Source organism: Nocardia sp. NPDC059228 (assembly GCF_042754245.1).
Lineage (GTDB): Bacteria > Actinomycetota > Actinomycetes > Mycobacteriales > Mycobacteriaceae > Nocardia.
Window position 1 is genome coordinate 57,672 of the sequence record NZ_JBHZAL010000006.1, and the last position, 56,372, is coordinate 114,043.

Annotated in this window: 55 protein-coding genes and 1 tRNA gene (2 of these 56 cut by a window edge); 31 read left to right on the plus strand and 25 right to left on the minus strand. The window is 68.5% G+C overall.

The genetic code is table 11. The features are described 5' to 3' along the window. The 6 genes from fdxA to ACFXKA_RS12465 form a co-directional block, all read left to right on the plus strand. On the plus strand, positions 1 to 258 hold the 3' portion of the coding sequence (fdxA, locus tag ACFXKA_RS12440) for a ferredoxin (RefSeq protein ID WP_040812194.1). It extends 66 nt beyond the left edge of the window; only the last 258 of its 324 coding nucleotides appear in the window; the start codon falls outside the window, past its left edge; its stop codon occupies positions 256 to 258. 9 nt (positions 259 to 267) lie between these two features. Then, entirely contained in the window at positions 268 to 1,374 is a 1,107-nt protein-coding gene (gene dapC, locus ACFXKA_RS12445) for a succinyldiaminopimelate transaminase (RefSeq protein WP_379427262.1), read from the plus strand. A 69-nt stretch (positions 1,375 to 1,443) separates the two neighbouring features. Beyond that, a tRNA-Asp gene (locus tag ACFXKA_RS12450) sits at positions 1,444 to 1,517 on the plus strand. Positions 1,518 to 1,920: 403 nt separating this feature from the next. Continuing rightward, the gene (locus ACFXKA_RS12455) at positions 1,921 to 3,408 is read left to right on the plus strand and encodes a GMC oxidoreductase (RefSeq protein WP_379427263.1); all 1,488 of its coding nucleotides are present in this window, start codon (positions 1,921 to 1,923) and stop codon (positions 3,406 to 3,408) included. Positions 3,409 to 3,502: 94 nt separating this feature from the next. Next, entirely contained in the window at positions 3,503 to 5,140 is a 1,638-nt protein-coding gene (gene pruA / locus ACFXKA_RS12460; RefSeq protein WP_354833593.1) for an L-glutamate gamma-semialdehyde dehydrogenase, read from the plus strand. Next, a complete protein-coding gene (locus ACFXKA_RS12465) occupies positions 5,137 to 6,096 on the plus strand; it encodes a proline dehydrogenase family protein (protein ID WP_379427265.1) in 960 nt (319 codons plus the stop codon). Before pruA ends, ACFXKA_RS12465 begins: the two co-directional genes overlap by 4 nt. 114 nt (positions 6,097 to 6,210) lie before the next feature. Here ACFXKA_RS12465 and ACFXKA_RS12470 read toward each other — a convergent pair whose 3' ends face one another. Further along, positions 6,211 to 7,074, minus strand: coding sequence for an oxygenase MpaB family protein (locus tag ACFXKA_RS12470; protein ID WP_379427266.1), 864 nt, complete (start codon positions 7,072 to 7,074; stop codon positions 6,211 to 6,213). 146 nt (positions 7,075 to 7,220) lie between these two features. Between ACFXKA_RS12470 and ACFXKA_RS12475 the strand changes: the two genes are divergently transcribed. Further along, a complete protein-coding gene (locus tag ACFXKA_RS12475) occupies positions 7,221 to 7,853 on the plus strand; it encodes a TetR/AcrR family transcriptional regulator (RefSeq protein ID WP_354833597.1) in 633 nt (210 codons plus the stop codon). A 13-nt stretch (positions 7,854 to 7,866) separates the two neighbouring features. On the opposite strand, the gene ACFXKA_RS12480 is transcribed toward ACFXKA_RS12475, so the two are convergent. Next, the gene (locus tag ACFXKA_RS12480) at positions 7,867 to 8,721 is read right to left on the minus strand and encodes an oxygenase MpaB family protein (RefSeq protein WP_379427267.1); all 855 of its coding nucleotides are present in this window, start codon (positions 8,719 to 8,721) and stop codon (positions 7,867 to 7,869) included. Between the two features lie 133 nt (positions 8,722 to 8,854). Between ACFXKA_RS12480 and ACFXKA_RS12485 the strand changes: the two genes are divergently transcribed. Next, the gene (locus ACFXKA_RS12485; protein ID WP_379427451.1) at positions 8,855 to 10,264 is read left to right on the plus strand and encodes an acyl-CoA synthetase; all 1,410 of its coding nucleotides are present in this window, start codon (positions 8,855 to 8,857) and stop codon (positions 10,262 to 10,264) included. A 34-nt stretch (positions 10,265 to 10,298) separates the two neighbouring features. Further along, positions 10,299 to 10,667: a PPOX class F420-dependent oxidoreductase gene (locus ACFXKA_RS12490; protein WP_379427268.1), complete on the plus strand. Its 369-nt coding sequence runs from the start codon at positions 10,299 to 10,301 to the stop codon at positions 10,665 to 10,667. A 169-nt stretch (positions 10,668 to 10,836) separates the two neighbouring features. Here the strand turns inward: ACFXKA_RS12490 and dapD are convergent, their stop codons facing one another. Continuing rightward, positions 10,837 to 11,799, minus strand: coding sequence for a 2,3,4,5-tetrahydropyridine-2,6-dicarboxylate N-succinyltransferase (gene dapD, locus ACFXKA_RS12495; RefSeq protein WP_379427269.1), 963 nt, complete (start codon positions 11,797 to 11,799; stop codon positions 10,837 to 10,839). 109 nt (positions 11,800 to 11,908) lie between these two features. On the opposite strand from dapD, the gene dapE reads away from it, so the two are divergent. From dapE to ACFXKA_RS12525, 6 genes are all read left to right on the plus strand, one after another. Then, positions 11,909 to 13,012, plus strand: a complete 1,104-nt coding sequence (gene dapE, locus ACFXKA_RS12500; protein WP_354833605.1) for a succinyl-diaminopimelate desuccinylase — start codon at positions 11,909 to 11,911, stop codon at positions 13,010 to 13,012. A 68-nt stretch (positions 13,013 to 13,080) separates the two neighbouring features. Then, the gene (locus ACFXKA_RS12505; protein ID WP_354833607.1) at positions 13,081 to 13,884 is read left to right on the plus strand and encodes a TIGR00730 family Rossman fold protein; all 804 of its coding nucleotides are present in this window, start codon (positions 13,081 to 13,083) and stop codon (positions 13,882 to 13,884) included. After that, positions 13,878 to 14,429, plus strand: a complete 552-nt coding sequence (locus tag ACFXKA_RS12510; protein ID WP_354833609.1) for a TIGR00730 family Rossman fold protein — start codon at positions 13,878 to 13,880, stop codon at positions 14,427 to 14,429. The genes ACFXKA_RS12505 and ACFXKA_RS12510 overlap by 7 nt, the downstream gene beginning before the upstream one ends. Positions 14,430 to 14,513: 84 nt before the next feature. Next, positions 14,514 to 16,283: a long-chain-acyl-CoA synthetase gene (locus tag ACFXKA_RS12515; RefSeq protein ID WP_379427270.1), complete on the plus strand. Its 1,770-nt coding sequence runs from the start codon at positions 14,514 to 14,516 to the stop codon at positions 16,281 to 16,283. Between the two features lie 74 nt (positions 16,284 to 16,357). After that, a complete protein-coding gene (gene folP, locus ACFXKA_RS12520) occupies positions 16,358 to 17,233 on the plus strand; it encodes a dihydropteroate synthase (protein ID WP_354833613.1) in 876 nt (291 codons plus the stop codon). Then, entirely contained in the window at positions 17,230 to 18,153 is a 924-nt protein-coding gene (locus ACFXKA_RS12525; RefSeq protein ID WP_354833615.1) for a glucosyl-3-phosphoglycerate synthase, read from the plus strand. Before folP ends, ACFXKA_RS12525 begins: the two co-directional genes overlap by 4 nt. A gap of 89 nt (positions 18,154 to 18,242) precedes the next feature. Here ACFXKA_RS12525 and ACFXKA_RS12530 read toward each other — a convergent pair whose 3' ends face one another. The 5 genes from ACFXKA_RS12530 to sigE all read right to left on the minus strand — a co-directional run bounded on the left by ACFXKA_RS12530 (position 18,243) and on the right by sigE (position 22,508). Then, a complete protein-coding gene (locus ACFXKA_RS12530) occupies positions 18,243 to 19,079 on the minus strand; it encodes a hypothetical protein (protein ID WP_354833617.1) in 837 nt (278 codons plus the stop codon). A gap of 59 nt (positions 19,080 to 19,138) precedes the next feature. After that, the gene (tatB, locus tag ACFXKA_RS12535; RefSeq protein WP_354833619.1) at positions 19,139 to 19,576 is read right to left on the minus strand and encodes a Sec-independent protein translocase protein TatB; all 438 of its coding nucleotides are present in this window, start codon (positions 19,574 to 19,576) and stop codon (positions 19,139 to 19,141) included. 184 nt (positions 19,577 to 19,760) lie between these two features. Further along, positions 19,761 to 21,308, minus strand: a complete 1,548-nt coding sequence (locus tag ACFXKA_RS12540; protein WP_379427272.1) for a S1C family serine protease — start codon at positions 21,306 to 21,308, stop codon at positions 19,761 to 19,763. A gap of 10 nt (positions 21,309 to 21,318) precedes the next feature. Continuing rightward, positions 21,319 to 21,723 (minus strand): hypothetical protein, encoded by a 405-nt coding sequence (locus ACFXKA_RS12545; protein ID WP_354833623.1) that lies wholly within the window; start codon positions 21,721 to 21,723, stop codon positions 21,319 to 21,321. 92 nt (positions 21,724 to 21,815) lie between these two features. Then, positions 21,816 to 22,508 carry an RNA polymerase sigma factor SigE gene (gene sigE, locus ACFXKA_RS12550; RefSeq protein ID WP_354833625.1) on the minus strand — a complete coding sequence of 231 codons (693 nt, stop codon included), beginning with the start codon at positions 22,506 to 22,508 and terminating at the stop codon, positions 21,816 to 21,818. A gap of 233 nt (positions 22,509 to 22,741) precedes the next feature. Between sigE and ACFXKA_RS12555 the strand changes: the two genes are divergently transcribed. The 6 genes from ACFXKA_RS12555 (at position 22,742) to ACFXKA_RS12580 (ending at position 27,915) form a co-directional block, all read left to right on the plus strand. After that, a complete protein-coding gene (locus tag ACFXKA_RS12555; RefSeq protein WP_354833627.1) occupies positions 22,742 to 23,389 on the plus strand; it encodes an O-methyltransferase in 648 nt (215 codons plus the stop codon). 251 nt (positions 23,390 to 23,640) lie between these two features. Next, positions 23,641 to 24,273, plus strand: coding sequence for a TetR family transcriptional regulator (locus tag ACFXKA_RS12560; protein WP_379427273.1), 633 nt, complete (start codon positions 23,641 to 23,643; stop codon positions 24,271 to 24,273). A 33-nt stretch (positions 24,274 to 24,306) separates the two neighbouring features. Then, entirely contained in the window at positions 24,307 to 25,242 is a 936-nt protein-coding gene (locus ACFXKA_RS12565) for an ABC transporter ATP-binding protein (protein ID WP_354833631.1), read from the plus strand. Next, a complete protein-coding gene (locus ACFXKA_RS12570) occupies positions 25,239 to 26,897 on the plus strand; it encodes an ABC transporter permease (protein ID WP_379427274.1) in 1,659 nt (552 codons plus the stop codon). Before ACFXKA_RS12565 ends, ACFXKA_RS12570 begins: the two co-directional genes overlap by 4 nt. A gap of 226 nt (positions 26,898 to 27,123) precedes the next feature. Further along, the gene (locus ACFXKA_RS12575; RefSeq protein ID WP_354833635.1) at positions 27,124 to 27,342 is read left to right on the plus strand and encodes a hypothetical protein; all 219 of its coding nucleotides are present in this window, start codon (positions 27,124 to 27,126) and stop codon (positions 27,340 to 27,342) included. 60 nt (positions 27,343 to 27,402) lie between these two features. After that, entirely contained in the window at positions 27,403 to 27,915 is a 513-nt protein-coding gene (locus tag ACFXKA_RS12580; protein WP_379427275.1) for a hypothetical protein, read from the plus strand. An 18-nt stretch (positions 27,916 to 27,933) separates the two neighbouring features. Here ACFXKA_RS12580 and ACFXKA_RS12585 read toward each other — a convergent pair whose 3' ends face one another. Both ACFXKA_RS12585 and glgC read right to left on the minus strand, forming a co-directional pair. Continuing rightward, a complete protein-coding gene (locus ACFXKA_RS12585; RefSeq protein ID WP_379427276.1) occupies positions 27,934 to 29,118 on the minus strand; it encodes a hypothetical protein in 1,185 nt (394 codons plus the stop codon). A 126-nt stretch (positions 29,119 to 29,244) separates the two neighbouring features. After that, a complete protein-coding gene (gene glgC / locus ACFXKA_RS12590) occupies positions 29,245 to 30,459 on the minus strand; it encodes a glucose-1-phosphate adenylyltransferase (RefSeq protein ID WP_379427277.1) in 1,215 nt (404 codons plus the stop codon). A 147-nt stretch (positions 30,460 to 30,606) separates the two neighbouring features. Between glgC and glgA the strand changes: the two genes are divergently transcribed. After that, the gene (gene glgA / locus ACFXKA_RS12595) at positions 30,607 to 31,776 is read left to right on the plus strand and encodes a glycogen synthase (protein WP_379427452.1); all 1,170 of its coding nucleotides are present in this window, start codon (positions 30,607 to 30,609) and stop codon (positions 31,774 to 31,776) included. A gap of 12 nt (positions 31,777 to 31,788) precedes the next feature. Here the strand turns inward: glgA and ACFXKA_RS12600 are convergent, their stop codons facing one another. After that, complete coding sequence (locus ACFXKA_RS12600) at positions 31,789 to 32,298, minus strand: GNAT family N-acetyltransferase (protein WP_354833641.1); 510 nt, start codon at positions 32,296 to 32,298, stop codon at positions 31,789 to 31,791. Positions 32,299 to 32,367: 69 nt separating this feature from the next. Between ACFXKA_RS12600 and ACFXKA_RS12605 the strand changes: the two genes are divergently transcribed. Further along, the gene (locus ACFXKA_RS12605) at positions 32,368 to 33,297 is read left to right on the plus strand and encodes a LysR family transcriptional regulator (protein WP_379427278.1); all 930 of its coding nucleotides are present in this window, start codon (positions 32,368 to 32,370) and stop codon (positions 33,295 to 33,297) included. Here the strand turns inward: ACFXKA_RS12605 and ACFXKA_RS12610 are convergent. The 9 genes from ACFXKA_RS12610 to ACFXKA_RS12650 all read right to left on the minus strand — a co-directional run bounded on the left by ACFXKA_RS12610 (position 33,269) and on the right by ACFXKA_RS12650 (position 41,995). Continuing rightward, a complete protein-coding gene (locus ACFXKA_RS12610) occupies positions 33,269 to 34,606 on the minus strand; it encodes a putative RNA methyltransferase (protein WP_379427279.1) in 1,338 nt (445 codons plus the stop codon). The two genes, ACFXKA_RS12605 and ACFXKA_RS12610, sit on opposite strands and share 29 nt — an antisense overlap. A gap of 107 nt (positions 34,607 to 34,713) precedes the next feature. Continuing rightward, positions 34,714 to 34,881, minus strand: a complete 168-nt coding sequence (locus ACFXKA_RS12615; RefSeq protein WP_083869218.1) for a DUF3117 domain-containing protein — start codon at positions 34,879 to 34,881, stop codon at positions 34,714 to 34,716. Between the two features lie 165 nt (positions 34,882 to 35,046). Further along, complete coding sequence (locus ACFXKA_RS12620; RefSeq protein WP_354833646.1) at positions 35,047 to 35,619, minus strand: DNA-3-methyladenine glycosylase I; 573 nt, start codon at positions 35,617 to 35,619, stop codon at positions 35,047 to 35,049. Continuing rightward, positions 35,616 to 36,035 carry a DivIVA domain-containing protein gene (locus ACFXKA_RS12625; RefSeq protein ID WP_379427280.1) on the minus strand — a complete coding sequence of 140 codons (420 nt, stop codon included), beginning with the start codon at positions 36,033 to 36,035 and terminating at the stop codon, positions 35,616 to 35,618. Before ACFXKA_RS12625 ends, ACFXKA_RS12620 begins: the two co-directional genes overlap by 4 nt. A 158-nt stretch (positions 36,036 to 36,193) precedes the next feature. Then, positions 36,194 to 37,330 (minus strand): P-loop NTPase, encoded by a 1,137-nt coding sequence (locus ACFXKA_RS12630; protein ID WP_354833649.1) that lies wholly within the window; start codon positions 37,328 to 37,330, stop codon positions 36,194 to 36,196. A gap of 101 nt (positions 37,331 to 37,431) precedes the next feature. Further along, complete coding sequence (locus ACFXKA_RS12635) at positions 37,432 to 38,301, minus strand: lytic transglycosylase domain-containing protein (RefSeq protein WP_379427281.1); 870 nt, start codon at positions 38,299 to 38,301, stop codon at positions 37,432 to 37,434. Between the two features lie 176 nt (positions 38,302 to 38,477). After that, a complete protein-coding gene (locus ACFXKA_RS12640; RefSeq protein ID WP_379427282.1) occupies positions 38,478 to 39,929 on the minus strand; it encodes a lytic murein transglycosylase in 1,452 nt (483 codons plus the stop codon). Positions 39,930 to 40,085: 156 nt separating this feature from the next. Continuing rightward, positions 40,086 to 40,673 (minus strand): DUF1003 domain-containing protein, encoded by a 588-nt coding sequence (locus ACFXKA_RS12645; protein ID WP_354833653.1) that lies wholly within the window; start codon positions 40,671 to 40,673, stop codon positions 40,086 to 40,088. Then, positions 40,670 to 41,995 carry a magnesium transporter MgtE N-terminal domain-containing protein gene (locus ACFXKA_RS12650; RefSeq protein WP_354833655.1) on the minus strand — a complete coding sequence of 442 codons (1,326 nt, stop codon included), beginning with the start codon at positions 41,993 to 41,995 and terminating at the stop codon, positions 40,670 to 40,672. Before ACFXKA_RS12650 ends, ACFXKA_RS12645 begins: the two co-directional genes overlap by 4 nt. A 61-nt stretch (positions 41,996 to 42,056) precedes the next feature. Here ACFXKA_RS12650 and ACFXKA_RS12655 point away from each other — a divergent pair, with 61 nt between their 5' ends. The 3 genes from ACFXKA_RS12655 to ACFXKA_RS12665 are packed head-to-tail and all read left to right on the plus strand — an operon-like array spanning position 42,057 to position 44,115. Then, positions 42,057 to 42,992 (plus strand): CoA ester lyase, encoded by a 936-nt coding sequence (locus ACFXKA_RS12655; RefSeq protein ID WP_354833657.1) that lies wholly within the window; start codon positions 42,057 to 42,059, stop codon positions 42,990 to 42,992. Between the two features lie 51 nt (positions 42,993 to 43,043). Continuing rightward, the gene (locus tag ACFXKA_RS12660; protein WP_354833658.1) at positions 43,044 to 43,535 is read left to right on the plus strand and encodes a general stress protein; all 492 of its coding nucleotides are present in this window, start codon (positions 43,044 to 43,046) and stop codon (positions 43,533 to 43,535) included. A 4-nt stretch (positions 43,536 to 43,539) separates the two neighbouring features. Next, positions 43,540 to 44,115, plus strand: coding sequence for a suppressor of fused domain protein (locus ACFXKA_RS12665; RefSeq protein ID WP_379427283.1), 576 nt, complete (start codon positions 43,540 to 43,542; stop codon positions 44,113 to 44,115). A 17-nt stretch (positions 44,116 to 44,132) separates the two neighbouring features. Here the strand turns inward: ACFXKA_RS12665 and ACFXKA_RS12670 are convergent, their stop codons facing one another. After that, positions 44,133 to 45,755 carry an alpha/beta hydrolase gene (locus ACFXKA_RS12670; RefSeq protein WP_379427285.1) on the minus strand — a complete coding sequence of 541 codons (1,623 nt, stop codon included), beginning with the start codon at positions 45,753 to 45,755 and terminating at the stop codon, positions 44,133 to 44,135. Between the two features lie 80 nt (positions 45,756 to 45,835). Next, positions 45,836 to 46,906: a magnesium/cobalt transporter CorA gene (gene corA / locus ACFXKA_RS12675; RefSeq protein ID WP_379427453.1), complete on the minus strand. Its 1,071-nt coding sequence runs from the start codon at positions 46,904 to 46,906 to the stop codon at positions 45,836 to 45,838. A gap of 71 nt (positions 46,907 to 46,977) precedes the next feature. Between corA and ACFXKA_RS12680 the strand changes: the two genes are divergently transcribed. From ACFXKA_RS12680 to ACFXKA_RS12690, 3 genes are all read left to right on the plus strand, one after another. Then, the gene (locus ACFXKA_RS12680) at positions 46,978 to 47,832 is read left to right on the plus strand and encodes a PHP domain-containing protein (protein ID WP_379427286.1); all 855 of its coding nucleotides are present in this window, start codon (positions 46,978 to 46,980) and stop codon (positions 47,830 to 47,832) included. A 314-nt stretch (positions 47,833 to 48,146) separates the two neighbouring features. Continuing rightward, positions 48,147 to 49,703: an FAD-binding protein gene (locus ACFXKA_RS12685; RefSeq protein ID WP_379427287.1), complete on the plus strand. Its 1,557-nt coding sequence runs from the start codon at positions 48,147 to 48,149 to the stop codon at positions 49,701 to 49,703. 517 nt (positions 49,704 to 50,220) lie between these two features. Further along, positions 50,221 to 51,438 (plus strand): NADP-dependent malic enzyme, encoded by a 1,218-nt coding sequence (locus ACFXKA_RS12690; RefSeq protein WP_379427289.1) that lies wholly within the window; start codon positions 50,221 to 50,223, stop codon positions 51,436 to 51,438. 63 nt (positions 51,439 to 51,501) lie between these two features. Here the strand turns inward: ACFXKA_RS12690 and ACFXKA_RS12695 are convergent, their stop codons facing one another. Continuing rightward, the gene (locus ACFXKA_RS12695; RefSeq protein WP_379427290.1) at positions 51,502 to 52,377 is read right to left on the minus strand and encodes a sterol desaturase family protein; all 876 of its coding nucleotides are present in this window, start codon (positions 52,375 to 52,377) and stop codon (positions 51,502 to 51,504) included. Positions 52,378 to 52,517: 140 nt separating this feature from the next. Here ACFXKA_RS12695 and ACFXKA_RS12700 point away from each other — a divergent pair, with 140 nt between their 5' ends. Both ACFXKA_RS12700 and ACFXKA_RS12705 read left to right on the plus strand, forming a co-directional pair. Further along, positions 52,518 to 53,678 carry a sensor histidine kinase gene (locus ACFXKA_RS12700; RefSeq protein WP_379427291.1) on the plus strand — a complete coding sequence of 387 codons (1,161 nt, stop codon included), beginning with the start codon at positions 52,518 to 52,520 and terminating at the stop codon, positions 53,676 to 53,678. A gap of 34 nt (positions 53,679 to 53,712) precedes the next feature. Next, complete coding sequence (locus ACFXKA_RS12705; protein ID WP_379427292.1) at positions 53,713 to 54,372, plus strand: response regulator; 660 nt, start codon at positions 53,713 to 53,715, stop codon at positions 54,370 to 54,372. A gap of 96 nt (positions 54,373 to 54,468) precedes the next feature. Here ACFXKA_RS12705 and ACFXKA_RS12710 read toward each other — a convergent pair whose 3' ends face one another. Together ACFXKA_RS12710 and ACFXKA_RS12715 are read right to left on the minus strand one after the other, a co-directional pair. Beyond that, the gene (locus tag ACFXKA_RS12710; RefSeq protein ID WP_379427293.1) at positions 54,469 to 55,200 is read right to left on the minus strand and encodes an alpha/beta hydrolase; all 732 of its coding nucleotides are present in this window, start codon (positions 55,198 to 55,200) and stop codon (positions 54,469 to 54,471) included. A 450-nt stretch (positions 55,201 to 55,650) separates the two neighbouring features. Beyond that, on the minus strand, positions 55,651 to 56,372 hold the 3' portion of the coding sequence (locus ACFXKA_RS12715) for an FAD-binding protein (RefSeq protein ID WP_379427454.1). It continues 664 nt past the right edge of the window; only the last 722 of its 1,386 coding nucleotides appear in the window; its start codon lies beyond the right edge, outside the window; it ends in the stop codon at positions 55,651 to 55,653.

Here is a 56,372-nt window from a genome sequence, read left to right on the forward strand (position 1 = left end):
GTGGACTGCATCTACGAGGGTGGCCGCATGCTGTACATCCAACCGGACGAGTGCGTGGACTGTGGTGCATGTGAACCGGTCTGCCCGGTGGAAGCCATCTTCTACGAAGACGACACCCCGGATCAGTGGGCCGGTTATGTCAACGCCAATGTCGACTTCTTCGACGACCTGGGTTCGCCGGGTGGCGCCACCAAGGTCGGCAAGGTCGACTACGACCCGCCGTTCATCGCCGCGCTGCCGCCGATGGCCAGCGAGTAGGACGAGCATTTGACCGCGCGTGGCCGGGTCAGCGCTCTGCTACCCGATTTCCCCTGGGACACCATCGCTTCCGTGAAGGCGAAGGCGGCGTCGCATCCGGACGGCATCGTCGACCTCTCGGTCGGGACACCGGTCGATCCGGTGGATCCGCTGATCCGCGCGGCACTCTCGTCGGTGGCGGAGGTACCGGGCTACCCGACCACGCACGGTACGCCCGAATTGCGCGAAGCCGTTGTCGCGGCGCTGAAGCGGCGATTCGGGATCACGGGGGTGGACCCGGCGGCGGTGCTGCCGGCCATCGGCACCAAGGAGCTCATTGCCGGGCTGCCGCGGCTGCTCGGCCTGGGATCGCAGGATCTGGTCGTCATCCCCGAGGTCGCGTACCCGACCTACGAGGTGGGCGCGCTGCTCGCCGGGACTCGCTATGTGCGCGCCGACGGCACCATGCAGCTCGGCCCGGAGCGGCCCGCGCTGATCTTCCTCAACTCGCCGTCGAACCCGACCGGCAAGGTGCTGGGCGTCGACCACCTGCGCAAGGTGGTGCAGTTCGCCCGCGAGCGCGGGGCCATCGTCGCCTCCGACGAGTGCTACCTGGGGCTGGCCTGGGAGGGCCGCGCGGTGTCGATCCTCGACCCCGAGGTCAGCGACGGTGACCACACCGGTCTGCTCGCCATCCACTCGCTGTCCAAGACCTCGAATCTGGCCAGTTACCGGGCCGGTTTCGTGACCGGTGATCCGGAGCTCGTGGCGGAGCTGCTGGAGGTGCGCAAGCACTCCGGCATGATGCTGCCCTTCCCGATCCAGGCGGCCATGACCGCGGCCCTCGGCGATGACGCACACGAGGTTCAGCAAAAGGATCGCTACCGGGCGCGGCGGGTCGTGCTGCGAGATGCCCTGCAGCGCGCGGGATTCCGGATCGACGACTCCGAGGCGGGTCTGTACCTGTGGTCGACGCGCGGCGAGGAATGCCGCACGACCCTGGATTGGCTGGCCGAGCGCGGCATCCTGGCGGCACCGGGCGAGTTCTACGGCCCGCGCGGCAATCAGCATGTGCGCATTGCCCTTACCGCCACGGACGAACGAATCACCGCGGCCGCTGATCGTCTGACCAGCTGATTTCCCGTTACCACCGGGCCCGTGATAGCGTCTACGACGTTGCAAGGCCCGGTGGCCGAGCGATTGCAAGGCCCTGTGGCGCAGTTGGTTAGCGCGCCGCCCTGTCACGGCGGAGGTCGCGGGTTCGAGTCCCGTCAGGGTCGCACTGTCACTGTCACTGTCCCGCCTCTCCGCGTATTTAGCGGGCGGCTGGGAGCCGTTCACTCCTGGCAACCCGTGCCGGCGGTTGGGTGCCGAAACCATTCTGGGCGTACCCGGGGAGTTACCCCCATCTCGCGAAATCAGTTGTCGTCTCCCTAATTTTGTTCAAAACTGACACACGTTCTCTTCACTACCTCTATAACAGGTTCTCATCGCAACTCGATGAGGAGTCTTTCAGTGCGTGGTCTGTCTTATGAAACCCCCGGTAAGAGTGTCTATGGCAGCAATGTCAGCCGACGTGGGTTCCTAGCTGCAACAGGTGTCATTCTGGGGGCGGCTGCGCTACTACCGAAGGCGCCCCTGGCCCGGGCACTACCCACGGGATCGATCAATGACGGTGACACGATGCCGGTTCTGGTCATCGGCACCGGCTACGGCGGCGCGGTCGCGGCGCTGCGGCTCGCGCAGGCCGGGCAGAACGTGGTCATGGTCGAGAAGGGCATGTCCTGGAGCCAGCCGGGGTCCGACGGCAAGGTCTTCTGCAACATGCTGAATCCGGACGGCCGGTCCTTCTGGCTGCGCACCGAGACCGACCAGCCGGTCAACCATTTCATGGGCGCGCCCTACAACAAGTCCATCTCCCGCTACACCGGTGTGCTGGATTCCGAGCAGTTCAGCGGGATCCGGATCTACCAGGGCCGCGGCGTGGGCGGCGGCTCGCTGGTCAACGGCGGTATGGCGGTGACGCCCAAGCAGGAGAACTTCGCCAGCATCCTGCCGTCGGTGGACGCCGGCTCGATGTACAGCACCTACTACCCGCGCGCCAATGCCGGGCTGAAGGTGAACAACATCGACCAGACCTGGTTCCAGGGCGCGGACTGCTATCAGTTCGCACGCGTCGGCATAAAGCAGGCGCAGCGGTCCGGGTTCGCGTACACCTTCGTGCCCAACGTCTACGACTTCAACTACATGAAGCAGGAGCAGGCCGGCACCGCCACGCGGTCGGCGCTCAACGCCGAGGTCATCTACGGCAACAACTACGGCAAGAACTCACTGGACAAGACCTATCTGGCGGCGGCGTCGGGCACCGGCAAGGTGACCATCGTGCCGCAGCACGTGGTCACCATCGTGGCGCCGGCCAATGGCGGCGGCTACTCGGTGTCGATGAACCAGATCGACACCAGCGGCAATACCGTCAAGGCGAAAACCGTTACGGCGCAGAAGGTCTTCTTCGCGGCCGGCAGTGTCGGGACCAGCAAGCTGCTGGTTACCCAGAAGGCCACCGGCAAGCTGGGCAATCTGCCGGACTCGATCGGCGCCGGCTGGGGCAACAACGGCAATGTCATGGTGGCCCGGCAGAACCAGGCCTGGGACGCCACCGGCAGCCTGCAATCCTGCATCCCCTGCGTCGGCATCGACAACTGGGCCGACAGCGGCGGCCCGGCCTTCGCGGAGGTATCGCCGTTCCCGGCCGGCATCGAGACCTTCGCCAGCCTGTACCTGGCCATCACCAAGAACCCGAATCGCGGCACCTTCTCCTACAACTCGGGATCCGGTGGCGTGGACCTGAACTGGCAGACCGCCTGGAACCAGCCGAGCATCGACGCCGCCAAGCGCATCTTCGACAAGATCAACAGCAAGGAAGGCACCATCTACCGGACCGACCTGTTCGGCGAATACAAGACCTGGGGCGACGATTTCGCCTACCACCCGCTCGGCGGCTGCGTGCTGAACGTGTCCACCGACAACTACGGGCGGCTCACCCAGTACCCGGGCCTGTACGTCATCGACGGCTCCCTGATTCCGGGCCTCACCACCGTCAACCCGTTCGTCACCATCACCGCACTCGCGGAACGCAATATCGAGACGATCATTTCGCAGGACTTCCACTGAGGAAGCGGCCCCGCCGACGGAGAAATTCCGTCGGCGGGGCCGACCGGGGCGTGTTCGTTCCGGTCGGGCAGCGGCGATCGCGTTAGCCTTGGATATGGACGCTGTCACGGTTGTCCCTGCTCCCGGCAATGAACCGGTGCACACCTACGCCCCCGGCAGCCGCGAACGCGAGCTGCTGGCCGGCAGGCTCGCCGCTCTCGCCGCCGACCCCGTGGATGTGCCGCTCGTCATCGGCGGCAAGCATCAGCCCGGTGGCGGCGAGCGGCACACCATCGTGATGCCGCACCGGCGTCGCCAGGCACTCGGGACCTACACCCACACCACCCACGACGACGCGCGCGCGGCCATCGCGGCGGCGACGGCCGCCGCGCCCGGCTGGCAGGCCATGCCTTTCGAGGAACGGGCCGCCATTCTGCTGCGGGCCGCCGACCTGCTGGCCGGGCCCTGGCGCGAGACCCTGGCCGCCGCCACCATGCTCGGCCAGTCGAAAACGGTGCAGCAGGCCGAAATCGACGCACCCTGCGAGCTGGTGGACTTCTGGCGCTTCAATGTCGCCTTCGCCCGGCAGATTCTCGCGGTTCAGCCGGAATCGGCGGCGGGCGTGTGGAATCGGATGGACTACCGGCCCCTGGAGGGCTTCGTCTACGCCATCACGCCGTTCAACTTCACCGCCATCGCCGGGAACCTGCCCACCGCGCCCGCGCTCATGGGCAATACCGTCGTCTGGAAACCTTCCTCGGCACAGACACTGTCGGCGTACTACACGATGAAGCTGCTGGAGGAGGCGGGCCTGCCGCCCGGGGTCATCAATATGGTGACCGGCAGCGGCGCGCAGCTCTCGGAGGTGGCGCTGGCCGATCCGCGGCTGGCGGGCATCCACTTCACCGGTTCCACCCGCACCTTCCAGTACCTGTGGCAGAGCGTCGGCTCGAATATCGGCCGCTACCACGGATATCCGCGGCTGGTGGGAGAGACCGGCGGGAAGGACTTCATCCTCGCCCACCCGTCCGCCGACCCGGATGCCTTGCGCACGGCCATGATTCGTGGTGCCTACGAATACCAGGGGCAGAAGTGCTCGGCCGCCTCGCGCGCCTATATCGCCCGGTCGGTGTGGCAGCGCATGGGGCAGGACTTCCTGTCCGAGGTGGAGTCGCTGACCTACGGCGATGTCGCCGATCTGTCGAATTTCGGTGGGGCCGTGATTGACAACCGCGCCTACGACAAGTGCGTGGCCGCCATCGAGAAGGCGAAGGACCGCGGGCTCACGGTCCCCGCGGGCGGTGGCTACGACGACAGCGAGGGCTGGTTCGTCCGGCCGACCGTGCTGCTCGGCGAGGATCCGGGCGACGATGCCTTCGCCACCGAGTACTTCGGGCCCATTCTGTCGGTGTACGTCTACGACGACAGCGCCCCCGACTCGTTCGCCGAGATCCTCGAGGTGGTGGACGGGACCTCGCCCTACGCACTCACCGGCGCGATCTTCGCCCGCGACCGCAAGGCCGTCGAAACCGCCTCGGACGCACTGCGGTTCGCCGCGGGCAACTTCTACATCAACGACAAGCCCACCGGCGCGGTGGTCGGGCAGCAGCCCTTCGGCGGGGCCCGCGCCTCCGGCACCGACGACAAGGCGGGCTCCTACCTCAACCTGCTGCGCTGGGTCGCGCCCCGCACTCTCAAGGAGACCTTCGTACCACCGACCGACTACCGCTACCCCCACATGGAGACGCGATGAATCCGCTGCGGCCCGCGATTCTGGCCGCGGCCGGATCGTCGCGGATGAAGGACGCCATCACCCGGGTGCCGGTCACCGCCGCGGTGGTCCGGCGGTTCGTGGCCGGGGAGACCCGGGCCGGGCTGGTCCCGGTGGCGCGTGAGCTGCTGGCGAGTGGCCGCGCGGTGAGTGTCGACTTCCTGGGCGAGTACACGACCGAGCGTGCCCAGGCCGATGCCGCGGTGGCGGAATACCTTTCGCTCATCGACGACCTGGCCGAGGCCGACCAGGTGATGCCCGGCGCGCACACCGACATCCCCCGGGTGGAGGTCTCGCTCAAGCTGTCGGCGCTCGGCCGGTCGCTGGGTCAGGACGGGCCGGCCATCGCCGCGGAGAACCTGCACAAGCTGTGCGCCAAGGCCGCCGAGCGGCACGTCTGGGTGACCGTCGACGCCGAGGACCACACCACCACCGCCGGCACCCTGGAGGCGGTCCGCCAGGCCCGCGCCGAATTCCCCTGGCTCGCCGTCGCTTTGCAGACCTACCTGCGTCAGGCCGAGGACCGCGCCCGCGACCTGGCCGCCGACGGCACCCGAGTCCGCCTCTGCAAGGGCGCGTACCAGGAACCGGCGACCGTCGCCTATCGGCGCCGCGCCGAGGTCGACGCCTCCTACCTGCGCTGCCTCGACGTCCTCTTTCGCCGCGCCTGGTACCCCATGATCGCCTCCCACGACCCGGCCATGATCGACGCCGCCCTCGCCCTCTCCATCGAAAACCATCGCAACCCAGGCGATTTCGAGTTCCAGATGCTCTACGGCATCCGCGACGCCGAGCAGCGCCGCCTCGTCGCGGACGGCCACTCCCTGCGCGTCTACATCCCCTACGGCACCCAGTGGTACGGCTACCTCATGCGCCGCCTCGCCGAACGTCCCGCCAACCTCGGCTTCTTCCTTCGTGCCCTAGCTGACCGCGCCTGAGAATTCGCGGTCACGGGTTCGTTCCCGGGGCGCGCCAGGGCCGCACACTCGGGCGTGCGGTCCTGCTCTGGACGGAGTTTCAGGGGTGAAATCCCTGAGAGTCCGAGAGTTGGTTCAGACCAGGGGGCGGCCGAGGCGGCGGCGGAGGCGCATGTCGGCGAGGTAGAAGTTGTAGGGGAACAGGCGGATCGGGGTGGGCATGCGGGTCCAGATCGCGGAGATCAGGCGCAGGAAGCCGGCGAAGATGCGCTCGTCGCGGGCGGACCAGGTCATGGCCATCTCCTCGCGCAGGTGCGGCGGGAGCAGGGCGGTGACGATGAAGCGGTGCAGGCCGCCCAGGGTGATCTGCAGGGGCCAGGGCAGCATCTTCAGGTCGGTGAGGTCGTTGAAGTACTTGCGGGTGGGAGCATCGATCGACTTGGTCGCGAGGTTCTCCTCCCAGTACACGTAGAACTCGTCGCGGGTGGCGGGCCACATCTCGGGACGCATCTGCAGGGTGGTGCCCAGCCGCGCGCCGTACTGGTAGAAGGCTTCCGCCAGTTCGGGATTCATGGGGCCGCGCATGCGATGGTAGAGATCGTCGACGCCCCAGTAGAGGCAGGCCGCCACCCACAGCTGCAGCTCGGGGTCGAAGGCGTTGTACTTGACCGCACTGCCGGGCTTGGAGTGGACGCTGCGGTGCGAGCGGTTCACGGCCTCACGGTAGTCGCGGCGGTCGTCGTCGTTCCCGAGCAGCGCGACCGACAGATAGGTGAGGGTGGTGCGCAGCCGCTTGATCGGGTGCAGCGTCACCTTGCCACTGTCGACGTCGCTCTCCATGACGCCGTACGCGACGGGTTTCAGCGACAGCTGCATGACGACATTGGCCGCGCCGCCGAGGAAGGCCGCGACGCCGTCGATGTGCTCACGCACGGATTCCGGGGTCATCGGCTCGTAGGCCCGCGGGAACTCGTCGAACTTGCGCAGGGGGGCGGTCATCGTTGACTCGGCTCCTCGTCGTCACTCCTCACCCATGAGGAGAGTGTGAGAAATTTCGCCACTCACCCTCTCATCGCAGGGTGATCATGTCAATGTGCGAAGATTAGTGCCTCACCGTTTCTTTGCGACCGGAAAGGGCCCGGACCATGGCCAAACTGGCCAAACTGCTGCCGCTCGTCCGCGGATCCGGCCCCGAGGATCACAACCAGGCCAAGGTCCTCGATGCCGCGCTGATGGCGTTCCTGGACTTCGGCATCAAACGCACCAGCATGGTGGAGGTCGCCCGCCGCGGCGGGCTCTCGCTGGCCACCCTCTACCGCCGATTCGCGGGCAAGAACGACCTCATCCAGGCCGTCGGCCTGCGTCAGGCTCGCCAGCTCGTCGAGGACATCGACGCCGCGGTGCAGGTTCCGGTCGAACGCGACGCCAGCGCCGAGGAGCAGATCACCGTGCTCTTCATCGCGTTCATCGAGGGCCTGCGCGGCAATCAGCTGCTGGGCCGCCTGCTCAAGACCGAACCCGAGGTGGTGCTGCCCTATCTGACCGTGCAGGGCGCGCCGGTCATCGAACTCGGCCGCGATTACCTTGCCGAGTTCATCGCCCGCCTGCAGGCGGAAGGCAAACTGCCGCAATACGATCCGCTGCCGCTGGCCGAGATGATCGCCCGCGCGGCGCTGTCGCTGGCGCTGACGCCGCAGACGGTCATTCCGCTCGACGATCCCGTCGCGCTGCGGCAGTTCGCTCGCGACCACATCATTCCCGGATTCCGGATCCTCTGACCCGCACCGGGTTTCACACCAGCCGCAGGCCCAGCCTGCGCCGCAGACGCATATCCGTGAGATAGACGTTCAGCGGGAAGGCCCGCAGTGACGGCGGCACGACCGATTCGGCCGCACCGGCCAGCCGCAGCATCCGGGCCAGTGCTCGGTCCTGCCGCGGCGTCCAGGTCATGCCCATCTCGTCGCGGAGATGCCGCGGCAGCAGGCCGGTCACGAAGAAGCGGTGGACGCCGCCGAAGGCCAGCTGGAACGGGCGGGGCAGCATTCTCAGGTCGATGAGATCCTCGAAGTAGGCCCGGATCTTGGGATCGATGCGGGTCTTGGCGAGGTTCTCGTCCCAATATCGGTCGAAGGCGGCGCGATCGGCGGGCCACATGTCCGGGCGCACCTGCAGCGTGGTGCCGAGCCTTGCGGCGTGGAGGTAGAAGGCGTCGGCGTCGTAGTCGTCCATGGGTCCGTGCATGCGCTCGTAGAGATCACGCGCACCCCAGTACAGACAGGCCGCGACCCAGAGCTGCAGCCGGGGATCGAAGGCGTTGTACTTCACGGTGCTGTTCGTGTGGGACCGGACGTACTTGTGCACGGAATCGACGGCCTCCCGATAGGCCGCACGTTCTTCCTCGGTGCCCAGCAGGGCCACGGCCAGGTAGGTGAGGGTGGTGCGCAGCCGTTTGAGGGGATGGACCATGACGTTCCCGGATTCCACCGGGCTCTCCACCACGCCGTATCCGACCGGCGGGTGGGAGAGCTGCATGATCACGTTCGCCGCCGCGCCGAAGAAGCCCGCCGCACCGTCCAGATAGTGGCGGACGTCGATCTCCGGTGCGGGGGCTGCGGATTCGGACCAGTCGTGCAGCGGCCTGGTCATCGTTGACCACATCCTCGGGTGAGAAAGTTATATAGAAACTTTCTTACCCACTCGGGTCACCTGTCAACCGGCTCGGCGGGTTCGCAAGCGATTCGTTGCCGAGCGGCTCCGGTAGCGTGGGCCCGTGTCGCCGCTGTTGCTGAGCTCGTTGAACCCGGCCGCCATCGCCGCCGGAGCCGATATCCCGGATGCCGTCACCATCGACGGGGAGACGTTGTCGCGCAGTGATCTGCTCGGCGCGGCCACCTCCGTCGCCGAACGCGTGGCCCAGGCGCGCCGGGTGGCCGTGCTGGCCGAACCGACCGTCACCACCGTGCTCGCCGTGGTGGGCTGCCTGATCGCCGGGGTGACCGTGGTGCCGGTGCCGCCGGACTCCGGCAGTGCGGAACTGGCGCACATCCTGCGGGATTCGGGTGCGCAGGCCTGGCTGGGCACGGCTCCCGAGGGCTCCGATCTGCCGGTGATCCCGGTGCGCAAGCACGCACGGTCCTGGCATCGATACGCCGAACCCGCCGGGAAGGCAACGGCTTTCATCCTCTACACCTCCGGCACCACCGGCGCGCCGAAGGGCGTGATGCTCAGTCGCGACGCCATCGCGGCGGGCCTGGACGCGCTCATCGAGGCGTGGGGCTGGACCTCGAAAGATGTTCTGGTGCACGGTCTTCCGCTGTTCCACGTGCACGGCCTGATCCTCGGCGTGCTGGGCCCGCTGCGGGCCGGCAGCCCGCTCGTCCACACCGGTAGGCCCACCCCGAAGGCGTACGCCGACGCGCACGGCACCATGTACTTCGGCGTGCCCACCGTGTGGTCGCGAATCACCGAAGATCCCGACGCCGCACGGGAATTGGCGAAGGCGAGGATCCTGATCTCCGGCAGCGCGCCGCTGCCCGTGCCGGTGTTCGAGCGGCTCGCCGAGCTCACCGGGCACGCTCCGATCGAGCGCTACGGCATGAGCGAAACCATGATCACCCTGTCCACCCGGCCCGACGGCGAACGCCGCCCGGGCTGGGTCGGGACCCCGGTGGCGGGCGTCGAGACCCGGCTGCGCGACGAGGCGGGCGACCCGGTGCCGCACGACGGGGAGAGCGTCGGCGGACTCCAGGTGCGCGGACCCATGCTCTTCGACGGCTATCTGAACAAGCCGGAGGTCACCGCCGAGAACTTCACCGCCGACGGCTGGTTCCGGACCGGCGACGTGGCTGTCATCGACGCCGAGGGCTTCCACCGCATCGTGGGCCGGGAATCGGTGGACCTCATCAAGTCCGGTGGCTACCGCATCGGCGCGGGCGAGATCGAGACCGCGCTGCTGGGGCATCCGGCGGTGGCCGAGACCGCGGTCGTCGGCGTCCCCGACGACGATCTGGGGCAGCGCATCGTCGCCTATGTCGTGCTCCGCCCCGGGGCGGGCGCGGCGATCGCCGACGAGCTCATCGCCCATGTGGCGGGCGAACTCTCGGTGCACAAGCGGCCGCGCGAGGTACGCGTGGTGGACGGCCTGCCGCGCAACGCCATGGGCAAGGTCCAGAAGAAACTGCTGTCTTGACCTCGAGTGCACTCGAGGTCCTACCGTGATCGGTATGACCGCATCGCTGTCGCCCGCCCAGATCGAGTACCTGAACAGCCAGCGACTGGGGCGGCTGGCCACCATCCGTCCGGACGGCTCACCGCAGAACAATCCGGTGGGCTTCCGCTACAACGCGGCTCTGGGCACCATCGACATCGGTGGGCTCGATCTGGGCGCGAGCCAGAAGTTCCGCAATCTGCTCGAGGAGGAGCGGGTCGCCTTCGTGGTCGACGATGTCCCCTCCGTCGATCCCTGGACGGTGCGGTGCCTCGAAATCCGCGGCACCGCGCAGGCGTTGCGGGACGTGGAGCCGTGGTACCCGGGCCTGTCCCCGGAGCTGATCCGCATCACCCCCGAACGGGTCATCGCCTTCGGCCTCTGACACCGGAGGTCCGGTGCTGGAGGTTTCGGGGCCGGGCCGGTGCAACTCCGGGCATCCCGTTCCCCGTCATGGACGGCTCCGCGGCGCTCTGGCGCGGCCTCTACCACTGAACGTGAAATGACGAAAACCCCTGCGGCGCAAGCCTGCAGGGGTTTTCGCGGCATTGGAGTCAGTCGTTGGCGTGCAGCGCCGCGTTCAGCTCGATGCCGGTGCCCTTGCGGGGCCGGACCTCGACCGCGCCGGTCAGCGAGTTGCGGATGAACAGCAGGTTCGACTTGCCCGACAGCTCACCGGCCTTCACGACCGCGCCGTCCGGCAGCGCGACCTTGGTGCCGGCGGTGACGTACAGGCCCGCCTCCACCACGCAGTCGTCGCCGAGCGAGATGCCCAGGCCCGAGTTCGCGCCCAGCAGGCAGCGCTCACCGAGCGAGATGACCTGCTTGCCGCCGCCGGACAGGGTGCCCATGATGGACGCGCCGCCGCCGACGTCGGAGCCGTCGCCGACCACCACACCGGCCGAGATCCGGCCCTCCACCATGGAATTGCCGAGCGTGCCGGCATTGAAGTTGACGAAGCCCTCGTGCATGACCGTGGTACCCGAGGCCAGGTGCGCGCCCAGCCGCACCCGGTCGGCGTCGGCGATGCGCACCCCCGACGGCAGCACGTAGTCGACCAGGCGCGGGAACTTGTCCACGCCGTACACCGTGACCGGGCCGCGGGCGCGCAGCTTCAGCCGGGTCAGCTCGAATTCCTCGTTGGAGCAGGGGCCGTGGTTCGTCCACACCACATTGGCCAGCAGGCCGAAGATGCCGTCCAGGTTCGCGCCGTGCGGGCGGATCAGCCGGTGCGAGATCAGGTGCAGACGCAGGTACGCGTCGTGCGTGTCGATCGGCGCGGAGGCCAGATCGGCGATGACGGTCCGCACCGCGACGATCTCCACGCGGCGTGCCTCGTCCGTGCCGACCGACGCGGCGAACTTCGCGAATTCGGGATCCGAGGCATCGAGCCGGACGGTGCCGACCTCGTCGGCGGAGAAGGTCCCGAGGCTGGGATACGGGTACCAGGTGTCCAGGACTGTGCCGTTGACGGTGACGGTGGCTAGGCCGACTGCAGATGCTCCCTGTGTACTCACGTCCCCCTACGTTACCGGGCTGTGAATTCATACCGCATGCGGTGCCGATTTGTGCCAACGCAGCGACCGTGCGGAGAACGGAGGTTATTCCTCCTTTATGGTGGATCAAGTGACCATCGATCTGAGTGCCGACCCCATTTCACTCACCGCCGCGCTCGTGGACATTCCGAGCGTGTCGAAGAACGAGAAGGTCATCGCCGACATCGTCGAAACGGCGCTGCACGAACAGACCACCGGATTCGAAATCCTGCGGCACGGCAATACCGTGCTGGCGCGCACCAATCGGGGGCTGCCCACTCGCGTCATTCTCGCCGGACATCTGGACACCGTGCCCATCGCCGACAATGTCCCCGGCCACTTCGAGACCACCGCGGACGGCGAACAGCAGCTGTGGGGTTGCGGCAGCGTCGACATGAAGTCCGGTGACGCGGTCTTCCTGCACCTGGCGGCCACCGTGGCCGATCCGGTCCACGACCTGACCCTGATCTTCTACGACTGCGAGGAGATCGCGGCCGAGTTCAACGGCCTGGGCCGCATCGAACGTGAACTGCCCGAGTGGCTCGCGGGCGATCTGGCGATTCTCGGCGAGCCCTCCGGCGGCTGGATCGAGGCGGGCTGCCAGGGCACCCTGCGGGTGCGGCTGACCACCTCCGGCGTGCGTGCGCACACCGCGCGAGCCTGGCTGGGGGACAACGCCATTCACCGTCTCGCCCCGATCCTGGAGCGGCTGGCCCGCTACGAGGCGCGCGCGGTCGAGATCGACGGCTGCACCTACCGCGAGGGCCTGTCCGCGGTCCGCGTCGAGGGCGGCGTGGCCGGCAATGTGGTGCCGGACGTGGCGACCGTGGACGTGAACTTCCGCTTCGCCCCCGACCGCACCCTGGAGCAGGCCACCGAGCACGTGCGCGAGGTATTCGCCGGTCTGGAACTGGATTTCGAGCGCACCGACGGCGCGCCCGGCGCCCTGCCCGGCCTGTCCAATCCGGCCGCCAAGGACCTCATCGAGATCGTGCACGCACACGGCAGCGGTGGCGTCCGCGCCAAGTACGGCTGGACCGATGTCTCGCGGTTCGCCGCCCGCGGCATCCCGGCCGTCAATTTCGGCCCGGGCGACCCGAATCTGGCCCACAAGCGCGATGAGCACCTGCCCGTCGACCAGATCACCCAGGTGACGTCGATGCTGCGCAGTTACCTCACCGGCGCCAAAGGCTGAGTAGTTGTTCAACACCCCGCTGATCGAGCGACCGGCGGGGGTCACCCGCTCCCTGTACGGTTGGCTGCATGTCTGCTGACGCCGAGTACGAGGGTGTGCGCTCGCCCAAGACGCCACGATTTCGCGGGCCGATCATGCTGCGGCGGGATCGTAAGAAGGGCATAGGCACCACCGATCAGCATCTGCTGGACGAGCGCGGGCCGGCCGACTGGGTGCACACCGACCCCTGGCGCGTACTGCGCATCCAGGCCGAATTCGTCGAGGGCTTCGGCGCTTTGGCGGAGGCGCCGGCCGCGGTGGCGGTCTTCGGCTCCGCCCGCACCCCCGCCGAGTCGGCCGAGTATGAGGCCGGTATGGCCATCGGAAGTGCCTTGGCCCGAGCCGGTTTCGCGGTCATCACCGGCGGTGGACCGGGCGCCATGGAGGCGGCCAACCGGGGCGCGTCGGAGGCGGGCGGATACTCCATCGGCCTCGGTATCGAGCTGCCCTTCGAGCAGCACCTCAACGAGTGGGTCGACCTCGGCATCAACTTCCGGTACTTCTTCGCGCGCAAGACCATGTTCGTGAAGTACGCCCAGGCATTCGTCTGCCTCCCCGGCGGTTTCGGTACCCTCGACGAACTGTTCGAGGCGCTGACCCTGGTGCAGACCCGCAAGATCACCCGCTTCCCGATCATCCTGTTCGGCACCGAATACTGGGCGGGACTGATGGATTGGATGCGCGACTCGCTGCTCGGCTCGGCCAAGGTCGCCCCCGGCGATCTGGGGCTGCTGCACATCACCGACAGCGTGGACGAGGTGGTGCGGATCGTGGTGGAGGCCGCGCAGGCGCGCCGCGAGCTGGACGAGGCGGGCGTGGAGGATCAGTGGTGAGCACCGCCTACGCGGTCTGCGTGTACTGCTCGGCCAGCGTGGACGATCCGGTCGCGCTGGATCTGGCCACCCGGGTGGGCGACGAGATCGGCCGTCGCGGTTGGCAATTGGTGTCCGGCGGCGGCAATGTGTCCATGATGGGCGCGGTCGCGCAGGCGGCCCGGGCCGCCGGGGCCAGGACCGTCGGGGTGATCCCCAAGAAGCTGGTGCACCGCGAGGTCGCCGACACCGACGCCGACGAGCTGATCGTCACCGACACCATGCGCGAGCGCAAACAGGTCATGGACGACCGCGCCGACGCCTTCCTGACCCTGCCCGGCGGCATCGGCACGCTCGAGGAACTCTTCGAGACCTGGACCGGGGCCTACCTGGGCGTGCACGCCAAGCCGGTGGTGGTGCTCGATCCGCAGGACCACTACGCGGGCCTGTTCGAGTGGGTCGAGGGGCTGCGGCTGCGCGGGTACGCGGGCCGCGAAGCGATCGATCGGGTGCTGGTGACCAAGGACTTCGACTCCGCTTTCGAGGCGCTGCGTCCCGGCCGTTGAGAAACCATCTGGTTTCACTCGACAAGATCGGGCGAATCGGTAAGGGTGGGCGGCGGGGGACGTGAGCGCGAGGAGCACAGCGAAGTGAATACCGATGTCCGTTCGACGGTGAGCCTGCTCGACCTGGTCCGCAGTCTGCCCGGCATGGCGAGGCAGGCCCCCGGCATGCTCCGCAATGTCGTGCACATGCTGGTGAAATCCGGCGACAAGGCATCCATCGGGCTGTTCTTCCAGCGCGGCGCGGCCAGGCACCCGGACCGGCCCTTCCTGAAATTCGAAGGGCGCGTGTACACCTGGGGCGAGGCCAACTCCGAGGTCAACCGGTACGCGAAGGTGCTCGCCGCGCACGGGGTCGAGCGCGGCGACGTGGTGGGCATCCTGATGGTCAATCGCGCCGAGGCGCTGTTCACCGTGCTCGCCACCGTGAAACTCGGCGCCACCGCGGGCCTGCTCAACCACAATCAGCGGGACGTGGTGCTGCAGCACAGCTTCCGGCTGCTGAACTCGGTGCTGGACGTGGTCGGTGAGGAGTGCGCCGACGCCCTCGACACCCTCACCGAGGCCCGGCCCGCCCTGCTCTGGTCCGAGCAGCTGGCCGCCGAGGCCCGCACCGCCGACGCCTCGAATCCCGCTGTGACCGAACAGATCACCGCCGGGGAACGCGCCTACCTGATCTTCACCTCCGGCACCACCGGGCTGCCCAAGGCCAGCGTCATGACCCACCTGCGCTGGACCAAGTCCATGGCCGGCATCGGCGGACTCGGCGTCCGGCTCGACGGCCGGGACACGCTGTACTGCTGTCTGCCGCTGTACCACAACAACGCGCTCACGGTGGCGCTGTCCTCGGTGATCGCGGGCGGCGCGACCTTCGCGCTGGGCCGCAAGTTCTCGGCCACCCGCTTCTGGGACGAGGCCATCGCCAACCAGGCCACCGCCTTCATCTACATCGGTGAGCTGTGCCGCTACCTGCTCAACCAGCCGGCCCGGCCCGCCGACCGCGCGCACACCGTCCGGCTCTGCGTCGGCAACGGCCTGCGGCCCGAGCTCTGGGACGAGTTCCAGCAGCGCTTCGGCATCGAGCGGATCGTCGAGTTCTACGGGGCCAGTGAGGGAAATGTCGCCTTCATCAACGCCTTCTCGGTTGCCCGGACCGCCGGCTTCACCCCGCTGCCCTTCGCCATCGTCGAATACGACGACGCCACCGGCAAGGCGTTGCGCCACCCGGACGGCCGCCTGCGCCGGGTGCCGCCGGGCGGGGTCGGGCTGCTGCTCGCCAAGGTCACCACGAGCTCGCCCTTCGACGGCTACACCGACGCCGCCGCCACCGAATCCAAGCTCGTGCGGGACGGTTTCGAGCCGGGCGACTGCTGGTTCGACACCGGCGACCTGGTGCGCGACCAGCGCTGGGGACACATCGCGTTCGTGGACCGCCTCGGCGACACCTTCCGCTGGAAGGGCGAGAACGTCGCCACCACCGAGGTCGAGGGCGCCTTCGACGGCATCGACTCGGTCACGCAGGCGGTCGTTTTCGGCGTCGACATCCCCGGCACCGACGGCAAGGCGGGCATGGCCGCTGTGACGCTGCACGAGGGTGGGCACTTCGACGGCAAGGTCGCCGCCAAAGTGCTCTACGACCACCTGCCGGCCTACGCCGTGCCGCTGTTCATCCGCGTGGTGCCGGAGCTGGAGCAGACCTCCACCTTCAAGAACCGGAAGGTGGAACTGCGCAAACAGGGCTACACCCCCGACGACGAGAGCACCCTCTACGTCCTCGCGGGCCGCACCGAGGGCTACGTTCCCGCATACTCCGAATACGCCGCCGACGTGGCCGCGGGGCGCGTGCCCGGCAACTGAACAGCAGCCGGTCGGAGCCCGGTTCCGGTCGGCTGCCCAGCAGTGGCGCCACAGCCCTCGGTACAGTCGAGGGCATGTGTGCGCCGTTGCCGACATTGTGCGGGAAGCCGGTGGCGACGGATCGGGCGCTTGTCATGGCGATCGTGAACCGGACGCCGGACTCCTTCTATGACCGAGGCGCGACGTTCAGCGACGAGGCCGCCATGCGGGCCGTCGACAAGGCCGTCGCCGAGGGCGCGGATCTGGTCGATATCGGCGGGGTCAAGGCCGGTCCGGGCGCCGAGGTGGACAACATCGAGGAGGCTCGCCGGGTGGTGCCGTTCGTGGCGGCCATTCGCGAGCGCTACCCGGATCTGCTCATCAGCGTGGACACCTGGCGTGCCGACGTGGCCCGGGCCGCGGTCGCCGAGGGCGCGGATCTGATCAACGACACCTGGGCGGGGGCGGACCCGGATCTGGTCGGCGTCGCCGCCGAACTGGGCGTAGGAATTGTGTGCTCACACACCGGGGGTGCGATTCCGCGGACCCGTCCACACCGGGTCCGGTACACGGATGTGGTGACCCAGGTCACCGAGACGGTGGTGGCCGCGGCCGAAAATGCTGCGGCGGCAGGGGTGGCCAAGGACTCGATTTTGATCGATCCGACCCATGATTTCGGCAAAAACACCTATCACGGGCTCGAATTGTTGCGTGCGATAGACGTTCTTGTGAAAACCGGATGGCCCGTCTTGATGGCGCTGAGCAATAAGGATTTCATCGGAGAGACTCTTGGTGTCGTCGAGCTGTCCGAACGATTGGAGGGCACATTGGCAGCGACTGCTTGGTCGGCCGCCGCGGGTGCTCGCGTCTTTCGAGTGCACGAGGTGGCTCACACCCGCCGGGTGGTGGACATGATCGCCGCCATCCAGGGTCACCGCCCACCCGCCCGTACCCTGCGAGGTCTCGCATGAAAACAGACTGGGTGAACACCAACACCTTCGACAGCCCCGACTGGACGGTAGCGGAACTCACCGCCGCCAAGGGCGACCGCACCGTCTCGGTGGTGCTGCCCGCCCTCAACGAGGAAGCCACCGTCGCCGCCGTGGTGGCCAGCATCCGGCCCCTGCTCGGCACGCTGGTGGACGAACTCGTCGTCCTCGACTCCGGGTCAACCGACGCCACCGCCGCCCGTGCACAGGCGGCCGGAGCCACCGTGGTGACCCGCGAACAAGCCGTCCCCGAACTCGACCCCGTCCCCGGCAAGGGCGAATGCCTGTGGCGCTCGCTGGCAGTCACCAGCGGCGACATCATCGCCTTCGTGGACTCCGACCTCATCGACCCCGACCCCAACTTCGTCCCCAGGCTGCTGGGCCCGCTGCTCACCGTCGACGGCATGCACCTGGTCAAGGCGTACTACCGCCGCCCGCTGCGCACCGGCGAATCGGTGGACCACCACGGCGGCGGCCGCGTCACCGAACTGGTGGCCCGCCCGCTGCTGGCCGCGCTGCGGCCCGAACTGTCGAATGTGCTGCAGCCCTTGGGCGGTGAGTACGCCGGCACCCGCGAACTGCTCACCTCGGTACCGTTCGCGCCGGGCTACGGCGTCGAAATCGGCCTGCTGCTCGACACTTACGACCTGCTGGGCTTGTCCAGCATCGGCCAGGTCAATCTCGGCGTCCGCCAGCACCGCAACCGCCCGCTGGCCGACCTGGGCGTCATGAGCCGCCAGATCCTGGGCACCGTCCTGGGCCGCAGCGGAATTCAGGACTCCGGCGCGGCCCTGACCCAGTTCCCCATGGTCGCAGGCGAATTCATCGCCCACGCCACCGAAGTCTCGCTGGCCGACCGGCCCCCGATGAACACCCTCCGCCCGGAGGAGGCCGCCGCCTGACCTCGAGGGGCCGGGCGACGGCGCACTGACCTCGCCCGCGCCGCCTCGCTGGATTCCGTTGCGCGCCATCATGCCGGCCATGCATCCGGCTAGCGGTCGTGGCGGTAGATCGGCGTCAGCAGGTCGGCCTCGATCGGTTCGCCGGTGGAGCGGTCGTACCGGACGCCGACCACCGCCGAGAACGGATGCGTGCTCGCGCGCTCGTGCAGGGTCGCGAGTCTGGTTGCCAGCAACCGGATCGCGCCCAGCGAGGCGGGCGGATGCAGGCCGTCGATGACCAGCACGCTGCCCTTGCCGTCCGGGCGGGGGAGGCGGGCCAGGTAGGCGATGTCGTAGGGCTCGGTGCCGCCCGGGCGGTAGACGCGGCGGGCGGCCCGGTCCTCGATGCCCCGGCGTACCCGCCCGGCGCGCGCCACCGTGCGGCGCAGGCGCGGGTCCGCGGCCACGAGATACCGCAGACTGGGCGACAATTCGGGCCCGCCGAGCACGATCAGGCCGTCCCGGTCGAGGTCGAGCGGGCGGCCCGGCAGGAAGCGCTGGACATTGGCGGTGAAGCCGAGTTCGCGCAGTAGCTCGACCAGCCGGTGCGGCGCCGCGGCATCGGGCGCACCCACGAGGGCGATGGCGCGCGTCGTGCTGCGGACGTCCGGGGTGAGGATGGTGAGCGGTCCATGCCCGAAGAACAGACCTTCCGGTACTGGCCCTTGCGTACTCACCTGGTGGATGCGGGCGCGGGAAAGTCCCGCGGCCGCACCTATTCTCGCGAACGTCCAGCCCTCGGCATGCAGTTCGCGGATGACGGCGCGGCGGATGCGAGTCAGCTCATTGATCTGCTGCTGCGCGGCTGCCACGCCTTCGGTGGCGGCTTTCAGGCGTTCGACCTTGTCCTCGATCGCGAATACCCGGGCCACCTCGTCGGCCGACATGTGCGCAGTCTAGATAGCTGGACAGCATCATGCGTCAAGTCCGGTCGACATATTTGATCTCAGGTGGCGTCCGGATCCACCGGCGGACGTTCGTTGCGCTCCAGCGGTTTTTGTTCCTTCGGCATCGAAATCGGGCCGGATCCGCTGTTGGTGTAACCGTTTCCGCTGTTCGGGGAGCTCACCGGCTTGTCGAAACTGGTCAGGTCGTTGAAGCTGTTCAGGATCGAGTCGTCCCCGTCGAGCAGGTGTTTGGTGACCATGGATCGCGGATTCATACTGCGCAGTTCGTTCAACTGCTCCAACGGTTTCCGGATCTCGTCGAATTCCGGGCCGAGCTCATCGCGCAATTGCTGAGTCGCGCCGGTGGCGTAATCGCGTGCCTGTTTCAGGGCGTGCGCGGTCCAGCGAACGGCGCCGGGCAGACGCTCCGGACCCAGAATCACAAGTGCGGCGACGAGCAGAATGAGCATCTCGCCCCAGCCGATATTGCTGAACACAGTGTCTATTTTGCCTTCCGCTTCGCTCCAGGCGGTTCGCGGCCCTGTTACCCCGGTCTTCCCTCCTCCGCTCCTCCGCTGCGCTCCCTCGCTCCGTCAGTCCAGACCGGGGCGGGCCGCGAACTCTGGGTTCGTTCTATTTTTCAGGTGAGGTCCATCAGTCCTATTTTTCAGGCGCGGTCCATCAGTCCGACTCCAGGGTGACCGGGACATCGACCTCGCGGCCGTCGCGAATCAGGCGCACCGTCACGGTCTGCCCGATCTCGTGCGACTGCACCGCAACCGTCAGTTCCTCCGGACCCGACACATCGCGGTCGCCGACCTTCACGATCACGTCGCCCTCCACGATGCCCGCCTTGGCCGCCGGGCTACCGGCCTGTACATCGGCCACCGCCGCGCCGCTCATCACGTCATTGGCGACGATCTTGGTCTTGGCGCTGACTCCCAGCCGCGGGTGGTGCACCGAGCCGTCCCGGATCAGCGCCTGCGAGATCCGTTTGACCTGATCCACCGGAATAGCGAAGCCCAGGCCCACCGAACCGCCGCTCTCCGACTTGATCGCGGAGTTGATGCCGATCAGCCGGCCCTGCATGTCCACCAGCGCGCCACCGGAGTTGCCGTGGTTGATGGCCGCGTCGGTCTGCACGGCGTCGAGGGTGGCATCGGTGTCGGTGCCCTCGCCGCCCACCTTCACCGGCCGGTGCAGCGCCGACACGATGCCGGAGGTGACCGTCTTCTCCAGGCCCAGCGGCGAACCCAGGGCCAGCACGTCGTCGCCGACCTGCACGTCATTGGAGTTGCCGAGCTGGATTACCGCGAGGTTCTTCACATCGACCTTGAGCACCGCCAGGTCCGACTTGGTGTCGCGGCCCACGATCTGGGTCGGCACCCGCGAGCCGTCGGAGAACACCACATCCAGCTTGGCCTTGCCCGACTTGTCATTGGCGGCCAGCGAGATCACGTGGTTGTTGGTGACGATGTAGCCGGCCCCGTCGATCACCACGCCGGACCCCGTGGACCCGGTGTCGCCCAGCCACGCCCGGACGGTGACCACCGCGGGCATGACGGCATTGACCACCTTGGTGATCTGGTTGTGCGATTCGACGGCCGCGGGCGCGGACTGCAGCGCCACCTTGCGGGAGGTCAGCGCGGAGGTCGACGAGCCGGTGAACGCCCCGACGAACCCGCCGAGCAAACCGATGACCGCCGCGATGACCGCGAGCAGCGCCAGCGCCTGCCAGGACACCCGGCCACCGAACAGCACCTCGCGCGCACCCAGCTTGGGTCCGGGCGTCAGCGCCTGCGGCCGGGTCTGCGCCACGGCCGGAGTGCCCAGGCGCGCGGCCGAATTCGGATCCCGCCACGGATCGGCGGGCGCGGCCGGGGCGGTCGTCTCGGTCTTTGCCTCCGGGTCCCGCTGCAGCAGGTCGGTCGAACCCTCCGGCCGACCGAACGCCTCCGCCAGCACCGCGTCCGGCGGGCGATTCCGAATCTCGGTATCCCCCTGCGGCGCCGCCCCCGCGGCACCCGCCGGCCGCGCCGCGAACGAGCCGTGCTGACCGTTCGGGCGGCGGAACGCACGCGCGGTGTGAGTGTCCACATGTGGCCGCAGGACCGGCCGCGGCCCCAGCACCGGTGCGTCCGACGGCCTCAGGTTCCCCCGATTGGCCGCCGAATCGGAAACCGCATCCCGCTCGGGCCCCGGGCCCGTGTTCTTCGATTCGGTGGTCACGCTATGGACTCTACTTGCGCCACCACGAGGTCCACCGCCTGCTGTCGAACGAATCTTGGCGCAGGCCGAAGGAACTCATGCCGCGCGCCAGTGGACCCCGATCGCGGTCGGCGGGGTCGGGAGTCTGGTGATTGCCGCACTCCTGCAGCAACGCCCGCGGAATCCGGCTCAGCGTGTCGTGCAGGCTCAGCGGCGCGGAGATCTGATCCGAGGACTGCCGCAGCGCGATCCGGGCCTGCTGCTGGGCATCCACCTCGGCCGCGCACTCACGGCACACGGAAATATGGTGGGCGGCACGCAGGTATGCGTTCATCCGCAGCTCGCCGTCCACATAGGCGGCGATGGCCTCACTGGCCAGATGCTCGGTGGGGGCGAAACGCGGGGGACGACGGTGCGGTCGGTCCTCGCCACTCATACGCTGCACACCCTTCCGGACGACTCGAGCTGTTCGGGCGACACCTGCCCGCGGGCGTGGTGTCCAGGAAGCGCGGGCGCAGTGCCCGCGGCTCACCCGACGTTTTCGGTCGCGGCGAATCGCCGCTCAATCCCATTATGCTCGAGGTGCTCGCGCAGTGCCTGACGTCCTCGGTGGATGCGGCTGCGCACGGTACCCAGCTTGACGCCCAGCGTCGCGCCGATCTCCTCGTACGACAGACCTTCGATGTCACAGAGCACGACCGCGGCACGGAACTCCGGGGCCAGCGAGTCCAGCGCGGACTGCAGATCCGGATCCAGGTTGGCGTCGTGATAGGCCTGCTCGGGACCCGGACCCTCGGAGGGCACCCGGTCGTAGTCCTCCGGCAGCGCCTCCATGCGGATGCGGTTGCGGCGGCGGACCATGTCCAGGAACAGGTTCGTGGTGATGCGGTGCAGCCAGCCCTCGAAGGTGCCGGGCTGATAGTTCTGCAGGGACCGGAAGACCCGGATGAAGGTTTCCTGGGTCAGATCCTCGGCGTCCTGCGGATCACCGGTGAGGCGGTAGGCCAGGCGATACACGCGATCAGCGTGCTCGCGGACCAGCTCGTCCCAGGTCGGCATCACGGAGCGATCGCCGGTGGCGTCGAAGGCTGCGGTCCCTGACAGGGCGGCCTCGTCATCGGCGGGGGACAGGAGAAGGTCGCTGTCCAGCGTGGTGTCGCTGTCCAGCGGCTTGATCTGCGGGTGCAGAGTGTTGGCGTGTTCACGCGCCGCGTCGACCATGTGGATGGGGTTACCTCCTACTCGGGACCGTGGACCCGATATCGGGGACAACCAATCTGCTGGATCAGCTGTTCCCAATTCCGAGCCAGCGGTCGCTGGCCTGGCGTGAGCATTACTCTGGTCGGTCGTGATGTGGCCGCTGTATGCAGAGGCTGAGGGACACCTGAGAAAAATCGCCACACCGGCCGGTCACCGCCACGCCTTACCGGTGTATCGCCATTAGCCTCTACTTCGTGAGCCAGACTCCCGCGGCACAGAACCTGCAGCGCAACCTCGCCTACGTGGAGGAATCCGTCGCCGAGGACGACATCCTCGTCGGTGCACGCGAGCGCGCCCTCGAACTCGGCGCGGCCCCGGTCGCGCCGGCGGTCGGCGCGCTGCTCAGCATGTATTCCCAGCTGCTCGGGGCGCGGGCCGTGGTCGAGGTCGGCACCGGGGCCGGGGTGAGCGGGCTGTGGCTGCTGGACGGCATGCGCGAGGACGGCACCCTGACCACCATCGACTCCGAGCCCGAGCATCAGCGCGCGGCCCGTGAGGCGTTCCGGTCGGCCGAGATCGCGCCGGCGCGCACCCGGCTCATCAACGGGCGGGCCCTGGATGTGTTGCCGCGGCTCGCCGATGGGGCCTACGACCTGGTCTTCATCGATGCCGCGCCGCTCGAGCACCCGCAGTATGTGGAGCAGGCGGTGCGGCTGCTGCGGGACGGCGGCGCGATCCTGCTGCACAATGCCCTGCTCGGGGGCCGGGTCCCGGACCCCGCCCAGCGCGACCCGCAGACCATGGCCGTGCGGGCGGCGACCCGCGCGATCGCCGAGGATCCGGACCTGACGAGTGTGCTGATCCCGGTCGGCGACGGGCTGCTCTGCGCTGCGCGCGGGTGAATTCAGCGCTGCGCGCGGGTGAGATTCTGCGCTGCGCGCGGGTGAAAACTCAACGCCCGGTGTGGAATTCGATTCCGTCGTGGCGTTCCGCGCGGCGATAGTCCGCGTGGCAATAACTGCGTTCAGAGAGCTTTCCCGGCGCGGAAATTCTCCGATGACGAAGTGCCCGGACGTCTGGATTTCGTAAATCCTCGCGACTCGAGCCGAAAGGCCCTTGCCCTCCGCTTGAACGCGTGTTTAAGGTATTAAACATGCGTTCAACCGACGATCTGACAACCCGGGCCCGGATTCGCGACGCCGCGATCACCGTGTTCGGGGAGCAAGGGTTCGGGGTCGGCGTGCGGGCCATCGCGGCCGCGGCGGGAGTCTCTGCCGGGCTGGTCAATCATCATTTCGGGTCCAAGGACGGGCTGCGGGAGGCGTGCGACGAGTGGGTCCGGGAGACGATCCGGGCCGCCAAGATGGAGTACATCGAGAACCCCTCGCCCGGCGGGCTCATGCGCCAGCTGGCCGAGATCGAGGAGTTTGCCCCGGGCATGGCCTACCTGATGCGCAGCTTTCAGGCGGGCGGGTCGCTGATGAAGACCTTCTTCGAGCACATGGTCGACGACACCGAGCAGTACCTGCGCGCGGGCGTCGCGGGCGGGTCCATCAAGCCGATGCGCGACGTGCGGGCCACCGCGCGTTACGTGGCCACCAACAACGGCGGCGGCATGATGATGTTCCTGCAGCTCTACGCCGCCGAACAGCCGGGTCCCATCGACTTCCGCAAGGCGCTGCGCGAATACGCCGACCGGATGATGCTGCCCGCGCTGGAGATCTACACCCACGGCATGCTCACCGATTCCACGGCGTTGGACGCATTGACCAGTACTGCGCAATAACCCATCAACGTCGTTTTCCTACAAGGAGATTCGATGAACGTTCCTGCCAATCCCGTGATCGAAGTCCGGGATCTGCACAAGAACTTCGGGCAGGTGCGAGCCCTGGACGGTCTCGACCTCGAGGTCGCCGAGGGTGAGGTGCACGGTTTCCTCGGTCCGAACGGGGCCGGGAAGTCCACCACCATCCGCATCCTGCTGGGCATCCTGTCGCGCACCTCCGGTGAGGCCGTGGTGCTGGGCCGGGATCCGTGGACGGACGCGGTCGCGCTGCACCGCGACATCGCCTATGTCCCGGGCGATGTCACGCTGTGGCCGTCGCTGTCCGGCGGTGAGACCATCGATCTGCTGGCCCGCATGCGCGGCGGGATCGATCAGGATCGCCGCGCCGAGCTGATCGAGCGTTTCGAGCTGGATCCGGGCAAGAAGGCGCGCACCTACTCCAAGGGCAACCGGCAGAAAGTGGCACTGGTGTCGGCGTTCTCGTCGAACGCCCGGCTGTTCCTGCTGGACGAGCCGACCTCGGGCCTGGATCCACTGATGGAGCAGGTGTTCAACGAGTGCGTGGCCGAGGCGGTGGCGCGCGGCACCACGGTGCTGCTGTCCAGCCACATCCTGTCCGAGGTGGAGCGGCTGTGTGAGCGGGTGACCATCATCCGGGCGGGCAAGACCGTCGAGACCGGCACGCTGGCCGAGATGCGGCATCTCTCGCGCACCTCCATCACCGCCGAAATGATCGGCAGCCCAGGCGATCTCAGCCGCATCCCGGGAGTCGAGGACATCAGCGTCGAGGGCAATACCCTGCACGCCCAGGTGGACAGTGAACACCTGGGTGAGTTGATCCGGGTGCTCGGCGACGCCGGTGTGCGCAGCCTGGTCAGCCAGCCGCCGACGCTGGAAGAGCTGTTCCTGCGCCATTATTCGCTCGATGGTCGGGCTCCGGCCGACGAGCGCGAGCGGGTGTCGAAATGACCGCGGTCACCGCCACCGCGCCCCGCGCGTTCGAAACGCCGTCATTCGCGGGGGATTTCACCGGGACCTGGCAGCTGCTGCGGCTGTATCTGCGGCGCGACCGGATCATTCTGCCGCTGTGGGTGCTGTTGCTGTCGCTGCCGCTGGGCAGTGTGTACATCAAGAGCCTCGAGAAGATCTACCACACGCCCGCCGACTTCCAAGGCTTCGCCGACGGCATCCTGTCGAACCCTGCCGAACTGGCGATGTACGGGCCGATCTACAACACCAGCCTCGGCGCCTCGGGCGTCTGGAAGGCCGGGATGTTCTTCACGCTCATCGGCGTGGCCACCATCCTGACCGTCATCCGGCACACCCGGGCCGACGAGGAGACCGGGCGTACCGAACTGCTGGCCTCGACGCGGGTCGGGCGGTTCGCCGGACTGACCGCGGCGCTGATCGTGGCCTACGGTGGCGCGCTGGCCACCGGGCTGATCGGATTCGCCAGCATCGCGAGCACTTCCGTGCCGCGCTCCGGCTCGCTGGCCTTCGGTCTGGCGCTGGCCGGGTCGGGCATCGTGTTCGCGTCGGTGGCCGCGATCGCCGCCCAGCTGTCGGCCAGCGCCCGCGTGGCGCGCGGTATCGCCTTCGCGGTGCTGGGCGTGACGTACACGCTGCGCGCGGTCGGTGACGTGCGTGCCGCGGCGGGCCCGACCAGCCCGCTCACCTGGCTGGCCCCGCAGGGCTGGTCGCTGCAGGTGCGGGCGTTCGCGGGCGATCACTTCGCGGTGCTGCTGCTGCACCTGCTCACCGCGACCGTGCTGACCGTCGTCGCGTATTACCTACTGGCGCACCGGGATACCGGTGCCGGCCTGATCGCGGATCGGCCGGGCGCACTCGCGGCCGGGCCCGCGCTGGGCGGCCCGCTCGGTCTCGCCTGGCGGCTGCAGCGCGGGACGCTGCTGGCGTGGACGGTCGGACTCGGGCTGTACGGGTTGATGATCGGCAGCGTGACGAACGGCGTCGGCAAGCAGCTGGGCAGCAGCCAGACCATTCGCGATCTGATCACCCGCATGGGCGGTTCCGAATCGCTGGAGAAGTCGCTGATCAGCTACGCGTTCACCATGGTCGCGCTGGGTGCGGCGGCCTACTCGGTGTCGGCGGCGCTGCGGCTGCACTCCGAGGAGAGCACCGCGCACGCGGAAGCCGTGCTCACCGGCGCGGTCTCCCGAACCCGTTGGGTGGCTTCGCATCTGACGTTCGCCCTGCTCGGACCCGCACTGGCGCTCGCGGTATCGGGCCTGCTCGGCGGCCTGATCTACGGTCGCGCCGCCGGTGACGTCGGTCAGAAGACCGGTCAGGTGCTGGGGGCCGCGCTGGTGCAGGTGCCCGCGGTGTGGACCTTCACCGCCATCACCGTCCTGTTGTTCGGTCTGCTGCCACGCTGGTCGACCGTGGCGTGGGGTTTCCTCACCGCCGCCATCGCGGTCTTCCTGCTGGGCTCGCTCGCGGGCGCACCCCAATGGTTCCGCGATCTGAACCCGTTCGAGCACGCCCCGAAGGTGCCCGGCGAGGCGTTCACCGCCACCCCGCTGGTGGTGCTCGTGCTCGTGGACGTGGCATTGATCACGGTGGGGCTCATGGCATTCCGCCGCCGCGATCTCCGATCCGCCTAGCGCGACACCCCCGCGAACGCCCGCACCGGACCCGCCGGTGCGGGCGTTCGCGGTGACCCGGTGTGCCGGGTGGTCCCGATTCCGTTGCCGGCGAATCCCCAGTTGCCGGTGCGGGTACGGCGATCGGGCGGGGTGGGCGGTGCAGGGGCAGTGCTGAGGTCTGGATTCGGCCGGTGTCGCGGTGGTACAGCAGAGGGGGATCGATTTTTGCTAGGAGGTGGGGGATATGTTCGAGGGACTGGCCCTCGGGGTACACCTACCGGCCGGATGGCTCTGGCCCGCACTGGTTTTCTTCGGCGGCATCATCTGCCTGGGGCTGCTGGTACTGCTACTGATCAGCGGAGCTCGTTTCGACGACCACGCGTCGCGGTACATGCCCACGACGACCAGTACGTGTGAACCGTTCTGCGGTGCACGTACTCCGGTGCCCGGATATCCGAACTGAACGGTCGTATCGAGGTTTCCGGACCGTCGGCGCGGATACTCCACGGAAATAGTTCGACGAGTGGGGGTACCCATGGGGCAGCGGATCCCGGCCGTGGTCGGGTTGTACTTCCGCGAGGCCGGGCAGTGGCGGCGCATCGCCGAATTCCGGCTCGCCGCGGACGGTCGCGCCACCTTCCGGGCGGTGGACCCGGTCGAAGGACTGGTCGCCCGCGTCTGGTACCACCAGGGCGTCGACATTCTCGGCGAGAACCGCACCGTGCTGCCCGAGGATGGCGCGGCCTTCCTGCGAGCGCTGCTGCAGCCGTTCGGTTTTCGCGACTACTGGTTCCGCGACGACAGTTCGCCGCGCAGCGGGCGCAGCCGCACCGGGCACGCGGTCTCGCGGAGCGCGGCCGCGGTACGCCCGGACGCCTGCGACAAGGACTGCGCGCCAGCGGAGCCGGATTGCCGGTGCGCCGGGGATCGAGCGCCGGCCGATGTCACTCCGCAGCCGCACGAGGAGCGGTTGCACCGTCCGGTGTCCCGGCCCGCCGCCTGGCGGTTGCTGGACGCGGACATCCTCCGATTCTGAAGCGCCGCACCGGATCCGCTACAGGCTGTTGGCCAGCAGCGCGTACTGCGCGGCCGCCTTCTTCTGGGCGTCGGAATCATTGGTCCCGTTCACCACGCCCACGTACTGCTTGTAGCTGACGTAGCAGCGGCTCGGCGACTTGTCCGAGGTGCGGTGCACGCACTTGACGTCGGGCACCTTGTCCGGCCCGCTGGTCGTGGATTCCTGCAGGTTGCTGATCATGCCGGTCACGAAATCCGCGCTCGCCTTGCCATCTCGCAGCCGGATGACGAAATTACCGTCGGCACTGGACATTTCGTCGGCGCCGCCATCGGACACCAGCTTGGTCCAGTAGGCCATGTCGTCGGAGGGCAGGATGAGCCAATTGGCCGGGAACACCGCGAAATTGTCGGGGTCGACGGTCTTGTGGTCACGATCGGTCACCAGGGTGCGGGCCAGCAGGCGATCGGGATCGACCGGCAGCTGTGAGATCTGGTCGTTCGGGGTCTCCTGGAAGGCGTCCAGCGTCGGGACCTGGGCGTCGAGGGTCTTCTTGGCCCAGGACAGCAGATCCTTCTGATCGGCGCTGGGGCGCAGGATGAACAGCGAGATCACGAAGTCCTTGCGCGCCATGGTCAATCCGATGTTCGGCACGCCCGGCCGCCAGTGCGCGTAGGCGTCCGGGTAGTCGGGCAGAGTGAGCTTCTGGTTCACGTTCAGCGCGACATTGAAGTCGGCGTCCTCGAGTTCGCGGGCGGCCAGCTTGGCATTGTCGGCGGACGGGAAGCGCAGCACGCGGGTGGTGATGGTGGTGCCGTTCGGATCCGGATTGTCGTTGACGTCCTCGCGGTCCGAGCCGCTGGCCGCGAAACCGGCCACGAAGCCGCGGTTGGTCAGCACGCCCTTGACCGCGGAGGACAGGTGGCTGACATTCACCACATCGTCGACCGTGGACAGCACCACGCCGCCGCGGCCGATATTGAGATGGGAGTCGATCTTCACCGCGGGGGCGACGGCCGCGGTCATGCGGATGCCCTCGAGGGTGTTGCCCTTGCCACCGTTGTTGCGGTCGTAGGCGTAGCGGTTCACCGGATAGGACCCGGTGTCCAGGGTGCGGACATCCAGCTCACCGGGAACCGGGGTGCCGGACCTACCGCATCCGGACAGCAGGGCGGTCAAGGTGAGGCAGGTGATGGCGGTGACGACACGTCCCGGACGGCGCATGGTGATCCCTCCCGCGCGGCCCGTCGGCGGCGGCGCTCCATGCACAGATTTTCGGACCAGCATCGGCCGGATGTCCACTCTTATCCGTGTCGCTCGCCCGGCCGGATGGACTGAAATGCCTGGTAGTCAGACCCAGATGCCCTTGCCGACGGTCACCACGCCGCCATTGCTCACCGCGAAACGCTCTCGATCCCGGTCCAGATCCACACCGATGATCTCGCCCTCCGTCACCACCACGTTCTTGTCCAGAATGGCGTGCCGCACCACCGCACCCCGGCCGATCCGCGCGCCCGGCATGAGCACACTTCCCTCCACCGTCGCACCGTCCTCCACCAGCACATTCGAGAACAGCACCGAATTGCGGACCGTCGCCGCCGACAGAATGCTGCCCGCGCCCACGATCGACTCCTGGGCCAGGCCGCCGCGGCCGAACTTGGCGGGCGGCAGATTCTCGGCCGCACCGCGAATCGGCCAGTGCTTGTTGTAGAGATCGAAGACCGGATCCACCGACACCAGATCCATGTGCGCCTCGTAGAAGGCGTCGATGGTACCGACATCGCGCCAGTAACCGCGGCTGCGCTCGGTCGCGCCGGGCACCACATTGGTGGAGAAGTCGTAGACCGCGGCCGCGCCCGACCGCACCAGGCTCGGAATGATGTCGCCGCCCATGTCGTGGTCGGAGTCGTTGTCGTCGGCGTCGGCGCGAATGGCGTCCACCAGCACCTTGGTGCTGAACACGTAGTTGCCCATGGAGGCGAAGGTGACATTCGGATCGTCGGGGGTGCCGGGCGGATGCACCGGCTTCTCCATAAAGCCGATGATGTGGCCGGATTCGTCGGAATCGATGCAGCCGAAGGCGCTCGCCGTACTGCGCGGCACCCGGATGCCCGCCACCGTCACGCCCGCCCCGGAGTCGATGTGCGCCTGCACCATCTGCTCCGGATCCATCCGGTACACGTGGTCCGCGCCGAAGACCACGATGTACTCCGGGTCCTCGTCGTAGATCAGGTTCAGCGACTGCATGATCGCGTCCGCGCTGCCGGTGTACCAGCGCGGGCCCAGCCGCTGCTGCGCCGGCACCGGGGTGATGTACTCCCCGCCGAAGCCCGACAGCCGCCAGGTCTGGGAGATGTGCCGGTCCAGCGAATGCGACTTGTACTGCGTCAGTACGCAAATGCGCAGGTAACCCGCATTCACCAGATTCGACAGCACGAAGTCGATGAGCCGGTACGCGCCGCCGAAGGGAACCGCGGGCTTGGCGCGGTCCTTGGTGAGCGGAAAGAGTCGCTTGCCCTCGCCACCGGCGAGCACGATCCCGAGTACGTGCGGCTGGCTCCTCACACCCCTGAAACTACCGGTTGTGCCCGAACACGGAATGTCCAGCTGGTGCCGTGTTCATCGCGATCTCGCGGGCCACCTCGATTGGTTAGCCCGCGAGCTAACGTTTAGTTTGGACCGGTGAGTTACCGCGCGGACGGAGCTCGCGGACTGCGAGTGGCCCTGATGACCCGCGAATACCCGCCGGAGGTGTACGGCGGGGCGGGGGTGCACGTCACCGAGCTCGTCCCGCGGTTGCGGCGGCTGTGCGATGTCACCGTGCACTGCATGGGGGTCGCGCGCGCGGATGCCGTGGTGCACCAACCGGATCCGATGCTCTACGCGGCGAATTCCGCCTTGCAGATGATGTCCGCGCAGCTGCGCATGGCCGAGGCCGCGAGCTTCGCCGACGTGGTGCACTCACACACCTGGTACACCGGGCTCGCGGGGCATCTGGCCGGCGAGCTGTACGGGATCCCGCATGTGCTGACCGCGCATTCACTGGAACCGCGACGGCCGTGGAAGGCCGAGCAACTCGGCGGGGGCTACCGGCTGTCCTCGTGGTCGGAACACAATGCCATGACCCACGCCGACGCCGTCATCGCGGTGAGCGCGGGTATGCGCGCCGATGTGCTCGCCGCCTACCCCGACATCGATCCCGCCAAAGTCCACGTGGTGCACAACGGCATCGACGCCGACGTCTGGCATCCGGGCGGTCCCGCGTCCGGCTCGCGGGACGTGCTCACCGAACTCGGCGTGTCCCCGGGACGGCCCATCGCGGCCTTCGTCGGGCGCATCACCCGGCAGAAGGGCGTCTCGCATCTGCTGGCCGCCGCCCGGCATCTGGATCCGGACATTCAGCTGGTGCTGCTGGCCGGGGCCGCCGACACACCCGCCATGGAGGCCGAGGTGGCGGCGTCGGTGCGGGCGCTGCGGGCCGACCGCGACGGCGTGTTCTGGATCAAGGAGATGCTGCCCACCGAGCTGGTGCGGCAGGTGCTCGCGGCCGCAACGGTTTTCGTGTGCCCGTCGGTGTACGAGCCGCTGGGCATCGTGAATCTGGAGGCCATGGCCTGCGGGACCGCGGTGGTGGCCTCGGATGTGGGCGGGATTCCGGAGGTGGTGGTGCCCGGGGAGACCGGGCGGCTGGTCCACTACGACGAGACCGCGCCCCGGGACTACGAGCGCGGCTTGGCCCGCGCGGTGAACACCGTTGCGGCGGACCCGGTCACGGCCGCCGCGATGGGGGCGGCCGGCCGCGACCGGGCGATCGGCGCCTTCGACTGGAACCGGATCGCCGCGCGCACCGCGCACATCTACGACCTGGTCCGCAAGGGATAGCCGGGCGCCGGTTCAGGCGGTCAGGGGATACCGCATGAACACATCGGCCCGGTCATAGGGACTGGGCGGCAGCTCCGAGGGCGGCACGTGCACGAAACCCATGGCCTCGTACAGGTGCACGGCACTGGCCAGCCGGGCATTGCTGGCCAGGAAGAACTCGGTCGCGCCCAGATCGCGCACCCGCTCGATGGCGGTGGCCAGCACCACCCGGCCGATGCCTCGGCCCCGCAAGCGCGGCGACACGGCCATTTTCGACAGCTCGAACACGCCCGGCTCCTCCTGGACCAGGGCGACGCAGCCGACGGCCTCGCCGTCCAGCCGGGCGATCAGCACCTCGCCGCCGTGATCGACGATGGCCTGCGGATTGTCGAGGGTGGCCAGGTCGGCGGGCTCGACCGAGAAGATGGTCTCGATCCACTCCAGGTTCAGGTCCTTGAAGGCGCGGGCGTCGTCGGGCGAGGACATCGGCGCGACCACGATCGAATCGAGTTCCGGGGCGCGGGCTTCCGTCTGCTGAGTCACCAGGAAAGCATGTCGGACGTCGAACCATAACGTCCAATACTTGATAGCTGCGATCGATATGATCAACTTATGAACCCCGGTGTGGAGCTGCGGCACCTGCGCTACTTCCTGGCGGTCGCGGAGGAACTGCACTTCGGGCGGGCCGCCGCCCGCCTGCACATCGCCCAGCCCGCCCTCACCCAGCAGATCCAGCGCCTGGAAACCCTGCTCGGAACCCGGCTCTTCGACCGGACCTCGCGCACCGTCGCGCTCACTGCCGCGGGAATCGTGCTGCGCGAGCGTGCCCGCGCCCTGCTCGGCCACGCCGAACGCGATCTGGCCGAGGTCACCCGCATCGGCCAGGGCGGTCAGGGCACGCTCTACCTGGGCTTCGTCCCCTCGGTCCTGCCGCTCGAACCACTGCGCGGGGTCCGCGAATTCCGTGAGCGCTTCCCGCTCGTGCAGGTCGACCTGGTCGAAGGGTTCACCAGCCACCTGATGGAGCGCCTCGCCAACGGCACTCTCGACATGGCCATCGTCCGCGACCCCGACGAGCAACCCGGCACCGTCACCGTCCCCCTGATGACCGAGCCGTTCGTGGCGATCCTCCCCGTCGACCACCCCGACGCCGGACGCCCCACCGTCACCGGCGCCGAACTCGCCGAGAATCCGCTGGTCTTCTTCCCGCGCGCCGCGGGCGGACTCGCCTACGAGAAGAACCTCGCGCCGCTCCTGGAATCCGGCCGCCCCCCTCGCATCGTCCAGGAGGCCACCAACTGGACCATCATCCTCTATCTGGTCGCCGCGGGCCTCGGCGTCACCATCGCCCCACGCAGCGCCACCTTCACCGCCCCCGACTCGGTCCGCATCATTCCCCTCGCCGAAACCGACGCCGCCACAACGATTTACATCGCCAGCCGGGCGGACGACACCCGCCCCCTGGTCCACAACCTCCTCGACCTGCTCCCGAACCGCCCGAAACCGCTCGGACTCAGCGCGGGCGATACACCGAGATCGTGACCGACGCGGTCACCGGCACCGGATCAGGAAGGGCCGCAATCTGTTCCGCCCGCCCCTCGGCCGCATGAAACGCGGACGGCCCCATGGCCGCCACATTCGCCACGTCCTCGTGTGAGAGCTCCATCGTGTACTCGACCGCATCGTGTCCCACCAAATCGAACCGCTCCCCGAGCGATTCGGCGAGCCGATCCGCCTTGGCCGCATCCACACTCACCATCCCGAGCGGCTCGATCAGCTCACCCAGATGCCGCGAGGTCGGCGTCACCACCACGAACCGCCCCTCGTCCCCCAGTACCCGCGCCACCTCGTCCGCATTCCGCGGCGCGAACACCGACACCACCGCCCCCATCACGCCATCCCGCACCGGCAGCCCGCGCCACGCATCAGCCAGCACCGACCCACCCCGCGCATGCGCCCGCGCCGCTCGCCGCGCCGCCGCCTTCGACACATCGAGGGCGACTCCCCGACCCTCCGGCACGGCATCCAATACGGCCGCCAAGTAATACCCGGTCCCCGCCCCGATCTCGAGCAGTGCCGGGCCGCCCGTAGTGCCCTCACGCGCCGCCGAATTCGGGCCGGCCAACGGATTCTCCGCCGCCGTCGCGGGCCGGCCGGCGGCGGACTCCCGAGGCGTGGCGTGGGCCTTCCCACGGCTCTCCACAGCCCGACGGGATTCGGGTGCGGGGGTCCCACCTTCGGACAGGAGGGTGGTGGCGAGCCGTGCTGCGGAGGCCGAAGTGACGGTCATTCCGGGTGCGAGGGTTCCGGGGCGGAAACGCCGATGCCGGGTCGGCGTGGCTGGGCCGGGTTTGCGTGGAATGTGGGAGCTCGCCGGGTCGGCGGTGCCACCGTGTTGCCGGGCTGCGGGTGGGTGCGTGGGCGAGGTGGCAGCCGTGGGGGAGTCCGCTCCGAATACTGCTGTGTCGGAATCGGTTACGGGGCGCGGGGCGGCGTCTCGGTGGGGGAGGGCTGCTGCGACGGTCTCGGCCAGGGCGGCGGCGATGGGGGCGAAATGCCCTGCGGCTTGAAAGGCGGTGCGGGCGTCGAGCATGGCCGGGGTGTCGCCGGTCATTTTGGTGGACGCGCCGGTGAGGAGACTGATGTAGCCCTGCTTGGCCAGGTCGAAGCTGTGGCCGTGCGGGCAGCGCAGGGTGCGGGCGGGCGGGGCGCCGGCCGCGGGGTCGGCGACGGGAGCCGTGAGGGGCTGGCCGCACTGTGGGCAGGCCAGCAGGTCGGCACAGGCCAGGAGCCGTTCCGTGGGGGAGGGCTCGGCAGTGCCGACTATGGGGGGATATGAGTTGTCGTTCACCGTGATACCGGTAAGCCTGGGAGCCCCCGGGATTCTCGAGGGGGTTCGGGGGCGAAGCCCCTGAGAGTCCCGGGAGTTGGGCTCACCGGCACCGGCGAGTCGATCGATCAGCTGGTGACTTTGACGAGTTCGTCACCGAGCGCCGCGGCTTCATCCGGCGTGAGCTCGACGACCAGACGCCCGCCACCCTCGAGTGGAACCCGCATCACGATTCCACGCCCTTCCTTGGTTGCCTCGAGGGGACCGTCCCCGGTGCGGGGCTTCATGGCCGCCATCCTCTGCTCCCTCCAGATCTGCGCGGTCTGCTGCGCACTTTCATGGAACTCCAGTTGTCACCAACCAGGCAGCCCGCCGGCATGTGGCGGGCTACACCATGCCCATTCTTCCCTATCGCGGATCGAGGCGGGTACCTGAGTTCCAAAAACCGACCGTCGTGGCGTTCAGCGAGTACCGACATTCACCCAGCAATCGGCGATGTGATCGTCTACCATCCCCGTCGCCTGCATGAGTGCGTATGCGGTCGTGGGTCCCACGAATTTGAACCCGCGTCGCTTGAGTTCTTTTGCGAGAGCGGTGCTTTCGGTGGTGACAGCGGGCACGTCGGACATGCTCCGCGGGCGCTTGCGCGAGGCGGGCGCATAGGACCAGAGCAGGGCGTCCAGGCTCTCGCCGAGATCGCGGGCAACCCGCGCATTGTGGACGCTCGCCAGTATTTTGGCCCGATTGCGAACAATGCTGGGATCGGCCATGAGGCGTTCGACATCGGCATCCCCGAACCCCGCCACCCGTTCGATCGCGAAGCCCTGGAATGCGGTCCGGAAGGCGGGCCGCTTCCGCAAAATCGTGATCCACGCCAACCCCGACTGAAACGCCTCGAGGCACATTCGTTCGAATAGCGCGTCATCGCCGTGCAGCGGTCGTCCCCACTCCTGATCGTGGTAATCCCGATAAAGCTGGGAGCCTTCCGCCCATCCGCACCGAATCAGTCCGTCGGTGCTCGCGTCCGCGGTCATCGTGCGCCCGGCTCTTCGCCGTGCTCCGTCGGGACGGCCGATTCGGCCGGGAGCACCTGGGGGACCGCCGCCTCGCTCGGCCCGGACTGCGAATCGGCGCCGGGCTCGGCGGTCGGCTCCGCCGCGGCCTCCGCTCCGGTCACGCGGGCGAGTTCGCCCTCGAGTTCGTCGATGCGTGCGGCCAGTCGGGTCAGGGCCCAGTCCACCTCGCCCGCCTTGTACCCCCGGAACACCTGCTGGAAGCGCAGCGCCCGCACATCGCAGCCGCTGATCCCCGTCGCGGGCAGCACGGTGACGGTCGTCCCCTCCGGCAGCGGCCCGAGCTCCTCCGACCGTCCGAAGATCGCACTGGCCACCAGGAACAGCAGCGCGGCGACCAATCCGACGATCAGCACGTACAGCAGCATCGTGAGCATGCCCCGAGCTTAGGGCCCGCCCGCAGCGCAGTCCGCCCGTACCCCTGGCGGAAACGCGCCCTCGAATTCCGCACTCCCCCAAAGGGAGAACAAAGTCAGGGAGCTCTCGGCGCGGGATTCGGGCGAATTCCGCGCTGAGAGCTCCCTGATCGTGATTGCTACAGGTGGCGGGTGGTGTCGATGGAGAGGGACATGCCGGCCAGGCCGCGTCGGCGGACGGACAGTTTGTCGGCGATGTCGAGCAGGGCCTTGCCCGACGAGCTCTCCGGGGCGCGCAGCACGATGGGGGTGCCCTCGTCGCCGGCCTCGCGCAGCTGCTGCTCGATCGGGATCTGGCCCAGCAGCGGGACATTCGCGCCGATGGCACGGGTCAGGTTGTCGGCCACGGTCTGGCCGCCGCCGGCGCCGTAGAGCTCCATGCGGGTGCCGTCGGGCAGATCGAGCCAGGACATGTTCTCGATGACACCGGCGATGCGCTGGCGGGTCTGCAGGGCGATGGAGCCCGCGCGCTCGGCGACCTCGGCGGCGGCCAGCTGCGGGGTCGTCACAACCAGGATCTCCGCGTTCGGAATGAGCTGGGCCAGCGAGATGGCCACGTCGCCGGTGCCGGGCGGCAGGTCCAGCAGCAGGATGTCGAGGTCGCCCCAGAAGACGTCGGCCAGGAACTGCTGCAGCGCGCGGTGCAGCATCGGGCCGCGCCACACCACGGGGGTGTTGCCCTGGGTGAACATGGAGATCGAGATGACCTTCACGTCGTGCGCGATGGGCGGCAGGATCATGCGCTCGACCTGGGTGGGCCGCTGCTCGGTGCCCAGCATGCGGGGCACACTGTGGCCGTAGATGTCGGCGTCGAGCACGCCCACCGAGAGGCCCTTGGCGGCCATGGCGGCGGCGAGATTGACGGTGACCGACGACTTTCCGACACCGCCCTTGCCGGAGGCGACCGCGTACACGCGGGTGAGCGAGCCGGGCTGGGCGAAGGGGATGACCGGTTCCGCCGCGTCACCGCGCAGCTTCCGGCGCAGTTCGGTGCGCTGCTCGTCGCTCATGACGTCCAGCTCGACCGTGATGGCGCCGACTCCGGCCACGTCGGCGACGGCCTTCGTGACCCGTTCCTGGATGGCGGATTTCATCGGGCAGGCCGATGTCGTCAGGTAGATCACAACGTGGACACCGCTATCCGCGCCGACCTCGACGCTCTTCACCATGCCCAGCTCGGTGATCGGCTTCCGGATCTCCGGGTCGATCACCTTCGCGAGCGCGACCCGCACATCCGATTCCATAACCACTGGCATGCGCCCAAGTCTAGGAGCGCCGTCGGCCGTGCCGTTTTCGCCCTCCGCTTATACCCGGGGCGGGTGTGCCGGGGCGTGGTCGGAGGCGTGGGTGGCGGGGTCTAGATGCGAGGCAGCGCGGCGGCCGCCGGGGAGATCCCCGAGCCGTACGCGGTCTCCCACGCCATGACGTTCGCGACGTAGGCCATGGAGTTGTTGTAGCGCAGGATGGCCCGGGTCTGCTGGCCCGGATCACGCATGTCGAGGCCGCCCGAGCAGAGGTACTTGCCGGCGGTGAGCGCGGCGTCGTACATGTTCTGCGGATCGGCGACGCCGTCGCCATTGCCGTCGGCCGCGTACTTGCGCCAGGTTTCGGGCAGGAACTGCATGGGGCCCACGGCGCGGCGGTAGCTGCCGGACAAGCCGTCCAGGTCGCCGCCGTCGGAGGTCGCGACCACGTTGTTCCCGGCCAGCCTGCCGTCGAGGATCGGGCCGTAGACGGATTCGAGCGGATAGCCGTTGTCGTCGATTTTGCCGTAGCCGTGGGTGGATTCGACCCGGCCGATGCCGGCCAGCAGATTCCACTGCATATTGCAGGTCGGATTCTCCACGGCGAGAATGCGTTCCGCGTTCTCGTAGGCGTCCTGCGCGACGCCCGGCATGCCGAGCGGCCCGGCGGCGCGCGCCGACGGCACCCGGCCGTCCGGCTGCGCCACGGACTTGACCTCCGGAGGGCCAACGGGCGCAACCTGTTTGGCCTCGTGCAGCAGCGGTTCCGGTGCGACGGCGGGTATTACGGCTGCCTCGGGTTCGGGTAGTTGTTCCTCGCTGTCGTTCGACAGCTGGTGCTGGACGGTAGCCGCGAGCTTGTCGGCGATGTTCCCGTCGCCGGCTCCGGTAACTGTGGCCAGTCCGGCGGGCACGAGCCCGGTCAATGCGATGACCGATCCACGGCGAACTTTCGGGACCGGGGGTTTGCGGTGACGACCCACTGTGTGGTGACCCTCCATTGCCATCGGTTGATACCGGGGTGATGCAACGAAGGTCAGGTTACCTTATCCGAGACCTTCCTGTTACCCCTTCGTGACCAACTCTCAGGATTTGAAGGAACCGCAAGTCAGACGCGAGTTCCGGAGCGGCGCGCCGGAACTCGCGAATCACACCATCGTTACGGGGCGGGCGCGGGGGCCGGCGCCGGAAGCGGAATCGTGATGCCGAACGGCAGTGTGATGCCGGGGGCCGGGGTGGTGGTCGTGGTGGCGTCCGGAGTGGTTTCGGCCCCGGCCCCGGCCTCGGGTTCGGGCGTCCCGGAGGGCGTGACCGTTTGCTGGTCCTGCGGTTGCTGGACGGCCTGCTGCGGCTGATCCTGCGGCTTCTGGCCCTGCTGGCCCTGCTGACCCGTCTGGGTGTTGCAGGTGGTGACGGCGGGCTGATCCTTGACCACCGGCTTGCCGTCGGGTCCGAACTGCTGCTCCGCCGGCTTGCCGTTCTCGGCCGTGGCGGCGTCCTCGGGCTTGGTCTTGTCCTCGGTGTCCGGGGCGCCGGGGACCTTGTCGGCCTTCTGATCCGGCTGCTGCGCCGGAACCGTCACCTGCTCACAGGGATTCGCGGGCACCACCGGAGCCGGGCAGAAGATGCCGCACGGGATCGGCGGCAGGCCCGGGATGGTGATCATCACCTGGGTCGGCGTCGGCGGGGTGGTCTGTCGCGTGGTGTCGGGCGCCTCGGTGGCCGGAATCGTGGTCGAGGCCACCGTGATATCCGGGCCGTTGACCGGAACGTAGTTGTTGGGCACCAGATCCGGTGAGATGCTCACCTGCTGCGGGGCGCCGCCGGTCTTGTAGGCGTTGGCCCAGCTGAGCACGTTGGCCGCGTACGACACCGAATTGTTGTAGCGCAGCACGGCCCTGAGCTGCTGCTGCGGATCGGCCAGATCCATGCCGCCCGAGCACAGGTACTTGCCCGCCGCCAGCGCCGCGTCGAAGACATTGTTGGGATCCGGTGTGCCGCTGCCCTTTCCATTGGCGGCGTACACCGACCAGGTGCTGGGCAGGAACTGCATGGGGCCGATAGCCCGCACGAAACTGCCGTCGCTGGCCTTGATGATCTCGTTGCCGGGCAGCGTCCCGTCCAGGGCCGGGCCGTAGATGGGCGAGACCGTCGTGCCGGCGGCGTCGGTGCGGCCGTTGTTGGCGTGGTTGGACTCGATGCGGCCGATGCCGGCCAGCAGGTACCAGGGCAGATGGCAGTTCGGGTCCGAAGACTGCAGCGCCAGTTCGGCATTGCGGTAGGCGGCCAGTACGATCTCCGGAATGCCCAGCACGCCACTGCCGCCGGGCAGCGCGATGTCCTGCAGCGGCACGGTGCCGCCGAAGAGCGGCGAGCCGTCGGCGGGCGGGGTCATTGCGCTGAGTTTGCGGGGGGCCTCGGGAGCCGCCGGAACCAGGCCGACGGTCTGATCCGAGGGGGTGTCGGCGGGACCGTTCACGCTCGCGGTGTGCGCGGAGGCGGCCGCCAGCAATGCGTCCGGCGCGGCCTGCGGGGCCACGGTGTGGACGGTCGTATTGGTGGCGGAACCGGCGGTGACCAGGCCCGCAATCAACAGTGCCGACGCTGTCACCGGAGCAGAAATTCTCTTCGCCACCACACAATCCCCTCAGTCGTGCGGCCGGTGCCCCGTGGTGACACTCATACAGCGGCTGTGTCTGGGTCGGTCGCTCGGAACAACGTGATCCAGGTTACCCATGAGTCAGCTAGATCGGAACAACTTCGGTGGTCAGTCGCCATCTTTTTGTGGCGAAATTGCGACCTCATCGGGCTTCCGATCGGTACCCTTCTTTGCTTTCTTGGGCTTCGCGACCTCGTCGCCGACCGTCAGTTTCTCCAACCTGACCAGGGATTCCTTGATGTCGTCCAGTTCCCGGCGCACGTAGTCGCGCGTGGCGACCTCGCCCACGGCCAGCCGCAGCGCGGCGAGCTCACGCGCCAGGAATTCGGTGTCGGCTTTCGTCTGGGCCGCTCGTGACCGGTCCTCCTCGAGCGAGACCCGATCGCGATTGTCCTGGCGGTTCTGCGCCAGCAGGATCAGCGGCGCGGCGTAGGCGGCCTGGGTGGAGAACGCCAGATTCAACAGGATGAACGGGTACGGGTCCCACTGCAGCCGCAGCGCGAACACATTGAGCAGGATCCACACCACCACGATGACGGTCTGGATCACCAGGTAGCGGCCGGTACCGAGGAAGCGGGCCACCTTCTCGCTGGAACGGGCCATCGCCTCGGGATCCCAGTCGAGGCCGCGGAAGCGGCTCTGGACCGGAGTCTCCAAACGCTGGCGGGCGCTGAGTTTTTCGAGCCGTTCGCTCATGCGCGGCCTCCCGTCCCCTCGATCACGGGCATGCCGTGCGCATCGTGATGGTCTTCGTCCTGCTCGCGCCAGTCCTCGGGCAGCAGGTGGTCGAGCACGTCATCGACGGTGACGGCTCCCAGGAGATGATTCTCCGCGTCCACCACCGGCCCGCACACCAGGTTGTAGGTGGCGAAGTACCGGGTCACGGCGGTGAGCGGGGCGTCGGGCCGCAGCTGGACCAGATCGGTGTCGACGATGCCGCCGACCAGGTTCGCGGGCGGTTCCCGCAGCAACTGCTGGAAGTGCACGCAGCCCAGGTATCGGCCGGTCGGGGTGGCCGTGGGCGGACGCACCACGAAGGCCATCGACGCCAGGGCCGGAGTCAGCTCGGGATCGCGGATGCGGGCCAGCGCCTCGGCGACCGTGGTGGAGGCGGTGATGACGATCGCGTCGGGCGTCATCAGACCACCGGCGGTGTAGGGCGCGTGCTCGAGCAGGCGGCGCACCGGCTCGGAGTCCTCCGGATCCATCAGCGCCAGCAGCGATTCCGCCTCGCCCTCGGGCAGCTCGCCCAGCAGGTCGGCGGCGTCGTCGGGGTCCATGGCCTCGAGCAGATCGGCCGCACGTTCCACACCGAGCTGCTCGAGCAGTTCCACCTGGTCGTTCTCGGGCAGCTCCTGGACCACGTCGGCCAGCCGCTCGTCGTCGAAGGCGGCCGCCACCTCGATGCGGCGCTTGAGCGGCAGTTCGCGCAGCATGTGCGCGACGTCGGCGGGTCGCATGCCCTCGAACTGCCCGAGCAGCTGGGTGACGTCCTGGCCGGGCAGGTTCAGCTCGGTCTGGGTGAGGCCGCGCACCTGCGCCCAGTCGACCACGTGCACCGCGCCGCGCCGGCCGAAGCCCACCCCGAGGCGGCGGCGTTCGCGCACGGCGACCCGGGACACCACCCAGTCGCGGGTGCGGCCCTGCTCGATACCCAGGTCGACCACCACCACGTCCGTGCTCGCCAGCTGTGGCAGCTCGGGATCGGAGACGCGGACCGTGGAGTCGAGAATCTGCGCGATGGCCAGCAGCTCGCCGGGCCGCTGCTCGAAGCGCCGCACGCTGATGGTGCCGGTGGTGAGGGTGATCGCGCCGGGGTCGATGGTCTGTACCCGCAGCATGGGCACGAAAATCCGCTTCCGGGTGGGCAATTCGACGAGAACGCCCAGGACTCGGGGTTGCTGGCGGTCATAACGTATCGAGATCACGATGTCCCGGAGGCGGCCGATAGACTCGCCGTCCGGTCCCAGTACCACCAAGCCCGCCAGCCGGGCGGCGAAAACCTTCGTCGCTGCCATGTTTGGTAAGGCTAGTGGGTCGAACGCGTCCTAAATGTCGCGCCACGTGAAGGAGTGAGCCATGACATCGCGCCGATCGGTGCTCGCCGTCCCCGGCAGCAACCCGCGCATGATCGAGAAGGCCAAGGGACTGCCCGCCGACGAGGTGTTCCTGGATCTCGAGGACGCGGTCGCGCCGGCGGCGAAGGCGGCCGCCCGGGCGAACATCGTGGCGGCCCTCAACTCCGGAGGCTGGGGCGCCCAGATCCGCGTTGTGCGGGTCAACGATTGGACCACCGAGCACACCTATGCCGACGTCATCACGGTGGTGGAGGGCGCGGGCTCGGAGCTGGACGCCATCCTGCTGCCGAAGGTCACCGACGCCGGGCAGGTGCAGGCCCTGGACCTGCTGCTGACCCAGCTGGAGAAGGCCAACGGGCTGCCGGTCGGCCGGATCGGGATCGAACCGCAGATCGAGAACGCGCTCGGGCTGCGCAATATCGACGCCATCGCCACCGCGAGCCCGCGGGTGCAGACCCTGGTGTTCGGGCCCGCCGACTTCATGGCCTCGATCAATATGCGCACCCTGGTGGTGGGCGAGCAGCCCGAGGGCTACGAGCCGGGTGACGCCTACCACCACATCTATATGACGATCCTGCTGGCGGCCCGCGCCCACGGCCTGCAGGCCATCGACGGCCCCTACCTGGCGGTCCGCGATATCGACGGCTTCCGCCGCAACGCATCCCGCACGGCCGCACTGGGTTTCGACGGCAAGTGGGTGCTGCACCCGGATCAGATCACCGCCTGCAACGAGATCTTCAGCCCGCGCCAGGCCGACTACGACCGGGCCGAGGAGATCCTCGACGCCTACGCGTTCCACACCTCGGCCGAGGGCGGCGCCCGGGGCGCGGTGATGCTCGGTGACGAGATGATCGACGAGGCCAGCGCGAAGATGGCTCAGGTGATCGCTGACAAGGGCAGGGCGGCCGGAATGGCGCGAACCACGCCCGCGCTGTGAATCGGGCACGGCGAATCGGCGTCCGTCGACGCGAAATAGCATGATGGAGTCATGACGAATCCCATGGGGAATCCGAGCCGGGGCCGTCCCGGCCTCCCGACGCCACCGTCGGGCTGGCCGGTCGGCTCCTACCCGACCTATGCCGAGGCGCAGCGGGCGGTCGACTACCTGGCCGACAACCAGTTCCCGGTGGAGGGCGTGACCATCGTCGGCGTCGACCTCATGCAGGTCGAGCGGGTGCTGTACCGGCTGACCTGGGGCAAGGTCATTGGCGGCGGCATGGTTTCGGGCGCTTGGCTGGGCCTGTTCCTGGGTCTGCTGCTGAGCATGTTCACCTCCGGCGGGGCCATCGGCCCGCTGGTGGTCGGCCTGGTCGGCGGCATCATCTTCGGCCTCATCTCCGCGTCCATCCCGTACGCCGCCACCCGGGGCCAGCGCGACTTCGCCTCCACCATGCAGTTGGTGGCCGGTCGCTACGACGTGCTGTGCGACCCGAAGACCGCCGAGCAGGCGCGCGACATGCTCGCCAGGCTGGCCATCTAGATCCATGGAGGTACTGGATCAGGTCCGGGCCGCGGTGCTCGGTCATTTCGGGGTGGAGTCCGCGGACGCGGCGTCGGTGACGTTCCTGGGTTTGGAGCCCATCGACATCCTGCGCATCCCGGACGGTGAGTTCGTGCACTACGCCACGCTGGGCGGCTCCCGTCATCCGATGACGGATCCGGCCGCGGCGCTGGCCGATCCGGTGCGCGGGCCGCGCGCGGAGCTGGTGCTGACGCTGCGCGGCGGTGCGGGCGCGGGTTCGGGGCTGACCCGCACGCTGGGCGTGCTGGTGGCGGCGCCCGCGGTGGAAGGTGTTGTGCTGCAAGCGGATGCGCTGCTCGATCTGGGAGAACCGTTGTGGACCAACGCGCCGTTCACCGCGGTGCTGCTGGGCGCGAGCGACATCCCGGAGGTGGCGCTGCCGGAACCCGCTGAGCCCGTGCGGTTCCTGACGGTCGCGCCGATCACCGCGACGGAGGCGGCATGGGTGCGGATTCGCGGCGCGGCGGCGTTGCGCGACGCCTGGGCCGAGGCGGAAATCGATGTGCGTGATCCCGCCCGGGCCGCAGCGTCGCTCTGATCGACCGCGGCGTCGCGCTAATCGAACGGGTTGCCGTCGATCGGACAGGTCGCGCGGTCGGCCGGAAGCGTTCCCGCGATGAGATAGTCGCGTTTCGCGGCCTCGGAGCAGGTGCTGCGCACGTACATGCTGCTGTGCCCGGCTCCCTCCACCACCAATAGGCGCGCGTCCGACAGTTCCGCCGCGCCGGCGGCGGCTCCGGCCAGCGGTGTCGCGGGATCATTGCGACTGTTGATCACCAGGATCGGGGCGGTCGGCCGATCCCAGGGGCCGAGGTAGGGGCGCACGGCGGTCTGCGGCCAGTAGGCGCAGGTCATGGCGTCGAATACGCCGAGGCGGCCGAAGGCGGGCACCCGCTGGTCCTCGCTCACCGCCAGGTCGCTGTAGCGGCGCTCGTCGCGCGGCACCCGGCTGTCGGCGCACTGGACGGCGTAGAAGGCCTCGGTGTAGTTGTCGTCGTAGGTGTTCGTGCCGGTACCGCCCAGCGCCGTGGAGCTGCCCGTGCCGATATCGGCCACCTGCCGCACCAGCACCGCGGTCTCGGCGAGCACGTCGGTCGGCAGGTAGGGCGTGTCACGCAGGTCGTAGAGGTGTTGCAGGGTGGCGGCGAGGACCGGCCAGCCGGCGGGGGCGGACAGCTGGCCCGCCGCCGCGACCACGGTGCCGTAGTCGTAGCGTTTGCCGTCCCACGAGATCGGTTCGCGCCGGACCCGCTCGAGGATCCGCTGCCATTTCTCCTGCGGATTCCCTTCGGAGAAGGCGCATTCGGGTCCGGCCGCCACACAGGCGTCGAGCATGGCGTGGAACGTGCCCGCGATTCCGGTCGCGACGTCCTGCCGGGTGTCGATGGGCCGGTCGGCGTCGTCGGGGTCGAACGCGTTGCCGCGGAAGTCCATCGATCCGTCCAGCACGATGCGGCCGACTCGGCCGGGAAACATGTTGGCGTACAAGGCTCCGAGGTAGGTGCCGTACGAAATCCCGTGGTAGGTCAGCTTGTCATCGCCGACGGCCCGGCGCAGCAGGTCCAGATCCCGGGCGGTGTTCTCGGTCGACATGTGCGGCAGCAGGTCGGCAGCGCGCTGTGCGCAATTGTCCGCCAGGGTCTTCGCGGCCGCGAAGAACGGCGGTTCCATGCCGGGCGTGCCGGGCATCGCGGGATAGGTGGCGAAGAACAGCTGCTGCGCGGTCGCATCCGGAAAACAGTGCACCGGTGCGCTGTTCGCGACGCCGCGGGTATCCCAGGACACCAGATCGAAGCGGGCGCGCAACTCGTCGGAGAACAGCCACGGCCAGTGCGCCCGCTCCCGCAGGCGCTGCACCCCCGACCGGCCGGGCCCGCCGAAGTTGACGAACAGGGTGCCGATCCGCCGGGCCGGGTCGGCGGCGGGGAGTTTGATCACCGCCAGGTCGATCGATCGGACCTCGGGATGCGCATAGTCCAAGGGCACTCGCGCTGTCGCACAGGAGAATCCGGAATCGCAGTCGGTCCACTGCAGGGCGGGCGCCGGTGCGGCATCGGCGAGCGCATCGACGTAGGAGTCGGTTGCCGGGACGGCCGCGGCGGGCACCGGCACGGCCAGCAACAGGCCGAATATTGCTGCCCACCAAGCCATCCGGCCGCGGACCGGCGAACTACTCATCACGAACACAGTCGAATTCATAGCAACCCCGTAGCCAGTGAGTCGAGGCGGTCAGCGAAGCCCCTGGTGGGGCCCGCGGGTCAGAGCCAGTTGTTGCGGTGGAAATTCGCGTACAGCAGAGCGCACAGGGCGATCATCGCCACGATCACGATGGGGTAGCCGTAGGTCCACGAGAGTTCCGGCATGTGTTCGAAATTCATGCCGTAGACGCCCGCGATCATGGTCGGCACGGCGGCCATGGCGGCGTAGGCGGAGATCTTGCGCATATCGGTGTTCTGCTGCACGCTCACCTTGGCCAGCGCGGCATTGATGAGAGCGCTGAGGGATTCGTTGAAATCGATGATCTGCTCGGTGACCGCGGTGTGGTGGTCGGTCACGTCGCGCAGGTAGCGGCGGATCTCCTTGGGCAGCGGCAGGGTGGTGTCGTGGGTGAGCACCTGCAGCGGCAGCCCGAGCGGCTTGACGGCCCGGCGCAGTTCCACCACTTCACGTTTCAGCTGGTAGATGGCGTCGATCTGGAGCTTGTTCGCGGGGGTGAAGACGGCCTCCTCGATGGCGTCCACATCCTCCTCGATCGCCGCCGTGACCTCCACGTAGGAGTCGACCACGCGGTCGGCCACCGCGTGCAGGACCGCGCCGGGCCCCAGCGTGAGCTGGCGCGGGTCGGCTTCGAGATCCTTGCGCACACCGCTCAATTCGGTGTGCTCACCGTGGCGGACGGTGATCACGAAATCGGGTCCCGCGAACACCATGATCTCGCCGGTGTCGACGATCTCGCTGACCGTGCTGAGCTCGTGCTCGACGTAGCGCACCGTGCGCAGCACCAGGAACAGGATGTCGTCGTAGCGTTCGAGTTTGGGCCGCTGCTGCGCCTTGACCGCGTCCTCGACGGCGAGTTCGTGCAGGCCGAAGGTCTGCGCGATATCGGCCATGAGTTCCTTGCCGGGTTCGAGCAGTCCGAGCCAGACGAATCCTTCGTGGCGTTCGCGCACTTCGGCCAGCGCGTTCTTGTAGGAGCTGTGCTCGAACAGCCGCACCCCCTCGACATAGACCGCGCAGTCGACGATCCGGCCGTGATGGACGGGCATCTTGGCGGGGTCTCGCGGCTCGCCGGACCGCCCGGGCCAGTGGAAGGACGGCAACGGCGGTATCGAGGACACATCAAGGATGCTAATCGTCCCGCCCCCTGGCGTCGGTTCGGGCCGCAGGCAATATAGGGGGCGTGCGCATCGATCTCCACACCCATTCCAACGCGTCCGACGGCACGGATACCCCGGCCGAACTGATCGCGAACGCCGCCGCTGCCGGTCTCGACGTCGTGGCCCTGACCGATCACGACACCACCTCCGGCTGGGCCGAGGCCGCCGCCGCGCTCCCTGCGGGCCTGACGCTGGTGCGCGGTATGGAGATGTCGTGTGTCGGGCTGGGGGAGGACGGCTATCCGGTGCCGGTGCACCTGCTGGCCTACCTGTTCGATCCCGAGGACGAGTCCTTCGCGCAGGAGCGGGAGCGGTTGCGCGCCGAGCGGGTGGTGCGGCTGCGGACCATGGCCGAGCAGATGGCCGCCGACGGTCTGCCCATCGATCCGGACGCGGTCATGGCCTCCGTGGGCCCGTCGGCGGGTCGCCCGCATCTGGCCCGGGCGCTGGTGCAGGCCGGGGTGGTGCCGAGCGTGGACGCCGCGTTCCAGGATCTGCTGGCCCCGCACGGCCGCTACTACGTCGAGAAGGCCGACACGCCGCTGCGGCGGGCCGTCGAAATGGTGGCCTCGGCCGGCGGAGTGAGCGTGTTGGCGCACGCCCGGGCTCGTAAGCGCGGGCGGTTGCTGGCGCTGGATCACATCCGCGAGATGACCGAGTTCGGGCTGGGCGGCCTGGAACTCGATCACCCCGACCACAGCGCGGAGGACCGCGAGGTGCTGCGCCGGCTGGCCGCCGAGCTGGGTTTGCTGACGACCGGCTCCTCGGATTACCACGGCGCCAACAAGACCATTCGGCTCGGCGAATTCACCACCGACCCAACGCAATTCGAGGAAATCGTGGGCAAAGCGAGCGGAGTCCCGGTGATCACCGCATGAGAGTGGTCCGGGGCCTGAGCGGGGTGGTCGCGGGGGGCACGCTGGTGCTGGCGGCCACGGTCGCCACCACCGCGATCATCGGTGCTCGGCGCGGTTTTCCGGGCCCCGGATGGGCGGCCGTGACGTGGCATGTGACCGCGGCGGCAGCTGTGCTGGCCGCCCAAATTTATGCGGATAGACATCGGGGTTTTGCGGCTTTTTTCGGATGTTTGGTCGTTTTCGTGATAGCCGGATATCTGCTCTGGGCGCAGTGGTGGAATTGAAATACGCATAACGGTTGCGACCCAGTGAACTGTCGTCGAACATTTGTCGTTATGACCGAATTCGACGCCGATGTGCTGGTGCTGGGAGGTGGCCCGGCCGGAGCCTGGGCCGCGCTGGCTGCTGCCGCTGCGGGCGCGCGGGTATTGGTCGCCGACAAGAGCCGTTGCGGCAGCAGCGGCCCCACGGCGCGGGGCGGGGTCACGCTGTGGAACATTCCGTCCGGTCCGGCTCGGGACGAGGCCGTGCGGCAGAACTTCGCACACGGCGGCGGGCTGGGGGACCCGGAGTGGATGTACCGGGTGCTGGAGGAGACCCATCGGCGTGTCGGCCAGCTGGTGACCGGCGGCTTCCGGTTCCGGGGCGAACACGCCGAGCGCCCGGCGCGGGTTTATCTCGACGGCGCGAAGTATCTGGGCCGGCTGCGGCGCAGCATGGTGATCGCGGGGATCCGCATCCTCGACCACCATCCCGCACTCCAGCTCATCACCGACCGTGACGGCGTCGTGTCCGGCGCGGCGGGTGTGACGCAGGGTGGCGAGTTCCGCGGCTGGACCGTCCGGGCGCGCGCGGTGGTGCTGGCCACCGGCGGCTGTGCCTTCCTCTCCGGTGGCGCCGGCACCGATGTGGACACCGGTGACGGGCTGCTCATGGGGGCCGAGGCGGGGGCCGAACTGTCCGGCATGGAGTTCTCCAACGCGTATTCACTGACCCCGGTGGCCGATTCGCCGGTGCTGGGCGGCCGCCCGGTCGCCGCGGTGTTCGCCTCCGACCAGGTCATGCACTTCGCCACCCTCTACGACGAGTCGCGGGCGGTGCTGTGGGGGCAGGGATGCGGTTCGCGGGCACAGGCTTTCGCGGCCATCGCCGACGGGCGGCGGGTCTACGCGGCGGTGGACGAACTGCCCGAGGCGGTGCGCGCGGAACTGCAGCGGCACGGGCCGAGCCTGACCGGTCAGGTGCCGCTGTGCGCGGTGCTGCAGGGCACGGTGCGCGGCACCGGCGGGCTGCGGCTGACCGGACCCGACTGTGCGACCACGGTTCCCGGCCTCTACGGCGCGGGCGACGTCACCACCCGGGAGCCCATCACCGGGGCGGTCAGCGGGTTCGGCGGCCAGAACGGCGCGTGGGCCATCTCCTCGGGCGTGTGGGCGGGCGCGGGTGCCGCCGATTTCGCCGTGTGCCGTCGCAAGCTCGGCAAGGCGCGCCCGGTGCCGGGCGCGGGCCTGGGCGACCGGGCGCGGCTCGATCCGCGCGCGGTGGTCGGCCTGGTCCAGGAGCACACGTTGCCGCTGCGGCGCAGCTACTGGCGCAGCGACGGCAGCCTGCGCGACAGCATCGGCGAGCTGGACGGCATGTGGCCCGGCGTCGAATTGGCGCTCGGCGGAAAGGGACCCGATCGCCTGCCCGCCCGGCAGGCCGCGGCGCTGCTGGCCGTCGCCCGCTGGACCAAGTACTCCGCCCTGGCCCGCACCGAGACCCGCGGCATGCATCGCCGCACCGACCATCCGGGCGCCGGAAGCGACTGGCGCGTACGGTTGCTCTCCGGGGGTCTCGGCAGTGTCTGGGTCCGGCCGGACCTCACAGCGGTGACTGCAACCCCCGCTTGACAGCTCACAGCCGCCGCCGCGACCGCGTTGTGACAGTTCTCCGAGTTCAGGTTCCGACCAGCGAGTTCCTGTTCATCTCGGCGTGATTCGACTGCCTTACCCTTCAACGATGGTGAGGCGACGCGACGGACCCGGGGGCGATTTGGCAGGCCGTCGCAGCGACTGGCAGAATGGGCCGATCCCGGCCGCAGCCACCGCCCGGCCCGGGACACTCGGTGATCACGAACCCCGACTCGCGGGTTCACACGAGGTCACCCCGGCTGTATCGCCCGGACACACCCCTCCGGTTCTCGCTCGACGATCTGCGCTGCCGCGACACACTTCTCGCAATGCCGTAATACTTTGTATGCGTCGCCACGATGAGGTGGCAAGGTTTCCACGAAGTGGCTCGGAAGTGGTGTCGACGTCGCTGAACGCGGCTGCGGCAAAAGATATATGAGCACCGAAACCACAAATTCCGCTATTACCGAACGGTAACCGTCCAACGGTTGAGTCCGAACCGATCAGGAGTGAAATCGTGTCACCCGTGACTGAAGCAGTGAATGCCACCGAGGCCCCCGCGTCCAATGGGGCGAACCTGTCCGACATCACCACGGAAGAAATTTTCGCCGGGCACCTTGGCGGCAAGCTCTCGGTCGAACTCACCGCTCCGCTCGACACCCAGCGCGATCTGTCCATCGCCTACACCCCGGGCGTGGCGCAGGTCTGCCGCGGCATTCACAAGGACGAGAGTCTGGCCAAGACCTACACCTGGGCCGAGCGCCTGGTCGTGGTCGTCTCCGACGGCACCGCCGTGCTGGGCCTGGGCGACATCGGCCCGCGTGCCTCGCTGCCGGTGATGGAGGGCAAGGCGGCGCTGTTCAAGAAGTTCGCCGGTCTGGACTCGATCCCGATCGTGCTGGACACCAAGGACGTCGACGAGATCGTCGAGACCCTGATCCGCCTGCGCCCGAGCTTCGGCGCGGTCAACCTGGAGGACATCTCCGCGCCGCGCTGCTTCGAGATCGAGAAGCGCGTCGTCGAGGCTCTCGACTGCCCGGTCATGCACGACGACCAGCACGGCACCGCCATCGTGGTGCTGGCCGCCCTCAAGGGCGCGGCCGCGGTGCAGGGCCGCGACATGTCCGGTCTGAAGGTCGTGGTGTCCGGCGCCGGCGCGGCCGGTGTGGCGTGCACCGACATCCTGCTGGCCGCCGGGGTTTCCGACATCGTCGTGCTCGACTCCAAGGGCATCGTGAGCCGGGATCGCGGCGACCTCAACAGCGTGAAGGCCGAACTGGCGCAGCGCACCAACCCGCGCGGCCTCACCGGCGGCGCGGCTGAGGCGCTGGCGGGCGCGGACGTGTTCCTGGGTCTGTCGGCCGGCACCATCGCCGAGGAGCTCATCGCGTCGATGGCTCCCGAGTCCATCGTGTTCGCCATGTCGAACCCGGACCCGGAGATCCACCCCGAGGTGGCCAAGAAGTACGCCGCCATCGTGGCCACCGGCCGCAGCGACTTCCCGAACCAGATCAACAATGTGCTGGCCTTCCCGGGCGTGTTCAAGGGCGCGCTGGACGCCGGCGCGCGCCGCATCACCGAGGGCATGAAGGTGGCCGCGGCCGAGGCGATCTTCGACGTGGTGGCCGGTGAGCTGTCCGTGGACAAGATCATCCCGAGCCCGCTGGACCCGCGGGTCGCGCCGGCCGTCGCCGAGGCCGTCGGCAACGCGGCTCGCGCGGAGGGTGTGGCGTAGCCACTCGCCGAGCAACGAAAGGGGCGCTTCGTCGTAAGACGAAGCGCCCCTTTTCCTATTGGACTAGACCGCGACCTTTTCGAGGTCGGGGGTGGCGGCATTCTCGTGCCAGCCGGGCGGGCCGAAGATATATCCGAGACGGCCGCGCCAGGTTCGGGCAGTGCGGACATCACGGACCAGATCGACGAGTTCGGTGTAATTGACCTTGATCGGATTGTCGGTTTCGATGTCCTTGGTCAACCCGTAGCGAATCGGTTCGGTTTCCGCGGCGAAGCTGCCGAACAGGCGATCCCAGATGATCAGGATGCCGCCGTAATTGGTGTCCAGATACGGCTGGTTGGAGCCGTGGTGCACGCGGTGGTGGGCCGGGGTGTTGAACACGAATTCGAGGGGCCGCCACAGGTTTTTCACGCGCTGAGTGTGGATCGGGAACTGGTAGAGCAGCCCCAGCGACTGCAAGGCGAACACCATCCAGGCCGGGAAGCCCAGCAGTGCCGCGGGCACCCAGCACAGGCCGCGCACGATATTGGCGGCCGGATGCGCCCAGGGCAGCCGGATGGCGGTGGAGAAGTTGAAGAACCGGCTGGAGTGGTGGACGCTGTGCGAGGTCCACAGCAGCCGCACCCGGTGGTCGGCGCGGTGCGCCCAGTAGTAGCAGAAATCGGTGACGATCAGGCCCAGGACCCACACCCACCAGTGCGCCGGTGACAGGTGCAGCGGGGTGAAGTGCGCGGCCAGCACCACGCCGGAGAACGGAATCACCTGCGCCAGAATCGGTTTGGCAATGCGGCCGAGTGCGAAGGTGGCGATGTTGGAGGTGGTGTCGCGGCGGTCGATGCCATTGACCGGGCGGTCCGGGTCACGCCGGTTGTCGATCCATTCGATCAACATGAGCAGCGCGAACGCCGGCAGGGCGTAGATGAACAGGTCGGCATTCACGGGCGTGCTCCTCGGCGGGGCGGTCGGGCTGCTGGCATGTGCTCGACGCTAGTTCGGCGGCGCGCGCGGATCGTCGCGCCGACGGGGGATTCCGCGTCCCCCACACGGGGGATGGCCGGTCTCCGGGGTACCGTGCGGCCATGGATGTGACCAGGTCGCTGGCCCGGCAGTCGCTGCTGGTGGCCGCCGTCGCGGCGGCGCTGGACGGTGCCCAGATGGTGATGTGCGGGGCCTTCGGCGCCGCGCCCGCGCTGGCCGCGATCCTGACGCTGGCCACGGTGGCCGCGGATCTGGCGCTGGCCGCGCCCGCCTCGACGGCGGCCGCGGTGGCGGTGGCGCAGGTGGTGGTGAAGGTGGCGGTGGCGCTGTTCGCCCACCACTACGGCATCACCGCACGGGTTTTCGATGTCGGCTTCCTGGTCGCGGGGTATCAGGCGGGTGCCTGGCTGAGCGGGCTCAGCTCCGTTCTGACCGTGCTGCTGCTGGCCGGCGGCTCGCTGACGGTGAATCTGGTGGCGGCCATCGCGGGCGTCAACAATCCGATCCGGCTGGCGATCTTCGCGCTGGGCGCGGGCGTGGTGCCCTGGCTGGTGGGCCGGTACACCGCGGCGCGCGGGGCCTATATCGCGGAGCTGGAGCAGCGGGAGAGCCTGCGGCAGCAGGAGCAGCGGGCGGCACTGGACCGGGCGCTGGCCGATGAGCGCGAGGCCATCGCCCGGGATCTGCACGACGTCATCTCGCATCATGTGAGCGCCATCGGGATTCATGCCGGGGTGGCGCGAATGGCGCTGTCCCGCACCGATACCGAGGCGGCGGCGCGGTCGGTGTCCGCGGTGGAGTCGAGCAGCCGCGCCGCCATGGTGGATCTGCGCCGGCAGCTGGATCTGCTGCACGGCCGTGACGACGAGGGTGAGCGGCAGCCCGGCCTGGCCGATATCGAGGACCTGGTGCAGCGGGTGCAAGACGCCGGATTGACTGTGCGCGTGACGGTTTCGGGTGAGCCGCCGGTGCTGCCGGAGTCGCTGGACGTCATGCTCTACCGGGTGGTCCAGGAGCTGCTGACCAATGCGCTGCGGCATGGACGTGATGCGGCCGCGCTGGAGATCGGTTATCTCCCGGGCGCGGTGGAGTTGCGCGAGACGAATCCCATTGCGGCCCTGGAGAGCGCCACCGGGGTGCCGCGCGGCCTGGACGGGATCCGCCGCCGGGTCGAACTGTTCGACGGCACCGTCGCCTACGGTGCCGACCCGTCCGGAACCCGTTGGGTCATCCGGGTTTCCGTACCCGTTGGGTCCGCATGATGCCCATGGGGACCGCATCGCCGATCGGAGCCGTATGAGCATCACCATCCTGATCGCCGACGACCACACCGTGTTCCGTTCCGGTCTGCGCGCGGTGGTGGACGCGCACCCGGATCTGGAGTGCGTGGCCGAGGTGGGCGACGGCCGCGCCGCCATCGAGGCGGCCGCCCGCACCCATCCGGACGTGGCGATCCTGGATGTGCGCATGCCGAAGCTGGACGGCCTCGCCGCCACCGCTGCCATCGTGGCGGCGGGCGGCACCCGGGTGCTGGTGCTCACCACCTACGACAGCGAGGCCAACCTGCACCGCGCGCTGTCGGCCGGAGCCAGCGGCTTCCTGCTGAAAAGCCTTCCGCCCGAAGAACTCGTGGCCGCCATCCGGGTCGCGGTGCGCGGCGACGCCGTCATCGATCCGTCCATGACGCGCCGCCTGGCCACCCGCCTGATGACCGGCATCGCCCCGCCGGTCGAGCCACCTGAGCTGGCGCAACTCACGGCCCGCGAACGTGAGGTACTCCTACTGGTGGCAGATGCCCGCAGCAACAGCGAGATCGCCGCCGCCCTGGGCGTCGGCGAAGAAACGGTCAAAACCCACGTCTCCCGAGTCCTCGCCAAACTCGGTGTGCGCGACCGCATCCACGCCGTCGTCTACGCCCACCAACACGGCCTCGTACACCCCGACCGTCCCCATTGACGACGTGCTCGGCCGGGTCGGAGTCGGTCACCTCAGCTCGCGACGAATGACGCGGTTCTCGAACATGCTTCCGCTGCCGGCCCGACGGGCCCGGTCTCACTTCAGGTGCCGGGCGAAGAACCGGCTCCCTTCATCCGCCTCGGACGCCGGGACGCCGGTATGCCCGCCCATATTGGCGTGCAGCGCCTTCTCCTTGGAGCCGAAGGCGTCGAACAGGTCCAAGGCCAGCTGCCGGTCGTTTCCCTCATCGTCCCACTGCAACAGGACCTGCAGCGGAATGGTGACCTGCCGGGCCTCGCCGAACATGCTGCGGGGCACGAAACTTCCGGCGAACAGGCGGGCGGCGCAGATGCGCGGCTCGACCACCGCCAGCCGGAGGCCGAGGGCGATCACCCCTCCCGAGTACCCGACCGGGCCGCCGATCTCGGGCAACGCCAGGAGGGCGTCCAGGGCGGCTCGCCACTCGGGAACTGCCTGTTCGATCAGCGGGAGAATGAGACGTTCGACGATTTCGTCGGTGACCGGTTCGCCGGCCTGCAACGCCCGGCGCAGGTCGGCGCGAGCCTGATCGGTGACGGCGGAACGGGGCCGGTCACCGCTCCCGGGGAGTTCGATCGTGGCCGCGGCGAAGCCATCCGCCACGGTGTGCCGGGCCCGGGCCGCCAGTCGGGGGTACATCTTCTGCAGTCCACCGGGGTGGCCGAGCAGGATCAGCGGGGTTGGTGCGGATGCGGATCCGGGCGTCCACAGGATGCCGTGGATCTCGCCGAGAGTGAATTCACGCTCGAGGGTGCCGTCGTCGAGGCGCTGTTCGGAATTGAATTGCACGGTCGTGCCTTTCAGGAGTGCTCTTGAACGGCGCTCCCGGACGACCTATCGCCCGGCCGTGACCCCGGAGGGGAGCACCCATGTCGATACTGCGTTCACGGGTACCACCTCCTCGTTCTCTGGCACGGCCTTCAGGAAGGTAGCAGCGGTCGCCGTGGTCCGCCAACTGGTTTTCACCGAGGCCCGGCGCCCGGATGCCACGGAGCGACACCATGGCTCTGGTACCGCCGCCGAAGACGACAACCCTCTCGGCTGGTGGAACAACACCTGACCCGCTCCGACATACGGCATTCGACATGAGCGAGCACCGCTGGCGGTCGTACGGCGCTGTGCCCGTGAATCTTCCGATGCCCAATGCTGGCCAGTACATTCATCGCGCCATGCTTGGAAGAGGGCGTCGGGCCAGGCGTTGCCTACCGTATTTTCCTGGTAGGCAACGCTTGCCGGTGATCAGTGGCCTGTGTGGACGAGGTTGTCGTCGATGAGGTGCAGGCGGCGGGCGAGATCAGAGACGAAGATCCGTTCGGGGTCGATACTGTCGCGGACACGCCGCCATTCCTCGAGCCGCGGGTACATCGCGCGGACCATTTCCGGGGTGGTGCGGGAGTCTTTGGCGAAGTACAAGCGTCCGCCTGCGTCGAGGACCCGCTGGTCGAGTTCGGCACAGAATTCGCCGAGTCCGGATTTGAGTGGGAAGTCCAGGCTGAGCATGAACCCTGGGTGCGGCCACGACAGCGGGGCCGGGTTGGCGGCGCCCATGCGCTTGAACACGTTCAGGAATGACCGGTGGCCGGAGTGCGCGATCGTGCGCACCGCGGCCGCGAGCTGTGGTTCGGCGCCGAAGGGCATGGAGAACTGATATTGCAGGAACCCGCGGCGGCCGTAGGCTCGGTTCCATTCACCCAGCAGATCCAGGGGGTGATAGAACTGCGTGAGGTTCTGGATGCGCCCACGCGCCCGCCTCGGGTACACCCGGTGCGCGGCTTCGGCGGCGATGCGGATGGTGAGGTTGTTGACCACGCCGTCGGGAAAGACGTCGGGCACCGTGAGCAGTTGGGGTGCATCGAATTTCAGCGGGTCGCGGCGCAATTTGGGCGGGAGCTGATCCAGGGTGGCCAGGGAGCCGCGGCTGAAGCCCGCGCGGCCGAGTTTCGGGCCGGTGCTGATGGTGT

What these genes read in the sequence shown, in the direction of transcription:
- ACFXKA_RS12455 (WP_379427263.1), top strand. Translation starts at nt 1,921, where the DNA reads ATGCCGGTTCTGGTCATCGGCACCGGCTACGGCGGCGCGGTCGCGGCG.
- pruA (WP_354833593.1), top strand. Translation starts at nt 3,503, where the DNA reads ATGGACGCTGTCACGGTTGTCCCTGCTCCCGGCAATGAACCGGTGCAC.
- ACFXKA_RS12465 (WP_379427265.1), top strand. Translation starts at nt 5,137, where the DNA reads ATGAATCCGCTGCGGCCCGCGATTCTGGCCGCGGCCGGATCGTCGCGG.
- ACFXKA_RS12470 (WP_379427266.1), bottom strand. Translation starts at nt 7,074, where the DNA reads ATGACCGCCCCCCTGCGCAAGTTCGACGAGTTCCCGCGGGCCTACGAG.
- ACFXKA_RS12475 (WP_354833597.1), top strand. Translation starts at nt 7,221, where the DNA reads ATGGCCAAACTGGCCAAACTGCTGCCGCTCGTCCGCGGATCCGGCCCC.
- ACFXKA_RS12480 (WP_379427267.1), bottom strand. Translation starts at nt 8,721, where the DNA reads ATGACCAGGCCGCTGCACGACTGGTCCGAATCCGCAGCCCCCGCACCG.
- ACFXKA_RS12490 (WP_379427268.1), top strand. Translation starts at nt 10,299, where the DNA reads ATGACCGCATCGCTGTCGCCCGCCCAGATCGAGTACCTGAACAGCCAG.
- ACFXKA_RS12505 (WP_354833607.1), top strand. Translation starts at nt 13,081, where the DNA reads ATGTCTGCTGACGCCGAGTACGAGGGTGTGCGCTCGCCCAAGACGCCA.
- folP (WP_354833613.1), top strand. Translation starts at nt 16,358, where the DNA reads ATGTGTGCGCCGTTGCCGACATTGTGCGGGAAGCCGGTGGCGACGGAT.
- ACFXKA_RS12525 (WP_354833615.1), top strand. Translation starts at nt 17,230, where the DNA reads ATGAAAACAGACTGGGTGAACACCAACACCTTCGACAGCCCCGACTGG.
- ACFXKA_RS12530 (WP_354833617.1), bottom strand. Translation starts at nt 19,079, where the DNA reads ATGTCGGCCGACGAGGTGGCCCGGGTATTCGCGATCGAGGACAAGGTC.
- ACFXKA_RS12545 (WP_354833623.1), bottom strand. Translation starts at nt 21,723, where the DNA reads ATGAGTGGCGAGGACCGACCGCACCGTCGTCCCCCGCGTTTCGCCCCC.
- sigE (WP_354833625.1), bottom strand. Translation starts at nt 22,508, where the DNA reads ATGGTCGACGCGGCGCGTGAACACGCCAACACTCTGCACCCGCAGATC.
- ACFXKA_RS12560 (WP_379427273.1), top strand. Translation starts at nt 23,641, where the DNA reads ATGCGTTCAACCGACGATCTGACAACCCGGGCCCGGATTCGCGACGCC.
- ACFXKA_RS12565 (WP_354833631.1), top strand. Translation starts at nt 24,307, where the DNA reads ATGAACGTTCCTGCCAATCCCGTGATCGAAGTCCGGGATCTGCACAAG.
- ACFXKA_RS12570 (WP_379427274.1), top strand. Translation starts at nt 25,239, where the DNA reads ATGACCGCGGTCACCGCCACCGCGCCCCGCGCGTTCGAAACGCCGTCA.
- ACFXKA_RS12575 (WP_354833635.1), top strand. Translation starts at nt 27,124, where the DNA reads ATGTTCGAGGGACTGGCCCTCGGGGTACACCTACCGGCCGGATGGCTC.
- ACFXKA_RS12585 (WP_379427276.1), bottom strand. Translation starts at nt 29,118, where the DNA reads ATGCGCCGTCCGGGACGTGTCGTCACCGCCATCACCTGCCTCACCTTG.
- ACFXKA_RS12605 (WP_379427278.1), top strand. Translation starts at nt 32,368, where the DNA reads ATGAACCCCGGTGTGGAGCTGCGGCACCTGCGCTACTTCCTGGCGGTC.
- ACFXKA_RS12615 (WP_083869218.1), bottom strand. Translation starts at nt 34,881, where the DNA reads ATGGCGGCCATGAAGCCCCGCACCGGGGACGGTCCCCTCGAGGCAACC.
- ACFXKA_RS12620 (WP_354833646.1), bottom strand. Translation starts at nt 35,619, where the DNA reads ATGACCGCGGACGCGAGCACCGACGGACTGATTCGGTGCGGATGGGCG.
- ACFXKA_RS12625 (WP_379427280.1), bottom strand. Translation starts at nt 36,035, where the DNA reads ATGCTCACGATGCTGCTGTACGTGCTGATCGTCGGATTGGTCGCCGCG.
- ACFXKA_RS12630 (WP_354833649.1), bottom strand. Translation starts at nt 37,330, where the DNA reads ATGCCAGTGGTTATGGAATCGGATGTGCGGGTCGCGCTCGCGAAGGTG.
- ACFXKA_RS12645 (WP_354833653.1), bottom strand. Translation starts at nt 40,673, where the DNA reads ATGAGCGAACGGCTCGAAAAACTCAGCGCCCGCCAGCGTTTGGAGACT.
- ACFXKA_RS12650 (WP_354833655.1), bottom strand. Translation starts at nt 41,995, where the DNA reads ATGGCAGCGACGAAGGTTTTCGCCGCCCGGCTGGCGGGCTTGGTGGTA.
- ACFXKA_RS12655 (WP_354833657.1), top strand. Translation starts at nt 42,057, where the DNA reads ATGACATCGCGCCGATCGGTGCTCGCCGTCCCCGGCAGCAACCCGCGC.
- ACFXKA_RS12660 (WP_354833658.1), top strand. Translation starts at nt 43,044, where the DNA reads ATGACGAATCCCATGGGGAATCCGAGCCGGGGCCGTCCCGGCCTCCCG.
- ACFXKA_RS12665 (WP_379427283.1), top strand. Translation starts at nt 43,540, where the DNA reads ATGGAGGTACTGGATCAGGTCCGGGCCGCGGTGCTCGGTCATTTCGGG.
- ACFXKA_RS12670 (WP_379427285.1), bottom strand. Translation starts at nt 45,755, where the DNA reads ATGAGTAGTTCGCCGGTCCGCGGCCGGATGGCTTGGTGGGCAGCAATA.
- ACFXKA_RS12685 (WP_379427287.1), top strand. Translation starts at nt 48,147, where the DNA reads ATGACCGAATTCGACGCCGATGTGCTGGTGCTGGGAGGTGGCCCGGCC.
- ACFXKA_RS12700 (WP_379427291.1), top strand. Translation starts at nt 52,518, where the DNA reads ATGGATGTGACCAGGTCGCTGGCCCGGCAGTCGCTGCTGGTGGCCGCC.
- ACFXKA_RS12705 (WP_379427292.1), top strand. Translation starts at nt 53,713, where the DNA reads ATGAGCATCACCATCCTGATCGCCGACGACCACACCGTGTTCCGTTCC.